This is a genomic window from Shewanella sp. BJSY2023SW007, assembly GCF_047314525.1.
Lineage (GTDB): Bacteria > Pseudomonadota > Gammaproteobacteria > Enterobacterales > Shewanellaceae > Shewanella > Shewanella chilikensis.
Map to the genome: position 1 here is coordinate 57672 of NZ_JBKORL010000096.1, position 57671 is coordinate 115342.

Annotated in this window: 45 protein-coding genes (2 of these 45 cut by a window edge); 28 read left to right on the top strand and 17 right to left on the bottom strand. The window is 53.6% G+C overall.

Annotation, left to right across the window (positions count from 1 at the left end):
• The 4 genes from infB to rpsO all read left to right on the top strand — a co-directional run.
• Positions 1-2368 carry the 3' portion of a translation initiation factor IF-2 gene (infB, locus tag ACMHXE_RS16910; protein WP_101053953.1) on the top strand. 290 nt of this gene lie to the left of the window's left edge, so 2368 of the gene's 2658 nt are visible here — the last part of the coding sequence; its start codon lies beyond the left edge, outside the window; it ends in the stop codon at positions 2366-2368.
• A 57-nt stretch (positions 2369-2425) separates the two neighbouring features.
• Positions 2426-2839: a 30S ribosome-binding factor RbfA gene (gene rbfA / locus ACMHXE_RS16915; protein WP_101053956.1), complete on the top strand. Its 414-nt coding sequence runs from the start codon at positions 2426-2428 to the stop codon at positions 2837-2839.
• The gene (gene truB / locus ACMHXE_RS16920; protein WP_101053960.1) at positions 2839-3792 is read left to right on the top strand and encodes a tRNA pseudouridine(55) synthase TruB; all 954 of its coding nucleotides are present in this window, start codon (positions 2839-2841) and stop codon (positions 3790-3792) included. Before rbfA ends, truB begins: the two co-directional genes overlap by 1 nt.
• 94 nt (positions 3793-3886) lie before the next feature.
• Positions 3887-4156 carry a 30S ribosomal protein S15 gene (rpsO, locus tag ACMHXE_RS16925; protein WP_039033642.1) on the top strand — a complete coding sequence of 90 codons (270 nt, stop codon included), beginning with the start codon at positions 3887-3889 and terminating at the stop codon, positions 4154-4156.
• Between the two features lie 127 nt (positions 4157-4283).
• On the opposite strand, the gene ACMHXE_RS16930 is transcribed toward rpsO, so the two are convergent.
• Complete coding sequence (locus ACMHXE_RS16930; protein ID WP_101053963.1) at positions 4284-6338, bottom strand: putative bifunctional diguanylate cyclase/phosphodiesterase; 2055 nt, start codon at positions 6336-6338, stop codon at positions 4284-4286.
• Between the two features lie 203 nt (positions 6339-6541).
• On the opposite strand from ACMHXE_RS16930, the gene pnp reads away from it, so the two are divergent.
• The 10 genes from pnp (at position 6542) to deoD (ending at position 19678) form a co-directional block, all read left to right on the top strand.
• Positions 6542-8644, top strand: coding sequence for a polyribonucleotide nucleotidyltransferase (gene pnp, locus ACMHXE_RS16935; RefSeq protein WP_100144254.1), 2103 nt, complete (start codon positions 6542-6544; stop codon positions 8642-8644).
• A gap of 153 nt (positions 8645-8797) precedes the next feature.
• Positions 8798-9697, top strand: a complete 900-nt coding sequence (gene nlpI, locus ACMHXE_RS16940; RefSeq protein WP_101053966.1) for a lipoprotein NlpI — start codon at positions 8798-8800, stop codon at positions 9695-9697.
• Positions 9698-9796: 99 nt separating this feature from the next.
• Complete coding sequence (gene prfC / locus ACMHXE_RS16945) at positions 9797-11380, top strand: peptide chain release factor 3 (protein WP_101053969.1); 1584 nt, start codon at positions 9797-9799, stop codon at positions 11378-11380.
• Positions 11381-11608: 228 nt separating this feature from the next.
• Positions 11609-12406, top strand: coding sequence for a TatD family hydrolase (locus tag ACMHXE_RS16950; protein WP_413732886.1), 798 nt, complete (start codon positions 11609-11611; stop codon positions 12404-12406).
• A 176-nt stretch (positions 12407-12582) separates the two neighbouring features.
• Positions 12583-13878, top strand: coding sequence for a NupC/NupG family nucleoside CNT transporter (locus tag ACMHXE_RS16955; RefSeq protein ID WP_039033647.1), 1296 nt, complete (start codon positions 12583-12585; stop codon positions 13876-13878).
• A gap of 296 nt (positions 13879-14174) precedes the next feature.
• Positions 14175-15026 carry an outer membrane protein OmpK gene (locus ACMHXE_RS16960; RefSeq protein ID WP_101054056.1) on the top strand — a complete coding sequence of 284 codons (852 nt, stop codon included), beginning with the start codon at positions 14175-14177 and terminating at the stop codon, positions 15024-15026.
• A 388-nt stretch (positions 15027-15414) separates the two neighbouring features.
• A complete protein-coding gene (gene deoC, locus ACMHXE_RS16965; RefSeq protein ID WP_101053978.1) occupies positions 15415-16188 on the top strand; it encodes a deoxyribose-phosphate aldolase in 774 nt (257 codons plus the stop codon).
• 143 nt (positions 16189-16331) lie between these two features.
• Entirely contained in the window at positions 16332-17672 is a 1341-nt protein-coding gene (gene deoA / locus ACMHXE_RS16970; protein WP_025009943.1) for a thymidine phosphorylase, read from the top strand.
• A 1-nt stretch (position 17673) separates the two neighbouring features.
• Entirely contained in the window at positions 17674-18891 is a 1218-nt protein-coding gene (locus ACMHXE_RS16975) for a phosphopentomutase (RefSeq protein ID WP_044733933.1), read from the top strand.
• Between the two features lie 76 nt (positions 18892-18967).
• Positions 18968-19678 (top strand): purine-nucleoside phosphorylase, encoded by a 711-nt coding sequence (gene deoD / locus ACMHXE_RS16980; RefSeq protein WP_039033651.1) that lies wholly within the window; start codon positions 18968-18970, stop codon positions 19676-19678.
• Between the two features lie 108 nt (positions 19679-19786).
• Here deoD and ACMHXE_RS16985 read toward each other — a convergent pair whose 3' ends face one another.
• Complete coding sequence (locus ACMHXE_RS16985; protein WP_107111375.1) at positions 19787-20779, bottom strand: YtjB family periplasmic protein; 993 nt, start codon at positions 20777-20779, stop codon at positions 19787-19789.
• 81 nt (positions 20780-20860) lie between these two features.
• Here ACMHXE_RS16985 and serB point away from each other — a divergent pair, with 81 nt between their 5' ends.
• Both serB and ACMHXE_RS16995 read left to right on the top strand, forming a co-directional pair.
• A complete protein-coding gene (gene serB / locus ACMHXE_RS16990) occupies positions 20861-21838 on the top strand; it encodes a phosphoserine phosphatase SerB (RefSeq protein ID WP_413732864.1) in 978 nt (325 codons plus the stop codon).
• 91 nt (positions 21839-21929) lie between these two features.
• Positions 21930-22850, top strand: coding sequence for an alpha/beta fold hydrolase (locus ACMHXE_RS16995; RefSeq protein WP_101053988.1), 921 nt, complete (start codon positions 21930-21932; stop codon positions 22848-22850).
• Here the strand turns inward: ACMHXE_RS16995 and ACMHXE_RS17000 are convergent.
• Complete coding sequence (locus tag ACMHXE_RS17000) at positions 22817-25231, bottom strand: PilZ domain-containing protein (RefSeq protein ID WP_413732866.1); 2415 nt, start codon at positions 25229-25231, stop codon at positions 22817-22819. The genes ACMHXE_RS16995 and ACMHXE_RS17000 overlap by 34 nt on opposite strands.
• Before the next feature lie 167 nt (positions 25232-25398).
• Here ACMHXE_RS17000 and radA point away from each other — a divergent pair, with 167 nt between their 5' ends.
• Complete coding sequence (gene radA, locus ACMHXE_RS17005; RefSeq protein ID WP_039033655.1) at positions 25399-26763, top strand: DNA repair protein RadA; 1365 nt, start codon at positions 25399-25401, stop codon at positions 26761-26763.
• 91 nt (positions 26764-26854) lie between these two features.
• On the opposite strand, the gene ACMHXE_RS17010 is transcribed toward radA, so the two are convergent.
• Positions 26855-27223 carry a PilZ domain-containing protein gene (locus ACMHXE_RS17010; protein WP_101053997.1) on the bottom strand — a complete coding sequence of 123 codons (369 nt, stop codon included), beginning with the start codon at positions 27221-27223 and terminating at the stop codon, positions 26855-26857.
• Positions 27224-27370: 147 nt separating this feature from the next.
• Here ACMHXE_RS17010 and torR point away from each other — a divergent pair, with 147 nt between their 5' ends.
• On the top strand, positions 27371-28081 hold the full coding sequence (torR, locus tag ACMHXE_RS17015) for a two-component system response regulator TorR (protein WP_071238053.1): 711 nt from the start codon (positions 27371-27373) through the stop codon (positions 28079-28081).
• Here the strand turns inward: torR and torT are convergent.
• Positions 28071-29096, bottom strand: coding sequence for a TMAO reductase system periplasmic protein TorT (gene torT, locus ACMHXE_RS17020; RefSeq protein ID WP_215774485.1), 1026 nt, complete (start codon positions 29094-29096; stop codon positions 28071-28073). The genes torR and torT overlap by 11 nt on opposite strands.
• Positions 29097-29277: 181 nt before the next feature.
• Between torT and torS the strand changes: the two genes are divergently transcribed.
• The gene (torS, locus tag ACMHXE_RS17025) at positions 29278-32148 is read left to right on the top strand and encodes a TMAO reductase system sensor histidine kinase/response regulator TorS (RefSeq protein ID WP_413732869.1); all 2871 of its coding nucleotides are present in this window, start codon (positions 29278-29280) and stop codon (positions 32146-32148) included.
• Positions 32149-32354: 206 nt separating this feature from the next.
• Here the strand turns inward: torS and torD are convergent, their stop codons facing one another.
• The 4 genes from torD to ACMHXE_RS17045 all read right to left on the bottom strand — a co-directional run bounded on the left by torD (position 32355) and on the right by ACMHXE_RS17045 (position 36909).
• Positions 32355-32984, bottom strand: a complete 630-nt coding sequence (gene torD / locus ACMHXE_RS17030; protein WP_101054006.1) for a molecular chaperone TorD — start codon at positions 32982-32984, stop codon at positions 32355-32357.
• A 71-nt stretch (positions 32985-33055) separates the two neighbouring features.
• Complete coding sequence (gene torA, locus ACMHXE_RS17035) at positions 33056-35545, bottom strand: trimethylamine-N-oxide reductase TorA (RefSeq protein WP_101054010.1); 2490 nt, start codon at positions 35543-35545, stop codon at positions 33056-33058.
• Positions 35546-35557: 12 nt separating this feature from the next.
• Positions 35558-36736 (bottom strand): pentaheme c-type cytochrome TorC, encoded by a 1179-nt coding sequence (gene torC / locus ACMHXE_RS17040; protein WP_101054012.1) that lies wholly within the window; start codon positions 36734-36736, stop codon positions 35558-35560.
• A gap of 20 nt (positions 36737-36756) precedes the next feature.
• Positions 36757-36909 (bottom strand): nitrate reductase, encoded by a 153-nt coding sequence (locus tag ACMHXE_RS17045; protein ID WP_025009952.1) that lies wholly within the window; start codon positions 36907-36909, stop codon positions 36757-36759.
• 355 nt (positions 36910-37264) lie between these two features.
• Here ACMHXE_RS17045 and ACMHXE_RS17050 point away from each other — a divergent pair, with 355 nt between their 5' ends.
• Entirely contained in the window at positions 37265-38617 is a 1353-nt protein-coding gene (locus ACMHXE_RS17050; RefSeq protein ID WP_404829479.1) for an NCS2 family permease, read from the top strand.
• A gap of 161 nt (positions 38618-38778) precedes the next feature.
• Here ACMHXE_RS17050 and ACMHXE_RS17055 read toward each other — a convergent pair whose 3' ends face one another.
• Entirely contained in the window at positions 38779-39465 is a 687-nt protein-coding gene (locus ACMHXE_RS17055) for a SapC family protein (RefSeq protein ID WP_025889427.1), read from the bottom strand.
• A 624-nt stretch (positions 39466-40089) separates the two neighbouring features.
• On the opposite strand from ACMHXE_RS17055, the gene ACMHXE_RS17060 reads away from it, so the two are divergent.
• The 6 genes from ACMHXE_RS17060 to ACMHXE_RS17085 all read left to right on the top strand — a co-directional run bounded on the left by ACMHXE_RS17060 (position 40090) and on the right by ACMHXE_RS17085 (position 49120).
• Positions 40090-42792 (top strand): family 20 glycosylhydrolase, encoded by a 2703-nt coding sequence (locus tag ACMHXE_RS17060; protein WP_413732872.1) that lies wholly within the window; start codon positions 40090-40092, stop codon positions 42790-42792.
• Positions 42793-43208: 416 nt separating this feature from the next.
• Positions 43209-44156: an N-acetylglucosamine kinase gene (gene nagK, locus ACMHXE_RS17065; protein ID WP_335921759.1), complete on the top strand. Its 948-nt coding sequence runs from the start codon at positions 43209-43211 to the stop codon at positions 44154-44156.
• The gene (nagB-II, locus tag ACMHXE_RS17070) at positions 44153-45151 is read left to right on the top strand and encodes an SIS domain-containing protein (protein ID WP_413732874.1); all 999 of its coding nucleotides are present in this window, start codon (positions 44153-44155) and stop codon (positions 45149-45151) included. The genes nagK and nagB-II overlap by 4 nt, the downstream gene beginning before the upstream one ends.
• A 49-nt stretch (positions 45152-45200) precedes the next feature.
• Positions 45201-46346 (top strand): N-acetylglucosamine-6-phosphate deacetylase, encoded by a 1146-nt coding sequence (nagA, locus tag ACMHXE_RS17075; protein WP_413732876.1) that lies wholly within the window; start codon positions 45201-45203, stop codon positions 46344-46346.
• 92 nt (positions 46347-46438) lie between these two features.
• Positions 46439-47584: an acyltransferase family protein gene (gene nagX / locus ACMHXE_RS17080; RefSeq protein ID WP_413732878.1), complete on the top strand. Its 1146-nt coding sequence runs from the start codon at positions 46439-46441 to the stop codon at positions 47582-47584.
• Positions 47585-47803: 219 nt separating this feature from the next.
• The gene (locus ACMHXE_RS17085; RefSeq protein WP_287590399.1) at positions 47804-49120 is read left to right on the top strand and encodes a sugar MFS transporter; all 1317 of its coding nucleotides are present in this window, start codon (positions 47804-47806) and stop codon (positions 49118-49120) included.
• Between the two features lie 237 nt (positions 49121-49357).
• Here the strand turns inward: ACMHXE_RS17085 and nhaD are convergent, their stop codons facing one another.
• From nhaD to ACMHXE_RS17105, 4 genes are all read right to left on the bottom strand, one after another.
• The gene (gene nhaD, locus ACMHXE_RS17090; RefSeq protein ID WP_226564331.1) at positions 49358-50608 is read right to left on the bottom strand and encodes a sodium:proton antiporter NhaD; all 1251 of its coding nucleotides are present in this window, start codon (positions 50606-50608) and stop codon (positions 49358-49360) included.
• A 486-nt stretch (positions 50609-51094) separates the two neighbouring features.
• Complete coding sequence (gene hemL / locus ACMHXE_RS17095; RefSeq protein WP_028779763.1) at positions 51095-52378, bottom strand: glutamate-1-semialdehyde 2,1-aminomutase; 1284 nt, start codon at positions 52376-52378, stop codon at positions 51095-51097.
• A 29-nt stretch (positions 52379-52407) separates the two neighbouring features.
• A complete protein-coding gene (locus ACMHXE_RS17100) occupies positions 52408-53427 on the bottom strand; it encodes an aspartate carbamoyltransferase (RefSeq protein WP_101056717.1) in 1020 nt (339 codons plus the stop codon).
• A gap of 124 nt (positions 53428-53551) precedes the next feature.
• The gene (locus tag ACMHXE_RS17105; RefSeq protein ID WP_082014254.1) at positions 53552-55204 is read right to left on the bottom strand and encodes a chloride channel protein; all 1653 of its coding nucleotides are present in this window, start codon (positions 55202-55204) and stop codon (positions 53552-53554) included.
• A gap of 130 nt (positions 55205-55334) precedes the next feature.
• On the opposite strand from ACMHXE_RS17105, the gene ACMHXE_RS17110 reads away from it, so the two are divergent.
• Complete coding sequence (locus ACMHXE_RS17110) at positions 55335-56138, top strand: DUF6776 family protein (protein ID WP_101056716.1); 804 nt, start codon at positions 55335-55337, stop codon at positions 56136-56138.
• On the top strand, positions 56131-56481 hold the full coding sequence (gene erpA / locus ACMHXE_RS17115; RefSeq protein WP_025010525.1) for an iron-sulfur cluster insertion protein ErpA: 351 nt from the start codon (positions 56131-56133) through the stop codon (positions 56479-56481). The genes ACMHXE_RS17110 and erpA overlap by 8 nt, the downstream gene beginning before the upstream one ends.
• 62 nt (positions 56482-56543) lie before the next feature.
• On the opposite strand, the gene ACMHXE_RS17120 is transcribed toward erpA, so the two are convergent.
• The 3 genes from ACMHXE_RS17120 to ACMHXE_RS17130 all read right to left on the bottom strand — a co-directional run.
• A complete protein-coding gene (locus ACMHXE_RS17120; RefSeq protein ID WP_165565990.1) occupies positions 56544-56963 on the bottom strand; it encodes a hypothetical protein in 420 nt (139 codons plus the stop codon).
• Between the two features lie 58 nt (positions 56964-57021).
• Positions 57022-57399, bottom strand: coding sequence for a DUF2750 domain-containing protein (locus tag ACMHXE_RS17125; protein ID WP_100142057.1), 378 nt, complete (start codon positions 57397-57399; stop codon positions 57022-57024).
• A gap of 148 nt (positions 57400-57547) precedes the next feature.
• Positions 57548-57671: the 3' portion of an anhydro-N-acetylmuramic acid kinase gene (locus tag ACMHXE_RS17130; protein ID WP_226564329.1), read on the bottom strand. It continues 986 nt past the right edge of the window; 124 of the gene's 1110 nt are visible here — the last part of the coding sequence; its start codon lies off the right edge, out of view; its stop codon occupies positions 57548-57550.

Below are 57671 nucleotides of genomic sequence, written 5' to 3' on the forward strand. Positions count from 1 at the left end.
TGACCCGGCCGAGTTGGCCCGTCAGGCGGAAGAACAGGCTCGCGCCGAAGCAGAAGCCAAAGCTCAGGCAGAAGCCGAAGCGAAAGCCAAGGCAGAAGCGGAAGCCAAGGCTAAGGCAGAAGCCGAAGCGAAAGCCAAGGCGGAAGCTGAAGCCAAAGCCAAGGCCAAAGTGGCTCAGGATGCCGGTAAAGCCAAAGAAGAGGTTAAGGCCGATCCCAAGACCAGCGCCGAGCAGGAAGCTGCCCGTGTTGAGGCCGAGCGTCTGAAAGCGGCTCAAGCTGAAGCTGTTAAGCGCAAGGCCGATGAAGAAGCCGCCCGTGCGGCAGCCGAAGCCCGTCGCCTGGCTGAAGAGAATGAAAAACGCTGGGCCGAAGAAGAGCGCCAGCGTCTAGAAGCCGAGAAGCGCAGCGATCATCATATCACCACCTCTAAAGTGGCCCGCGCCGCCGAAGACACCAGTGATATGGATGAGGAGAAGCGTGGTCGTCGTTCACGTCACAAGAGTGCCGGTAAGAAACGTACCAAGGATTCCCGTGACGGTCGTGAGCGCAATATCCGCAATCGTGCGCCTCAAGCCATGAGCCATGGCTTCAATAAGCCGGTAGCCGCGGTAAACCGCGATGTACGTATAGGTGAAACCATTACTGTGGCCGAGCTGGCGCAGAAGATGGCCATCAAAGCCACTGAAATCATCAAGACCATGATGAAGATGGGCTCTATGGTGACCATTAACCAAGTACTGGATCAGGAAACTGCCCAACTGGTTGCCGAGGAGATGGGCCACAAGGTTGTGCTTATCCGTGAAAACGAGCTGGAGCATCAGGTTCTGGCCGATCGTGACGGTGAAGATGTCAAACTGGAGCCTCGTGCGCCGGTTGTGACCATCATGGGTCACGTTGACCACGGTAAGACCTCGCTGCTTGATTATATCCGTCGCACTAAGGTCGCGGCCGGTGAGGCCGGTGGTATTACCCAGCATATCGGTGCCTACCATGTAGAAACCGATAACGGCATGATCACCTTCTTGGATACTCCAGGCCACGCAGCGTTTACCGCCATGCGTGCCCGTGGTGCCAAGGCCACAGATATCGTGATTCTGGTTGTGGCTGCCGATGATGGCGTAATGCCTCAGACTATTGAAGCTATCCAGCATGCCAAGGCCGGCGGTGTACCGCTGATCGTGGCAGTGAACAAGATGGATAAGCCTGAAGCCGATGTCGATCGCGTCAAGAGTGAACTGTCCCAGCACGGCGTGATGTCGGAAGATTGGGGCGGCGACAACATGTTTGTGTTTGTTTCTGCCAAGACTGGTATGGGCGTGGACGAGCTGCTGGAAGGCATCTTGCTGCAAGCCGAAATCCTCGAACTCAAGGCCGTACGTGACGGCATGGCCGCCGGTGTGGTTGTTGAGTCTCAGCTGGACAAGGGTCGCGGTCCTGTTGCTACCATCCTGGTTCAGGAAGGTACTTTGCGTCAGGGCGATATCGTTCTGTGTGGTCTGGAGTACGGTAAGATCCGTGCCATGAAGGATGAAAACGGCAAGAACATTACTGAAGCCGGTCCGTCGATTCCGGTTGAAATCCTGGGTCTGTCCGGGGTGCCTTCTGCCGGTGACGAAGCGACAGTTGTTCGTGACGAGCGTAAGGCCCGTGAAGTTGCCCTGTATCGTCAGGGTAAGTTCCGCGATATCAAGCTGGCGCGTCAGCAGAAGTCCAAGCTGGAAAACATGTTTGCCAACATGACTGAAGGTGAAGTGAAAGAGCTGAATATCGTGCTCAAGTCCGACGTACAGGGTTCTTTGGAAGCCATCGTCGACTCGCTGACCCGTCTGTCTACCGAAGAAGTGAAAGTGAACATCATCGCCAGTGGCGTGGGTGCACTGACTGAGACAGATGCGACTCTGGCCGCAGCGTCCAACGCCATCATGGTGGGCTTCAACGTCCGTGCCGATGCACAGGCCCGTAAGACCATCGAAAGTGAGAGTGTGGATCTGCGTTACTACAGCGTGATCTACGACCTCATTGACGAAGTCAAGTCGGCCATGAGCGGTATGCTTTCTCCTGAATTCAAGCAAGAGATCATTGGTCTGGCTGAAGTGCGAGATGTGTTCAAGTCGCCTAAACTGGGTGCAATCGCCGGTTGTATGGTGACCGAAGGTATCGTTAAGCGCAGCGCACCTATCCGGGTTCTGCGTGAGAACGTGGTTATCTATGAAGGTGAGCTAGAGTCTCTGCGTCGCTTTAAAGATGACGTTAGCGAAGTTCGCAATGGCATGGAATGTGGTATCGGTGTGAAGAACTACAATGATGTTCGCGTAGGCGACCAGATTGAGGTGTTCGAAACCGTCGAGGTTGCCCGTACCCTGTAACGACAACATCGAAAAGGGCGGCAGAGGCCGCCCTTGTTGATTTTGGGGAAGAATACTATGGCAAAAGAATTTAGTCGTACCCGGCGTATTGCCCAGCAACTGCAACAGGAACTGGCGCAGGTACTGCAGCGTGATATGAAAGATCCTCGTGTAGGCATGGTCACGGTTAATGACGTGGAAGTCTCACGGGATCTAAGTTATGCAAAAGTGTATGTCACCTTCTTTGAAGAAGACCCGGTTAAGGTTGATGAAAAGCTGGCTGCACTTAACAAGGCAGCGCCTTATGCCCGCACCTTGGTAGCCGGCAGAATGAAGCTCAGGGTGATGCCTGAACTGAAATTTGTCTATGACAAGTCTCTGGTCGAGGGGATGAGAATGTCCAACCTGGTAACTGAGGTCATCAATCAGGACAAGGCCAAGCAGCAAACTTTTGGCACTGAATCTCACGACAAGGATGAGGAAAACAACTGATGGCGCGTCGTCCCAAAGGCCGTTTGGTCGATGGTATCGTCCTGTTGGATAAAGACACTGGCATGAGTTCCAACTTTGCCCTGCAAAGGGTAAAGCGGATCTACAACGCCGCCAAGGCCGGCCATACCGGCGCGCTGGATCCTCTGGCGACCGGTATGCTACCCATCTGTCTTGGCGAAGCCACCAAGTTTTCCCAGCATCTGTTGGATGCTGATAAACGCTATCTGGTGACAGCTAAGCTTGGACAGCGAACTGATACTAGCGATTCAGACGGTGAAGTGGTGCAAACTAGGCCGGTTGAGTTTTCCATGGCTCAATTGGAACAGGCGCTGGAGCATTTTCGTGGCGATAGCATGCAGGTGCCTTCCATGTACTCGGCACTCAAGTATCAGGGCCAACCCTTGTACAAGTACGCCCGTGAAGGCAAGGAAGTGCCTCGCGAAGCCAGGCCTATTCACGTTTATGAGCTCAAGTTCATCTCTTGGGAGAATGACGAGCTGACGCTGGATATTCACTGCTCCAAGGGCACTTATATTCGCACCATAATAGATGACTTGGGGGAAATGCTTGGCTGCGGCGCCCATGTGATCATGCTGCGCCGTACTCAGGTGGCGGGTTATCCCTATGAGCGTATGGTTAGTCTGGCACAGCTCGAAGCCTTGCTGGAACAGGCCATGACCGAAGAGCGGGTGCCTTCTGAGCTATTGGACCCTTTGCTGCTTCCCATGGATACGGCGGTTGCCGATCTTCCCGAGTGCAACGTCCCCGACGCCATGGCCGGTTATTTGCTTAATGGTAACCCGGTGCGGGTTGCCAAGCTGGAAGCAGATACTCTGGTGCGGATCACCTTGGGTGACAGCAAGCGCTTCATTGGTGTCGGCATGATGAATGACGATGGTTTGTTGGCTCCTAAACGCTTGGTAGTGTTACCTGAGGCAAAAAGCCGAGCTTGACTTGCGATCTACAGCCCTTGGGGTTATTATGTCGCGCCCTTGGCTGAGTTAGTGATCGGCTGGGGAAACTATAAAGACTATTTTGGAGAGACACATGTCACTAAGTACTGAAGCGAAAGCGAAAATCCTGGCTGAATTCGGCCGTGGCGAAAACGATAGCGGTTCTACTGAAGTTCAGGTTGCACTGTTGACTGCTCAGATCAACCACCTGCAAGGCCACTTTAAAGAGCATACTCACGATCACCACTCTCGTCGTGGTCTGCTGCGTATGGTTAGTTCTCGTCGTAAGCTGTTGGCTTACCTGAAGCGTACCGATGTCGCTCGTTATACCGCTCTGATCCAGAAGCTGGGTCTGCGTCGCTAATCGCGAACTGTACCAAAAGAAGAGGAGACTTAGGTCTCCTTTTTTTGTGTCTGCAATTTTGGGGAAGCGTATTTTTACTCGCCCCTTTTCACTCAATGTCAGTCATCAAAAACTGGCTGATTACAACTCAGCTCAGTTGACCATCCAATTTGAGGATCCTGGCATTATGTGGAGCTATGTATTTAGCTTCAAATTCCTCCAGTGACAACGGCTGACTGAAATAAAAGCCTTGGCCTATGGCGCAGTGATTTTGCTTCAGCCATTCAAGTTGCTGCTCGTTCTCTATGCCTTCGGCGACAATTTTCAAATCCAATTGCCGCCCCAGCATCAGAATGGTGGAAGCTATTGCGCTCTCTTGAGGAAGATCGGTTACAAAACAGCGATCAATCTTCATGGTGGTTATTGGCAGGTGTCTTAGGTAAGAGAGGGATGAGTAACCCGTACCGAAGTCGTCGACGGCAATACCAAAGCCTGCCGACTTAAGTTGTTCAAGCTTGCTGATCGCCAGCTCAATATCATTCATCAATGAGGTTTCGGTGATCTCCACTTCCAGCAATTCGGGCCTTATTTGATAACGCAGCGCCATCTGTTTGATGTCCGGTACCAGGCTGGCGTCAGCAAACTGCTGTGAGGCAACATTGACAGCGATTGGAGGACTGAAGTTGTAACGTTGCTGCCAGCGCCGCAGTACCCGGCAGCTTTGCTCTATGACCCAGCGGCCAATAGGGATGATGATCCCGGTTTCTTCGGCAACCGGAATAAACGACATGGGGCTTATCAAACGGCCGTCTTTTTGCCAGCGGATCAGTGCCTCGCATCCCATCAATTCACCGGTTTCGATATTAACTTTTGGTTGAAAGTGCAGTAGAAATTCGTTGTTACGGATGGCATCGTGCAGCGAAGCTTCTGTGCGCAACCTTACCGCCGCCCTTTCTGTCATCTGTTGCTTGAAAAAAGCCCATTGGTTGGAGCCAGCGGCCTTGGCGCTATACATGGCGATATCGGCGTGACGAATAAGATCTTCGGCGCTCAGGCCATCTTCGGGGTAGATGGAAATACCTATGGATGCGGCCGGGTGAATGGCATGTTCATTGAGTTGTACCGGGGTATTGAGCTGGATTAATAGTTTGTCGACAAAGTCGGCCGCCTGGGTCGGTGATTGAATCTCATCGGCCAGGATCACAAACTCATCCCCACCGAGACGGGCCACAGTTCCCTTGTCTCCGACCACTCGTTCCAGAATGCGGGCTATCCTTGCCAGAAACTGGTCACCCACCGCATGCCCCAGTGAGTCGTTGACGTTTTTGAATCTATCGAGGTCGATAAACAGCAGACTGAAGTTACGTTTGTGCACTCGGGCACGTTGAATGGCGACTGCTATGGTTTCCAATAACAAGGTACGGTTGGGCAGGCCGGTGAGAGGATCCCGGGTCGCCATTTTGCGCAGCTTGCTTTGGGTCTGGCTGAATTGTTTAAGGATCTGGTTGAACTTGGAGGTAACCAGCCCCAATTCGTCATCTTTATGGTTGGCCGATACCGGCAACATATTTTCATCCGGTGACTCAGGGTCAATCTTGTCTATTGCTTCACTGATCCGGGCGATGGGTTGGGTCAAAAAGCGGTGGAATACTATGGAGAGCACCAGTGTCAGAAACAATGCCCTGGCCAAAGTCGCAGCAAAACTGAACTGCAACTGGCTGATAAGAGTCTGGGTCAGTTCACGGGTATCATAATTGATGGTGAGCGTGCCTATCAGTTGCTCTTTTTGCGCGCCTTCAAAATAAAAAGGACGTTGCAGTGGCCTTGATATCTGCTTGAGATCGCCAAATAGTTTGAGACTCAAATTACCAAAAGTATCTGAAGGCTCAGGGCGGCTGCTGCCGAGATTGACGAATAGGGAGTTGTCATCCAGGGTGATCCTGGCTGAACCGACATGCTCCACTTTCATCACGCCTTCCATTGTCTGACGCGCCAAATTGTCATCCAATGCCCAGACCGCATTGGCGGCCGGTTGTTCAACTGAGTCGAGTAACTCTTGCTGACTACTGAGCAACGATTGCCTTTCTGTGGTCACCACAATCAAAATTTCAATGATAAAAATAGCAACGGCAAAGAAAAGAGCTGTGAAAACCACCAGATTGGTTTGCTTCCAGGTGAGCGACTTGAACCTGGCGGTATTCATCTGCCTTTTCCTGCTATTATGTGGGCGAATTCTATATTCAAGGCTAGTCCAATTTGGTAGCAATGCAGCAACATGTGATTGATATAGTCCACTTTAGAAAAAAGAAGCGTCTTTGTCATCATCTGGCACTCTTTATCTATTCTAGAGGTTTGCAGTATACTTACGCGCGAAATTCAAGGTTATTAAATTAAGGAATGGGTCAAGTGAATCCTATTGTAAAAAGTTTTGAGTATGGTCAACACACAGTCACTCTGGAAACAGGGGTTATTGCACGCCAAGCCGATGCAGCCGTTCTGGCCAGCATGGGCGATACTACAGTTCTGGTGACTGTGGTTGGCAAGAAAGAAGCAGACCCAAGCCGTGACTTCTTCCCGCTGACTGTTAACTATCAGGAAAAGACTTACGCAGCCGGTAAGATCCCTGGTGGTTTCTTCAAGCGTGAAGGTCGACCATCTGAAGATGAAACACTGATCGCCCGCCTGATTGACCGTCCTATCCGTCCACTGTTCCCTGACGGCTTCACCAACGAAGTCCAAGTGATCATCACTGTGGTTTCTGTTGATCCACAGATCGAGCCAGACATTGTGGCCATGATAGGTACCTCTGCTGCTTTGGCTATTTCCGGTATTCCATTCAATGGTCCTCTGGGTGCGGCACGTGTCGGTTACATCAATGGCGAATATGTGCTGAATCCTGGTGCAGAGCTGCGTGAAAACAGCGAGCTGGATCTGGTTGTTGCCGGTACCCAGAGCGCCGTGCTTATGGTTGAATCTGAAGCCAAGGCCCTGCCTGAAGAAGTGATGCTGGGCGCCGTGGTATACGGTCACGAGCAGCAGCAGGTAGTGGTTAATGCCATCAATGAACTCAAGGCTGAAGCCGGTAAGCCTGCTTGGGACTGGACAGCTCCTGTTGCCAACGAAGAGCTGGTTGCCAAGGTTAAGGCACTGGCCGAAGAAGGTCTTACCGCCGCTTACCAGATCATCGCCAAGCATGAGCGCCGCGATGCGGTAGTTGAAGTCAAGAAAGCCGCTATCGAAAAGCTGCTCGAGGAAAACCCTGAACTGGATCAGCGTGAGCTGGACGGCCTGCTGGGTAGCCTGGAGAAGAAAGTGGTTCGTAGCCGCATCATCAAAGGTATGCCTCGTATCGACGGTCGTGAGCCGGATATGGTGCGTGCCCTGTCTGTAATGGCCGGTGTGCTGCCACGTACTCACGGTAGCGCCCTGTTTACCCGTGGTGAAACTCAGGCGCTGGTGACCTGTACTCTGGGTACCGAGCGTGATGCGCAGAAGATTGACTCCATCATGGGCGAGCGTACCAACCGCTTCATGCTGCACTATAACTTCCCTCCATACTCTGTCGGTGAAACCGGCATGGTGGGTTCACCCAAGCGTCGTGAAATCGGTCACGGTAAGCTGGCATGGCGTGGTATCAACGCCGTAATGCCTTCTGCCGAAGAATTCCCATACAGCGTGCGCGTAGTATCTGAAATCACTGAATCCAACGGTTCCAGCTCTATGGCGTCTGTGTGTGGTACTTCTCTGGCGCTGATGGATGCCGGTGTACCTATCAAGACTTCAGTTGCCGGTATCGCCATGGGTTTGGTGAAAGAAGGTGATGATTTCGTCGTATTGTCTGACATTCTGGGTGATGAAGATCATCTGGGTGATATGGACTTTAAAGTGGCCGGTACCCGTGATGGTGTAACCGCACTGCAGATGGATATCAAGATTGAAGGTATCACCAAGGAGATCATGGAAATTGCACTGCAGCAAGCCTATGGTGCCCGTGTGCATATCCTTAATGTGATGGACCAGGCCATTGGCTCTGCCCGTGACGATATCTCTGACCACGCTCCACGTATCACTACCATCAAGATCAACCCTGAGAAGATCCGTGAAGTGATAGGTAAGGGCGGTGCAACTATCCGCGCGCTGACCGAAGAGACAGGTACTACCATTGAGCTGGAAGACGACGGCACTGTGAAGATTGCTTCAAGCAATGCCGACGCCACCAAGGAAGCTATCCGCCGCATTGAAGAGATCACCTCTGAAGTGGAAGTGGGTCGCATCTACAAGGGTAAAGTTATCCGCATCGTTGACTTCGGTGCCTTCGTTAACATACTGCCCGGTAAAGATGGTCTGGTACACATCTCTCAAATTGCTGAAGAGCGTGTGGCCAACGTATCCGACTACCTGCAACTGAACCAGGAAGTTACCGTTAAGGTAATGGAAGTGGATCGTCAGGGCCGTGTACGCTTGTCTATCAAAGAAGCACAACAAGCTGCTCCAGAAGCAGCCGAGTAAGCTTTCATCGCATGAGAAAAGGAGACCTTAGGGTCTCCTTTTTTATTGCCACCACTTAAATTATCTTGGATTTGCCCGCGTTGGCGGATAGCGTAGCCACGGCTGTATTGCTATGATTGAGCCTGCATTGGGATATGACAAAGGAAGGATTGGATGAGTTTTAATCTGCGCGCCGCTGTGTTTTCTGTACTGGCCGGAGCCAGTTTGCTGACTTCGGGATGCGCTTCCCTGCCGGCGTCTGAAACCAACAGTGAGCTGTTGGTCGCCCCTGTTTTGCCTGACTATAAGTTGGAGGTCACTCTGGCAAAACTCAATGAAATCCTGGCGAGGGCCGAACTGACTACTGAGCAACGGGCTCGTTTTCATTATGACCGTGGGGTTATATACGACAGCGTGGGCTTGAGGATCTTGGCTCGCATCGATTTTCATCAGGCGCTGAAATTGCAACCTAACTTAGCTGATGCCTATAACTTCCTCGGTATCTATTACACCCAGGAAGGTGAGTTTGAAAGTGCTTACGAGGCCTTTGATGCGGTTCTTGAGTTGTCCCCTGAGTATGATTATGCCTTCCTCAATCGCGGTATTGCGCTTTACTATGGCGAGCGCAAACAGCTGGCGGCTAAAGATATGGAAAGCTTTTATCTCAAGGATGAAAGTGATGGTTACCGAGCGCTGTGGTTATATCTGACCGAGTATGAGCTTTCACCCCAGGAAGCGCTGGCAAGGCTGCAGTTCAACCGTACCCGTCTGGATGACAATGCCTGGGCGACTGTGTTGGTCGACTATTATCTGGGCGCGGTTGATGAATCTCGGGTGTTTGCCATGGCCAAGAGTGGCCTGACTCACCCCAAAGAGTATGCAGAGCGTTTGTGCGAATCCTACTTTTATCTGGCTAAGGTGGCGTCCGAGCAAGGTGACAAAGATAAGGCGGCCGATTATCTGCGCCTGGCGCTGGCCACCAATATCTATGATTTTGTTGAACACAGATATGCCAGAATGGAACTGGCATTGCTGGAGCAAACGCCGGAACCCGTGCAACAGACGGCTAACTGATCTGCCTTTATCTGACAATCAAAGGCCTTGCCTAGCCAAGGCCTGAGGGAGGCGCTATAATTTGCGCCTTTTTCAAGCGTCATAAGTGTACGGAAGAACATGTCAGGTATTAAAGTCGAAGTGGACAAGCGCCGCACCTTCGCCATCATTTCTCACCCGGATGCGGGTAAAACTACCATTACAGAAAAAGTCTTGCTTCATGGCCGCGCCATTCAATCTGCCGGTACAGTAAAAGGCCGTGGCTCGTCTCAGCATGCTAAATCTGACTGGATGGAGATGGAAAAGGAGCGGGGGATCTCGGTCACGACTTCTGTGATGCAGTTTCCTTACAACGACTGCCTGGTTAATCTGTTGGATACCCCTGGTCACGAAGACTTCTCTGAGGATACCTACCGTACCCTGACAGCGGTGGACTCCTGCCTTATGGTTATTGATGCTGCCAAAGGGGTTGAGGACAGAACCCGTAAGTTGATGGAAGTAACTCGGCTGCGTGACACCCCTATCGTTACCTTCATGAACAAGCTCGACCGGGATATCCGCGATCCGATGGAATTGCTCGATGAAGTGGAAAACGAGCTCGATATTCTCTGTGCACCTGTCAGCTGGCCGATAGGCTGTGGTAAGTCTTTCAAAGGCGTTTACCATATTCACCGCGATGAAACCATTCTGTATCAGACAGGTCATGGTCACACTATTCAGGAAGTACGGATAATCAAAGGATTGGGTAACCCTGAGCTGGATGAAGCCGTTGGCAGCGACCTGGCAGCACAGCTGCGTGACGAGATGGAGCTGGTAACCGGTGCCTCCAATGAATTTGATCTTGAACTCTTCCTGTGTGGCGAGTTGACACCTGTGTTCTTCGGGACCGCCCTGGGTAACTTTGGGGTCGACCATATGCTGGATGGCTTGACTGCTTGGGCGCCCAAACCTATGCCGAGGCAGACCACAGAGCGTTTGGTCGAAGCCGGTGAAGAGAAGTTTTCCGGTTTTGTGTTCAAGATCCAGGCAAACATGGATCCCAAACACAGAGACCGTATCGCCTTTATGCGTATCGTTTCCGGTAAATATACCCAGGGCATGAAGATGAAGCATGTCCGCATAGGTAAAACTATCAGTATCTCAGATGCGGTCACTTTTATGGCCGGTGACCGTGAGCGCGCCGCCGAAGCCTACGCCGGTGATATCATAGGTTTGCACAATCATGGCACTATTCAGATTGGCGATACCTTTACCCAAGGGGAAGAGTTGAAGTTCTCCGGGATCCCCAACTTTGCACCTGAAATGTTCCGTCGTATTCGCCTTAAAGATCCGCTGAAGCAGAAACAGCTGCTCAAAGGCCTGGTGCAACTCTCGGAAGAGGGGGCTGTGCAGGTTTTCCGTCCTCTGGATACCAATGATTTGATCGTAGGGGCTGTTGGGGTACTGCAGTTTGAAGTGGTGGTCGCCAGACTCAAATCGGAATACAACGTGGAAGCCATCTATGAGGCTATAAACGTGGCAACCGCGCGTTGGGTCTACTGTGATGATGCCCGTAAATTGGAGGAGTTCCAACGTAAGTGCTCCACCAATTTGGCGTTGGATGGCGGTGATAACCTGACTTATATCGCGCCGACCATGGTTAATCTTAATTTGTCCATGGAGCGCTATCCGGATATTGAGTTTGCCAAGACCCGGGAACACTAAATCACAAAGGTGGAGCTTGCTCCACCTTTTTTATTGGGATGTTGTTGAGAGATCTTCTGATGTTTTTTATTCAAAAGTGCTGGAAAAGTTACATCCGTTTTTGCGACAGCTTGGGGTTAACCGAAGATAGTCGCCGTTGTTGTATGCCAAGGCTCAGTGATCCGCCATTAACGAAACGTAAGCAGAAAGATCCTCTGGCAGACGGACAAAAAGAAGGAAAGCAACATGATCTTTGACTCCCATGCTCATCTGGATTTCAGTGAATTTGATCATGACAGGCGAGCCCTCATGGCCGCGATGAAGGCCGCCGGTATTGGTGGGGCCATTATTCCCGGTGTTAGCAGTGAACATTGGTCAAAACAGAAAGCGATTGCTCACCAACTGCAACTGCCTTATACCTTGGGGATCCATCCCTGGTATTGCCCGAAAACCCTCATTGAATGCGACCAATCCCTTGCAGCACTGAGAACCGAGCTCATGACAGCGAATGACTCTTTGATGGTGGGAATTGGCGAGTGCGGTTTGGACAAACCTAAGGCAGAGTTTGCACCAGATAACCCGGCGTATGTCCCTTGGAATTTACAATACCGAGTGCTTGATGGGCAGTTGGCCTTGGCGGCAGAGTTGAAGCTGCCACTGATACTGCATTCGGTGAAAAGCCATAATGAACTCTTGGGAATGTTGAAACAGTATTCGCTGCCGCGTGGCGGAGTGATTCATGCATTCAACGGCTCTTATGAAACAGCAATCGCTTATCTGGAACTGGGTTTCAAATTGGGGATTGGTGGCTTATTGCTGAATAAAAACGCAAAAAAGTTACGTGACACAGTTAGCAAATTACCTCTAGATGCGCTCTTGGTCGAGACAGATTCACCCTCAATGACACCTCATTTCCTGCCGGAAAAGCGCAATACCCCTCTGACGCTGGTACAAATAATAGCCGAAATGGCGAATTTGCAGAAAAACAGCAATGTTCTAATATCAGAACACCTCCAACAGAATCTAATGCAACTATTTGAGCTTTAGTTTTTTTTAATGGAACAGGTGTAACTCGCATTACATGCGGTGACTAAACTTTTGAAAATTAACTTCAAAAACTTGATCAAAACGACGATTTTGCCCCGGAGGTCGGGTATAATCTTGCTCGGAAAAAGGTTGGTTAACAACATAATTAAAAAGCGTTAACAATAGGGTGATGGTTAATGAATATACTTATGAGCTTGGTAGGGGTGGTCACCCTACTCGCGATTGGTTTCTTGTTGTCCAACAACAAGAAAGCAATCAATCTTAGAACAGTCGGTGGTGCACTGGCGATTCAGGCCGCTTTCGGTGGCTTTGTGCTGTATGTGCCGGTCGGTAAAGATATCCTGAAAAGTATCTCCGACGCTGTTTCCAGTGTTATCGGTTATGCACAAAATGGTATCGGTTTCCTGTTTGGTGATTTGGCTAACTTCAAAGTCGGCTTTATCTTCGCAGTAAACGTGCTGCCAATCATAGTGTTCTTCTCTTCTCTGATCGCTGTGCTCTATTATCTGGGCATCATGCAGTGGATTATCCGCATCATAGGCGGTGCCTTGCAGAAGGCCCTGGGTACCAGCCGTACCGAGTCTATGTCTGCCACTGCCAATATCTTCGTGGGTCAGACCGAAGCACCTCTGGTGGTTCGTCCCTTCATTCCTACCATGACTCAATCTGAGCTGTTCGCCATTATGGTCGGTGGTCTGGCATCTATCGCTGGTTCTGTTCTGGCCGGTTACGCGCAGATGGGTGTACCTATTCAGTATCTGGTTGCGGCATCTTTCATGGCCGCTCCAGGTGGCTTGTTGATGGCCAAACTGATGCACCCAGAGACCGAAACCGCCAAGAACGACATGGATGAACTGCCGGACGATCCGGACAAGCCAGCTAACGTGCTTGACGCTGCTGCAGCCGGTGCTTCTTCCGGTATGCACCTGGCGCTGAACGTTGGTGCTATGCTGCTGGCCTTTATCGGTTTGATTGCCATGATCAACGGTATTATAGGTGGTATCGGCGGATGGTTCGGCATGGAAAACCTTACCCTGGAACTGATCCTTGGCTATATCTTCATGCCGCTGGCTTACCTCATTGGTGTGCCTTGGAATGAAGCCATGATTGCAGGTTCTTTCATCGGTCAGAAGATAGTGGTCAACGAGTTTGTGGCTTACATGAACTTCGCTCCTTTCATCCATGATGCTGCTATGGCTTGTACTACAGTAGCCGCTGATGTCACTAAAGAGCTGCCTATGTGTGTGGCTGAGACTCAGGCGCCAATGACAGCCCGTACAATGGCGATTGTCTCTTTCGCTCTGTGTGGCTTTGCTAACTTGTCTTCTATCGCAATTCTGCTGGGCGGCTTGGGGGCTATGGCACCAAATCGTCGTCACGACCTGGCTAAACTGGGTCTGCGCGCCGTGGTTGCCGGTTCTCTGGCTAACCTGATGAGTGCGACTCTGGCAGGTTTGTTCCTGGCACTGTAAGACGGTAGTGAACAGAGGCCTGAATTCGCAGGCCTCTTGTTAACCCAATCGATTTCCAAACTTAGCTTTGCTTGGCTCATATGCCAACCTATGGTTGGCAAGATGAGCAGAACAAGAGTACAGATATTTCTGGCTAGTGAGTGAAATGGGTACTTTTGTTCAAATATAAAATTTAGTGTTCGCATTTTATTTTTGTCTTTCTTGTGGTTTTGGATGGAGAAGGTAGAATGCGGGCGCCAATTAAAAGAATGCCGCTCCAAGAGGGTGGCGAGAACCAAAGATGAATGGGGTTGATGATGAAAAACGTTAAAACTTTAGCTTTAGCCGCTACCGCGGTCGCCGCCATGTCAGGCAATGCTTACGCCGCTGATCGTTCTGATCTGCACGGCAGTGATTACAAGTGGATGCAGTTCAACCTGATGTATTCTATCGGTGAGAAGCCCGATAACCCTGCTACAGGTGATCAGCACAACTACCTGGAAATGGAGTTTGGTGGTCGTTCCGGTATCTTTGACCTGTATGGTTATATTGACGTGTTTAACCTGGGTAACCAGTACACCAACGACGGTGACAAGAACCCAGGTTCAGGCAGCAGCAAGCTGTTCATGAAATTTGCACCACGTATCTCCTTGGATGCCGTATTCGGTAAAGATCTGTCTTTCGGCCCAGTTCAAGAAGTTTACTTCTCTACTCTGTTTAACTGGGACGGCCTGATTAACGACGGTGACGGCACTGGTGTTAACAGCTCTTTCTGGGGTGTGGGTGCTGACGTTATGGTGCCATGGCTGGGCAAAACCGGCATGAACCTGTATGGATACTACGACCTGAACAATAAAGAATGGAACGGTTATCAGTTCTCTATGAACTGGTTCAAGCCTTTCTACTTCTTCGACAACAAGAGCTTCCTGTCATTCCAGGGTTACATCGACTACCAGTTCGGTGCTGACGAAAACAAGACAGCTTTCGTACCAACTTCTACCAATGGCGGTAACGTATTCTTCGGTCTGTACTGGCATTCAGATCGCTACGCTCTGGGTTATGGCCTGAAAGGCTTTAAAGACGTATACCTGATCGAAGACGGTGCCGGTGCTCTGGCTCTGGAATCTACAGGTTGGTCTCATTACCTGAGCGCGACCTACAAGTTCTAATCGCAGATGGGGGTGACCCACTTGGGTGACCCCCGTTTTTATTTTGCTCTGACTTAATCTTTACCTAAGCCTGAGCTATAGTGAATTGGGTTCAATGAACCCGGATTAATAGCCGGAAGCTGGTTCAGCTTGTTTACGTAAAGGTTGACAGATTTCTCGCGTTAAAAAGGATTTTTCGCGGCAAGGCAAGGAACTTGAGTTCCCCCTTCCCGGTCTTCAAGGATTCAAGTCGTGATACTCGTTATCAAGGTTGAATACCCTACAAAGATGATTTGCAGTCAAATGCAGGCGTCGCCCGAAGGCCCGGCCATAACAATAACCACAAAGCCCCTCTGGCGCTGCCAAGACAGATTTTTAATCCTTTGATTTTATGTCTCGGAGAGCAATTATGAGCGATTTAAAACAAGCAGCACAGCGCGCCATCCAACTGATGGACCTGACCACTTTGAATGATGATGATACCGATCAAAAGGTGATCGAACTGTGTCATAAGGCCAATACTCCGGCCGGTCATACCGCTGCTATCTGCATTTATCCACGCTTTATTCCTATCGCGCGCAAGACTCTGGATGCCATGGGCGCAGATGATATCCGTATTGCCACAGTCACCAACTTTCCCCACGGCAATGATGACATAGCTATCGCGGTGCTGGAAACTCGTGCAGCAGTCGCCTACGGTGCTGATGAAGTGGATGTGGTATTCCCTTATCGTGCGCTGATGGAAGGCAACGAAACTGTTGGTTTTGAGCTGGTAAAGGCTTGCAAAGAAGCCTGTGGTGACAATGTGCTGTTGAAAGTGATCATCGAATCCGGCGAACTGAAAGACCCGGCGCTTATTCGCAAGGCTTCCGAGTTGTCTATCGATGCCGGCGCTGACTTTATCAAGACCTCTACCGGTAAAGTACCTGTCAATGCCACTCTTGAAGCGGCTGAAATCATGCTGACCGTCATCAGTGAGAAGAATCCAGCTGTAGGCTTCAAGCCCGCCGGTGGTGTGCGTGATGCCGCTCAAGCCGCTGAATTTCTTGGCGTAGCCGAGCGTATTCTGGGCAGTGACTGGGTTTCACCCCGGACTTTCCGCTTCGGTGCATCCAGCCTGCTGGCCAGTCTGCTGCACACACTGGAACTGGCTGACGCTCCAGCACCGACTCAAGGTTACTAATCCCCGCTGATTGTGATCCAAGTCTATTTGGGGACGTCAAAACTTGGTTAGTATCTGTAATAAAATTACTACACATTTGACGTCCAACCCCAATGCTGTAACAGCTTCTTTAGACAAGGTTGCAGCAGAAAGGAGGCAGTATTATGTTTCTGGCACAAGAGATAATCCGTAAAAAACGTGAAAAAATGGCGCTTTCCAAGGAGGAGATCCAGTTCTTTGTCAAAGGCATTACCGATAACAGCGTGTCTGAAGGTCAGATAGCTGCATTCGGGATGGCGGTGTATTTTAACGACATGAGCATGGATGAGCGCATCGCACTGACGACGGCTATGCGTGATTCCGGCACTGTGCTCAATTGGGATAGCCTGCAGCTCGACGGCCCTGTCATAGACAAACACAGCACAGGCGGCGTGGGCGATGTTATCAGCCTGATGCTTGGCCCCATGGCGGCAGCCTGCGGCGGTTATGTTCCCATGATTTCCGGTCGTGGTCTGGGCCACACAGGTGGCACTCTGGATAAGTTTGACGCCATCCCCGGCTATCAGACTGAGCCCGACAGCGAACTGTTCCGTAAGGTGGTTAAAGAGGTCGGTGTGGCCATTATCGGTCAAACCGGCGATCTGGTCCCTGCCGACAAGCGTTTCTATTCCATTCGTGACAACACGGCCACTGTCGAATCCATCCCGCTTATCACCGCCTCTATACTGTCGAAGAAGCTGGCTTGTAGCCTGGATGCGCTGGCGATGGACGTCAAAGTGGGCAGCGGTGCCTTTATGCCTACTTATCAGGCATCCGAGGAACTGGCTCGTTCTATTGTTGCGGTTGCCAATGGTGCAGGTACCAAGACCACGGCTTTGCTGACAGATATGAACCAGGTGTTGGCCTCCTGCGCCGGGAACGCGGTCGAAGTGCTCGAGGCGGTGAACTTCCTTACCGGCAAATATCGTAATCCGCGCCTCTACGAAGTCACCATGGGACTTTGCAGTGAGATGTTGCTGCTCGGTGGTCTTGCCGCCAATGAGGCCGAGGCCCGCAGTAAGCTCAACGCCGTGCTGGATAATGGCAAGGCCGCCGAGATCTTCGCCCGTATGGTTTCCGGACTGGGCGGCCCGGTCGATTTTGTCGAACATCCTGAAAAATACTTGCCTCAGGCCAAGATTATTCGTCCTGTGTATGCCGAGCGTTCCGGCTTTGCTTACAGCATGGATACCCGTGAACTCGGCTTGGCTGTGGTCACTCTGGGTGGTGGTCGTCGTAAGCCAGGTGATGCCCTGGATTACAGCGTCGGCCTGACACAGGTTTGTGCCCTGGGACATGAAATCAATGCTGACAAGCCGCTGGCAATGGTGCATGCCCAGTCAGAAAGCGCCTTCGAAGAAGCCGCTGCCGCGGTGCGCAGAGCCATAGTCATTGGCGACAGCGCCCCTGAGAAAACACCGGAGATCTATCGCGCCATCCGCGCTGCCGATCTCCAGGAGAAGTAGTATGAAACGTACCATTATTTTAATGCTGGATTCCTTCGGCGTCGGCGCAGCCGGTGATGCTGCCAAGTTTGGTGACCTGGGTTCAGATACCTTTGGTCATATCGCCAAAGAGTGTGCCGAAGGGCGTGCCAATGATGGCCGTGAAGGGCCGCTGAAGTTACCCAACCTTAGCCGTCTGGGGCTGGCACATGCCGCCATGGAAAGCACAGGTCAGTTTGCCCCCGGGTTTGACGCCGATGTCGAGCTGATAGGCGCCTATGGCCATGCTGAAGAGCTGAGCTCAGGCAAGGATACCCCCAGTGGTCACTGGGAGATGGCCGGTGTTCCCGTGCTGTTTGATTGGGGCTATTTCAGCGACAAACAAAACTCTTTCCCCAAAGAGTTGACCGATAAGATCCTGGCGCGCGCCGGCCTTGGCGGTTTCCTCGGCAATTGTCACGCATCCGGTACTGCGATTCTGGAAGAATTGGGTGAAGAACATATGCGTTCCGGCCTGCCTATCTTCTATACCTCGGCCGACTCCGTGTTCCAGATTGCCTGCCATGAAGAAAGCTTCGGCCTGGAAAACCTCTACCGTTTGTGTGAAATCGCCCGTGAAGAGCTTGAGCCATATAATATCGGCCGAGTTATAGCGCGACCTTTTGTTGGCAGCGGCGCCGCCGATTTTGCCCGCACCGGCAATCGCCGTGACTACGCGGTAGAGCCACCGGCGAAAACTGTGCTGGATAAGCTGAAAGCCGCCGGCGGCCAAGTGGTCAGTGTCGGTAAAATTTCCGATATTTATGCCCATTGCGGTATCACCAGCAAGGTTAAGGCCTCGGGCCTGGAGGCTCTATTCGATGCTACACTGGAGCAGGTCAAGGCTGCCGGTGACAACACCATAGTCTTCACCAACTTCGTGGATTTCGATTCCCACTATGGCCACCGCCGTGATGTGGCAGGTTATGCCCGGGGATTGGAATACTTCGATGCAAGATTGCCTGAAATCCTGGCACTGCTGAATAAGGATGATTTGCTTATCCTGACTGCAGACCATGGTTGCGACCCTACCTGGGAAGGCACAGATCATACCCGCGAACATGTGCCGGTTTTGGCCTATGGCGCAGGTTTGAGTGCCGGCTCATTGGGGCGTCGCAAGAGTTTTGCCGATATCGGCCAATCCATTGCCAGCTACTTCAAGCTGGAACCAATGGAATACGGCGAATCATTTATTCGCTGACAAGATTTGGCTCCCTCGCCGGAGCCGTCTTTAATAAACAGACTTGAGTCTTTATAAAACTAACGGGGTTATTTCGATGGCAACACCACATATTAATGCAGTTGACGGCGCATTCGCTGAAACCGTACTTTTCCCTGGCGATCCATTGCGGGCCAAGTACATTGCCGAAACCTTCCTGGAAAACGTAGAGCAGGTTACCGACGTACGTAACATGCTTGGTTTTACCGGTACTTACAAAGGTAAGCGTATCTCTGTGATGGGTTCAGGCATGGGGATCCCTTCCTGCTCCATCTATGCCACAGAGCTCATCAAGGACTATGGTGTCAAGAACCTGATCCGTGTGGGCACCTGTGGTGCAATCAGCACTGATGTTAAAGTGCGCGATGTGATTATCGGTATGGGTGCCTGCACCGACTCTCAGGTGAACCGCCTGCGTTTCAAGGGCCAGGACTTTGCCGCTATCGCCAACTATGAGCTGATGAGCGCCGTGGTTGACTCAGCCAAGGCTCACGGTACCAAAATTCGTGTAGGTAACGTGTTCTCTGCCGATCTCTTCTACACTCCGGATCCAGAAATGTTCGACGTGATGGAAAAGATGGGGGTACTGGGCGTGGAAATGGAAGCTGCCGGTCTCTACGGTGTTGCCCATGAATTCGGTGCCCGCGCTCTTTGTGTGGTAACTGTTTCCGACCATATCCGTACCGGTGAAAAGACCAGCTCTGATGAGCGTCAAACCACTTTCAACGATATGATCGTCATGACGCTGGATGCTGCGATTACTCTGTAATCCGGTAACCAACTGACATCATAAGGGCTCCCTCGGGAGCCCTTATTGTTTTTAAGCCTTTCCACTTATTCCTGGAGTGCGGCTCTGCAGCTGAAGCTGGCTCTTGGGCTACTCGTTATTTTTGTTTGCTTCTGCAGTTTGTGACTCCCGTTTGGGGGCTACTTCTGTCCTTGGACCTTTACTGCGGGGATTGTCCGCATCGACAGGATCCGGGATCAGGCTATCGCTGGCTTGTTCAGCTGCTTTGTTGGTCGCGGCGTTATTGCCAGTCTCAGGTTCAGTGTTTACTTCAGAGCGCTCTGACCTGGTCGCCTTTGCGGCCAAGGCGTTGGCCGGCTTTTCTGCCTGTTTGGGTGACATATTGGTGTTGGATTCAGCGTCAAGCTCTGTCTGGGATTCGCCGGTATCCGTGGCTGAATCTTGGCTTCCAGCAGCAATCGGTTCAGTATCCAAGGTTTCCTTGGCGGTTACTTTGTCTTGCTGCTTGAGCTTTTTGCGCCTGCGCTTGACCCGGGTGCGACGGCGGTCAAAGTCGGCACGTTTGAACGACAGCGCCCGTGATAATAACAGGCCGATAAAGCCTGCTACTATCAGCATCAGTTGCTGCTGCTCCATATTCAGCTCATGGGCTTCCTGGATCTCATTGAAAAACAGCTTGGGATCCAGCCTGACTTCGACAAAGCCCAGGTTGTTACCTTGCTGGATCACCGGCTCGACATAAGGAGGGTAGGGTGCCAGCAGATCATCCAGTTCCGGGGAATCCGGCTCCAGCAACTCGGGGCTGACATCCTGGGCAAAGGATAGCCGCTGACCATCCTCACTGTAGATAGTCGCCGCCATCACCTTGGGATCTTCCACCAGGGCGCTGGCCAGCCATTGCAACTGCTCATCATTTTGCAGTTGCAACGCCGGTGCGGCACCATAGGCTGTTTGTTGCACCAATAATCTGGCCATCTTTTGGGTTTGGGTCTTCAGAAGCCGCTGCCCTTGTAGTAGGCTTGTCTGCCACAGCTGGACCAGGCCGACCAGCAGAGTGACGGCTATGGCGATCTGCAGCAGTCTGCTGATCTTCTGGCTTTTTTTAAGGCCCTTGAACAACAATACTTTGTCCCTTAATCAAATTCGGTGTTTCCCTAATCATAATGGATTATGGGTATGCCCGATAGCCGGAGAGCAGTGACCATGGAGTCAGTCTTACCTTTTCCCCTGTTGGCCAGTCAACGTCAGGATGGTGTCTATGTCTTGAGTCTGCAGCAGCATACTTGGCCGGCATTCAAGGAAGGGCAACATGCCCAAGGTGAGCGATTACGGCTGATCTTCAATGAAAAGGCTGCGGCTGCTGTTGCCGATTTGCTTCCCGAGTTGGCACCGAGGGCGGTGGCGATTTTGCAGCGCGAGCAATCCTTGTATGGGCTCGAGTTGCTGCTCGAGGTGGGCATCTGTCAAGCCATGCACAATCGTCTTGAGTCAATTGGCGAGCTGGATTACCTGTCCATTGCCGCGACAGCGAGTTTGCCGCAGCTTTCGACTCCGGGGCTGTTGGTGATGGATATGGACTCGACCGCCATTACTATTGAGTGTATCGATGAATTGGCGGCTGCCGCCGGCGTGGGCGCCGAGGTGGCACAAGTGACCGAACGGGCGATGCAGGGCGAATTGGATTTCGAGCAGAGCTTGCGCCAGAGGGTGGCCAAGCTCAAGGGCGCCGACCAGAGTATTATTGATGATCTCTGTGCCCGTTTACCTCTGAGTCCCGGGCTTGAGAGCATGATAGCCGAGCTCAAATCCCATGGCTGGCGCACTGTGGTAGCCTCAGGTGGTTTTACCCCTTTTGTCGGTCATCTGCAGCAGTTGCTTGGGTTGGATGCCGCCTTTGCCAATGAACTGGTAATAAGCGATGGCAAGTTGCTCGGCGAGGTTCGCGGCCAAGTGGTGGATGCCGCCTTCAAGGCCGATGTGGTGACAAAATGCGCCGGGCAGTGGCAGATAGCTGCCGGGCAAAGGTTGGCTATAGGCGATGGCGCCAACGACATCCCCATGGTGCAGGCAGCCGATTTTGGTATTGCCTATCATGCCAAACCTAAGCTGGCCTCTGTCGCTGCGGCGAAGATCAATAAGCTGGGCCTGCAGGCATTACCTTTCTTGCTGCAAGGGCGCTGAAGCGTTAACAGTTAAAACTAGAGTGATTGCTCTTGTTTTTATGACCGGGATTCATTAGCTTTTGCTATAGAACCCGGTGACGACACACTCCATGGAAACTGTACAGCAATCAATCTTTCTGCCTTATCGTGATGGTGAACTGCATCTTCGCAAAATTTTTCCCGCAGCCGGCTTTCGGCATCAGATCCCGATTTTGATGTTGCATGGTGCCATGTCCAATGGCCGGGTGTTTTACAGCAGCAGAGGCCGAGGGCTGGCGCCTTTTCTGGCTCAGGCGGGCTTTACCGTTTATGTAATGGATAGTGCAGGTCGTGGCCTCAGCACGCCTAAGCTGGCGCGCGGGTTTGAGCTTGGACAAGGTGAGGTCATCCGTGAACAACTGCCCTTGGTGCAACAATATCTGCTTAAGGCCGAGTCTCTGGACAAGCTGCATTGGTGCGCCCATTCCTGGGGCGGGGTGCTGATGGCCAGCGCCTTGGCACGGTTTCCTGAACTGCAAGCGTCGGTGGCATCACTGCTAACCTTTGGTAGCAAGCGCACCATAAGAGTCAGGTCATTGAAAAAGTGGTTGATGGTGGATCTGGTTTGGAACCGCTTGGCTCCCGGCATTGCTGCCGGTCACGGCTATCTCGCAGCCGACAAGTGGCGCATGGGCATGGATAATGAGAGCCGGGCTTCGCTGCAGCAGAGCATAGATTGGGTGCGCGGTGATTGGATAGATCATGACGATGGTTTCGATTATGGCCGGGCTGCCGCCAAAGCCACTTGGCCCAAGAGTTGGTTTATCGCCGGACAGAATGACACTGTACTCGGTAATCCAGAAGATGTGCTGGATATGATGGCCGAATGCGGCTTGCAAAATAGTCGCTTTACCTTGCTGTCACGGGAAAACGGCAATCGCCACGACTATGGTCATGCGGATATGCTGACCCATGTGGATGCACCAAACGATCATTTCAACAAGGTGCTCGCCTGGTATCAGGGTTTTGAGCTTTCCAGCGTCAGTGACTGAGCCTCTGGATTTAATTCCGGGTAGCGCAGCAAGACCTCGCTGGTGATCTCCAAAAACTCGCCGACACCCACTACCCGCCACAGCATCTCTTCGAGCTTCTTGGCCTTGTGCTTGGCATGGACACCTATATATTCCAGCTCGCGGCAGATATAGCCCAGATCCGGCTTACCGGCGGCGCCGCGATAGACCTTTAAGGCCATAAAGCTGCCGAGCGACTGCGCCTGACGGATAAAATCCACTTGGGCCTGACGCTCCGCCAGTTCATGGCGGGTAGTGCAACGCAGCCGCAACTGGCCGCTGGATTGGCGTACCAACTGCACAAAGACTTCGAAGCTGTCCATGGTCATCTGCGGCTTCATCGCCCGTATCGGGCCGATAAAGTCGCGCTTCAGCCGGCCGTCATGCAGTAAAGGTTCGAGATTGAACTGTAACTGCTCAGCGCTGCTGTTGGCGAACAAGTCGCTGACGGCATCCGGCTCTACGCCTACCCCCAGCGCCGACAAACGGAAAGACTTGACGGTTTTTTCCACAAGGAAAGGCACTGAATGCAGTTTGCGCATCAAGAGGTTTTTCATTCCTTCAGCCAGTTCTTTGACCTCAGAGTTATCCTCTGTCAGTTGTTGCAATTTCTCGCGGTTCTGCGCTATCAGCCGATGCAAAAACTCCACGCCCGGATGAGGCGTGTGACCCATCACCGCCGCCAGATGCAGGGTGACACCGTTTTTACGACTGCGCACCAATCGATAGGGCAACGCCTGAAGTTTGGCCTTGGGCGCCAGTGCCTGCAGCTTGGGAAAGCTCAGCAGTAGCGGCTCCTTGGGATTGAGAGTCGCGTTTTCATCCAGATTCAGCTGCAGGCCACGACTGGAAATATCATGGGTGATCCCTGTGTATTGCTGTTTGCCCTGACTGATGTTGACCAAGGTCTTGAAGGAGAACCTGGCTTCCTGGCGCCGTTCGCTGAAATACATGGACACCAATCGGATACTGTTGGTGGTAATTTTGGCTTGGCCGAAACGCTTGAGCTCATTGGCATCCATCTTGAACGGCCAGCGACGATACTCTTCGGCGGCCTGTTCGTCGGTCACATCCATCAGTTGCAGTATGTGGCTGTATTTTTGCAGCTGTTGCTCTGTCAGCGCCGAGTAGTTGCTGTCATCGCCCGGTAGCATGGAGGCCTTATAGGAACCCTGGTGGTCTATGGCGTCCAGACTCACCTGGATAACCTTCCAACTGCCCTTGGTGGCACCAAAACCCAAAAACAGAGGTTGCAGGCGGCTTTTTTTCAGTTCGCTGAGGCTGGCTGAGTAGAAGTAGAGTTGACCACGGGCGTTATAGGTAAAGCTGAACAGCAATCTGTGGTCGGCGTTGCCCGGCTCGGCGAGCATGGCCACCAGTCTCTGCTTGCTCAGCAGTCCCGGCAATTGGTTGATATCGGCTTCATCGAGGAAATCGTGCAACAGTGCCTGATTGTCCCTACTCAGCAGCAGAGCACCAATAGCAGGATTGCCTTGGCTGTCCTGTTCGATAAACAGCGGCAGGTGCGGCAGATGGGCCAAGTAATGGCGCTCGAACCCCAGTCCTGTTGCTGTTGTCAGTACATCGTTGACATCCACCTTGTAACGGAACTTATAACCGCGAATAAGGTTGGCAAGTAGCTCGGAGAGCTGCTTACTGCCGCCGATGCGTTTGAGCCGCATCCAGCAGGTGTCTTGCTCTGTCTGGGCATCGACTATCTGGTAGTCGACCCCGAGTTGCAGATCCCGGTAATAGTATTCATCGCTGAGATCCAGCAGCTTGACCCGCAGCGGCCGGTTAAGATCTAAGTTATGTCTGGCGGGCAGACGCACTCTGGCGCCACCGACGGAGAGATCTGCGGTATTGCCGCGCACCTCCTCTCTGCCGGCTTGGGAAACCGATATCTTGATGCTGTAGTTCATCCGCTCTTCACTGCGGTTGAAGTAGCGCCCCAGCACAATCCCGGGTACCAGATAGGGATTCCCCTGTCCTTCCTGATTGCGGGGCGTTTGCTGCAGCCGTTGGCGGCGCTGGTGATGAGCCTCCATCACCTGTTCGTATACCCCCATAGTGTATTGGTTGCGGTACAGCGCCAGTGCGGCATCAAAGGCCTCTTTGGCCGGGACATCGAGGAAGTGGCGTTGGTCGGCAAAGTGATACTCCTGGCAGGGCAGTTCCGACTTGTCTCTGAGGTCAATAATCCTCAGGCAGGGGGAAGCCAGGCGCTGGATTTCCATTTTCAACAGAAAGCGGGTCGAGTTGGACTCTTCTGCGGTGAGCTGCAAGAAGATCTCACTGAAGTCCGGCTCCATCATCAGGGGCTTGAGTTGTTCAATCAGGGCGCTGTGGTGATCTGGACTCATGGACTCGCTCTTTAAGGGGTGCTTATTCTTGTGCTGACTGTTAGTCTTATGTCGGCCCGGCTTTGGGAAGCTTGAACCCAATTCGGGATTATTACTCTGAAAGTATCACTTTGAAAGTGCAATTATTTTAATTAACTATTACAGATTTTACACAAGTTTGAACCCAGATGGCGAAGAATAAAACAGCATACGTGTGCAACGAATGTGGCCAGGACTTTCCCCGTTGGCAGGGGCAGTGCAGTGCCTGTCATGAATGGAATACCATTACCGAAGTCAGGCTGGGGGCGGCTACACCATCCCGGGGCGGTCAGTTCAGTGGTTATGCCGGCGCCGGTGCCAGTGAGATCCAGACGCTGGATCAGATAGATCTCAACGAAGTGCCAAGGATCCCCAGCAGCTTTATCGAATTTGACCGAGTGCTCGGTGGCGGCATAGTCGCCGGCAGTGCCATCCTGATTGGCGGGCATCCGGGCGCAGGCAAGAGTACCTTGCTGCTGCAGACTTTATGTCAGTTGGCCGAGACCATGCCGGCTCTCTATGTGACCGGCGAGGAATCTTTGCAACAAGTGGCGATGCGTGCCCATCGTTTGGGCCTGCCCACAGGGCGCTTGAAGATGTTGTCCGAAACCAGTGTCGAGACCATCTGTACTGTGGCACTGCGGGAGAAGCCCAAGGTCATAGTAATAGACTCGATTCAGGTGATGCATATCAGCGATGTGCAGTCCTCCCCCGGCAGTGTGGCCCAGGTTCGTGAGTCGGCCGCCTTTCTGACCCGTTTTGCCAAGCAAAACGGTATCGCCATCATCATGGTCGGCCATGTTACCAAAGACGGCTCTCTGGCCGGCCCCAAGGTGTTGGAGCACTGCATAGATTGCTCTGTGATGTTTGAAGGGGACAGCGATAGCCGCTACCGCACCCTGCGCTCGCACAAGAACCGCTTTGGCGCCATCAATGAACTGGGGGTGTTCGCCATGACGGAGCGGGGGCTCAAGGAAGTGGCCAATCCGTCGGCGATATTTCTGTCTCGCGCCGATGAAGCCGCCTCCGGCTCCTTGGTGATGGTGGTTTGGGAGGGCACCCGGCCGCTGCTGGTGGAACTGCAGGTGTTGGTGGACAGCTCGGCACTGTCGCATCCGCGGCGGGTTGCCGTGGGGATGGATGCCAACCGTTTGGCTATGTTGCTGGCGGTAATGCATCGTCATGGCGGCTTACAGATGTCGGATCAGGATGTATTTGTTAACGTGGTCGGTGGTGTCAAGGTGACAGAAACCAGCGCCGATTTGACTCTGTTGCTGGCCATGGTTTCCAGTTTCCGTGGTGATATTCTGCCCAGGGATCTGGTGGTGTTCGGTGAAGTGGGCCTTTCCGGCGAGATACGTCCTGTGCCCAATGGTCAGGAGCGTTTGGTGGAAGCAGCCAAGCATGGCTTTACCCGGGCGATAGTGCCCAAGGCCAATATGCCGAAAAAGCCGCCTCAGGGGATGCAGGTGATAGGGGTGAGCAAACTCAGCGAGGCACTCGGGGCTTTGTGATTGCTATGTGAGCGCTATGTGATTGCTATGTGAGTCATAGCCCGGCAAGCAGGGCTATTGCCGCCCTGTGACCTGTGAAGCAGGAGCCGCTTCAGCGGCTCTGTTCATGTTCGGCGATAAACTGTTCCAATTCGCGGTGCAGCAGTGAGGCATCACCAAGATTCAGCTCCAATAGCCTTCTTAAGTGACTGATACTCTCAATATCGATAAGGGCGCACTTGAGGCCCAAGAGGCCGTTGCGGCGATGCACGACGTCAGCCTCCATGCACAGTTCTACTTCGGACTGGGGTAGGCAAAAACTCAGCGCCAATACACCTTCTGGAGCGAAATCGGCAGGTTCTTCCACCATGGCGCCATTGAGACAAAGATCCAGCAAATGGGTGCTCCATACCTTGTTATCGCAGCTCAGCTGGGCATCTATGGTAAACAGGATCCGTGAAAACTTGCGCTTTTCATCCATACTCAGTCCTTTAATTTTTGATTCGTCCTTATTGTAGCCACATAAAAAGCGCTTGGCACCGAACTCAGGTCAAATATCTATCCGCTACAGACAAAATATGAAAAATTGTGAATAATGGCCTCTATCCCAGCCGGTTGGAATACAAGTATGGCATACCGCATATTGATAGTGGACGATGAAGCTATCATTCGGACTCGTTTAAAAGGCTATTTTGAAAAAGATGGTTACCAGGTGATGGAAGCCGCCGACGGTGAGCAGATGTGGCAGCAACTGCAACAACAGCATGTGGATCTGGTGATGCTGGATATCAATATGCCGGGGGATGATGGCCTGATGCTGACCCGTGAGCTGCGCAGCCGCTCAGATGTGGGCATTATTCTGGTAACCGGCCGGGATGAGGCGATAGATAAGATAGTGGGCCTGGAGATGGGCGCCGATGATTATGTCACCAAGCCGTTTGAGTTTCGCGAGCTCAGGGTCAGGGTCAAAAACCTGCTCTGGCGCATCTCTCTGGTGAAGAAGGCTCAGCAGCAAACGGCTGAGCAATTGTCGCGCTCGGACGACAATCTCTATTTTGAGGGTTATCACCTGCAGCTCAACAGTCGTCGCTTGAGCCTGGATGGGCAAGTTATCAAGTTGACCAAGGCCGAGTTTGAGCTGCTGGTGGCTTTTGCCCTGCATCCGCAGCAGGTGCTCTCGAGAGAGCGCTTGATGCAGCAAACCAGCCACAGGGATCAGGATGTCAACGACCGCACCATAGATGTGATTATTCGGCGCTTGCGCAGCAAGCTGAGTCCAGAGCTGTTTGTCACTGTGCATGGTGAAGGTTATCTGTTTGCCGCCGATGTCAGCGACTGAGTTCTGAGCCCTTGGCTTCCACTCTGTATACCGGATAGAAATCCGCCGGGGCCAAACTGTCATCCAACTGCATGTTTTTGAGGTTATCCGGGCGCAACTGCAAAATTGCCGGGCCTATATCACCAAACGCCTTTTCTCCCTGCAACAGCCTGACGGCGAGATCGACCGCCAGTCGCCCCTGTAGTACAACTCTGTCATCATTGGCATAAGCGACCTTGTTGCGCTTGAGCCCTCGCAGTATATCCGGCGACAGATAGCTGCTCACCAGCGCCAATTGGTTGGTCAGGCTTCTCTGCCTGAGAGTGCCCATGGCGGCTTCAATAGCAACGGCACTGCCGAGCAAGGCTTGCGGCAGCGGCTGCATGTTTTGATTGAGCAACAGATTGAGCTGATCCCGGTAGAGATTACGGTTGTTGTCGGCATGCATCACGGCCACAATCTCCACCTGGCTGTCTTGCAGTGCTTGTTTGACACCTTTTTCCACCAGATCGGTACCGCCACGGCCTTCGGGGCCCGCCAGCATAGCCAGGCGTTTGTGCGGGGTAGATGCGAGATACTCACCGATCAGATAACCCATCTGATACCAGTTGACTCCTATATGGGTTTGTACCCGGTGGTCAGCCAACTGATTCACCAGCGCCAACACAGGCTTGGTCAGCTCAAGCGTATGGCCCTCAAGCAGGTGTGGGCTGACGGCGCCGAGCAAAATCGCATCGGCATCACCATCGAGGCAGGATTTGAGTTGTGCCAACTGGGTCTGGTTGTTGCCATAGCCGCCGGCTTCATGGAGTTCCAGCCCGAGCCCCAAGGCTTGGCTCTGTTTTGCCAAGCCATAGTCAATCCCTATCCAGTAAGCATCTTTCAGATGCGGCACCAAAGCGCACAGTTTCCAGGGTTTATTGGCTTTGGTGAGTGGCGTGTGGGTCAGAGGACTGGCCTGCTGGATTGCTTCGTTGAAAGGACTGCGTTGCTCCAGCTCCCAGGTTTCATTGGCCAGTGCGGCAGGGATAAACATCAGCAGAGCCAATAACCACAGCAGCAGTCTTTTAGTTGCAGGCAACACAGCCTCGAACTGGGTGGCAAATTGGCTCATGGGGAAGATCCTGATATATGATGCAAGTATTCTACCATAGCATTCCTGCTGGATGTTTGAGTGAGTCAATGCCTATGCGAACCAGTATCAACAAGGATAACAAGTGAGACCTTTATCTTCATGGCTTAGCAGCCTGACCGGCCGTCTGATGCTGGCGTTTTGTTTGTTGGCGCTGCTGCTGTTATTACTGGTGACTCTGGGCAACTTGAGCCTCTACTGGGTCAAGGGCGCCGACAGTTTTCTTTATGAGAAGGCCTTGCCCGCATCAGAAGCCGCGCGGCAGCTATCGCAATCGGCCACCTCGCTGGCAGAGAATGCCCAGCGCCTGGGCACGGCTGCCGATGAAAAACAGCGCCAATATTTGGGGCGCCGTCTGTCGCTAGAAAGCAATCGCATGTTGGCGGCGATTGCGACCCTGGAGCAGTTGGCGGTGCCGGATTCAGCCAATCTGAAACAGGCGGCGGCCACCATTATCGCTGAGCTGACCTTACTCGGCGAGCAGACGGGGGAGCGGCTTGAGCGTACCCAAGCGCTGAAACAGAAAGGACTTTTATTGGTACAGGCTTCCAAGCAGGCCGACAATCTGCTGCGCTCCGAGCTGGCGGTGCTGGACTCAGTCATTATTGCCAAGCTAAGCCAGATTCCGGGGGCGGCGGCAGTGGATGACATTATAGAGCTGGATCTCAGCAGCGCCGAGCAGCTCAACCGCGCCCTGAAACTGACTCATAAGATAGCCTTGCTCGGGCAGATATTTGCAGCGGCCGATGCGCCGCAAGACTTGGTCGGTGCCATCAATCAGGCGCCGTTGACCGATGATGCCCTGTCCCCGGGATTGCTCAAGCGCATTCCCGTGGCCGATTTGGTTCGGGACCCCGGTAGAGCCGAGGCGCTCGAGGCCGAATTTGCTCGTCTTGATCAGGTGACTGCCGGCCAACAATTGGCCGAAGCGATATGGCAGTTGCAGCAGCAACTGGAGCAAAGGCAACTGGTGATTTCGGATAACCTCAAGTCGATGGAGCAAACCGTGGATGCCGCCCTCGAGGGCCAGCAGCAACAGCTGAGTTTGGCCAGACGTGACTTTTTGGGGCAGCTCAATTGGGCCAGCGCCGGGCTCTGGGGAACGGGCGCCTTGATGTTACTGCTGATCCTGTTTGTCAGTTGGCAGGTTATCTATAAGGGTATCGCCCGGCGTTTGAGCGATGCTACCCAGGCTCTCAGTCGCCTGAGTCTTGGCGATACCAATGTTAGCATACGCTCTTACGGTGATGATGAACTTACCGCCATGGCCTCGGCGCTGGAAGCCTTCAAACAGAAAACGGCCCATAATCAAAAGTTGCAGCAGGATCTGCAACGCACCGCTGCCGAGTTGACCGAGCATAAGCTGGCGCTGGAGCGGAAGGTGGCCGAGCGAACCCGCGAGCTCGCCCAGACCAACGCCCAGCTGGAAGAGGCCAGTCAGGCCAAGTCGCTGTTTTTGGCCACCATGAGCCACGAAATACGCACGCCGCTTAACGGCTTGCTAGGCACCCTGAGTCTGCTGGGGCAGGCGGAGTTACCCGCCAAGGCGCGGCAGATGTTGGCGCTGTCCCAGTACAGTGGCACTCAACTGCAAACCGTGCTCAATGACATCCTCGACTTCTCCCGTCTGGAGCAGGGCAGGCTGATCAATGAGCCAAGGGCCGTGGAGTTGCCGGCACTGCTCAACGAAGTGACCGCCATCATGTTGGCCGGGGCCAATCTTGCCGGGCTTGAGCTCAGGCTGTTAAAGCCGGAATTGCCCGAATGGGTCTGGCTAGATGGGCCCAAGCTCAGGCAGGTACTGTTTAACCTTCTGGGCAATGCGATCAGGTTTACCACCAAGGGCAGTGTGACTCTGGAGGTCAGTATTGAAGGTGCGCGCCTGTGCTTCAGCGTGACTGACACAGGTATCGGCATCCGCCCCGAAGCCATGGCGCATCTGTTTACTCCCTATGCCACAGAGGCGACCCATGCCAGTGCCAGGGGAACCGGGCTTGGGCTGAGTATCAGCCGTGACCTGGTGCAACTGATGAATGGCCGTGAGAGTGGGGATGCTCCCGCCATCGAAGTCATCAGTACGCCGGGGCAGGGCAGCCGTTTCAGTTTCAGTGTGCCGCTTCAGCCCTGTGAGCAGGGGGAGCAACAATCGAGTAGCCTGCCACAGAGTGAAATCGCCAAGCGGGTGCTGCTGGTGGAAGATAATAGGGTTAATGCCTTGGTGGCTCAGGGCTTTTTGGCGCATCTTGGGCATGAGTCACTCTTGTGTGTCAGTTTGGCAGAGGCACGGAGGGTGTTGCTTGATAACACGTCAGGCCCATTCGATGCCGTGATGCTGGATTTACAGCTGAGTGACGGCTCCGGCAGTGAGCTGTTGCCTGAGCTAAGGCAACAGCTGGGCACCAAGGTGCCGATTGCCGCCTTTACCGCCCAGTTGCAGACTCAGGATATGGCTGATTACCAGGCCATGGGCTTTGATATAGTCCTGGGTAAGCCCTTGGGATTGCAGGCTCTGGCCAACTGGCTCGGGGTTGTCTCCGGCTCGAATCAGAGCGATGAGTGCCCTAAGGAAGAGGACTCTCAAGCGCCGGGCCTTAGATCCCGCAATACGGACAACGCCCAATGGCTGGCGCTGGAGCAACTTGAGCAGGACCTGCAGGTGCTCGGCAAGGCCACTTTGCTGGAGATGCGGCAACAGTTTGTGGACAGCAGTGATGCGCAGCTGCAAGCTTTACAGGCGGCAGATGGGCAACGGGATATCATGGCCGCCAAGCTGCACGCACTCAAGGGCAGCAGCGGTAACATGGGGCTTGAAGCGCTGCACTTGCGCTGCGCCGCACTGGAACAGTCCATCAAGGCTGGCAAACCTTTACGCGACGAGGAACTCACTGAGCTGACAGATTGCGTAGCGGCATCGTTGCTGGCGCTCGATAACTGGCTTGAGCAGCAATCAGACTAAGACGCTTTTTTACCTGGGGTTTAAGCGCTGAAGACAGGAAGCGCTGCATTTACCGGCTGCTGAAGATATAGAAAGGGCGCCACTCGTTACTTGAGTTGGCGCCCTTTGCCCCTTTGACTCCTTAACCCTTTAACCCTTTGATTAGGGGGGCTGTGTTACGTTTGATTCAGGCAAGTACTTGTTAGCTCTTGTCTAAATCGCCTTGCTCAGTGCGCTGCGGCGCCTTTCAGCCATTCGGCATCACTTTGAACAAAGGCCAGGGTCAGGCGCGCGAGCGCGGCATAAAAACCGCCGCGATCGCATTCGGTCACCCGCTGACAAAATGGTTCCAACCAACTGAGCAGGCACTCTTGCAGAAACTCCTGTTGCGTTGATGCCGAGGCGTTCAGACACAGATGAGCCTGGTATGCCAGAATCACCGCCAGGTGGTCGGCGGGCTCGGGGAAGTCACCGCTCAGCTGCAGCTGGCTTCGCTGCAAAAAGGCCAGCATCTGTTGATGCTGCTCACCAAACAGGGTGACATCCTCATCCGCTTGCAGATAGAGGCCGGCATAGGGCGAAGCGCTCTGTTTACTGCCCACCAGAAACAGCCCGCAAAAGTCTGCCGCTAGCTCCAGCAGCGCCTTGTCTCTGTCCTGCATCCAGGCAATCGCCAGCAGTTTTTGCTCCATCAGCTTGGCTGCTTGCTTGAGGGCGGGATCGCTGCCCAGCTGTTGCCAGAAGGCCTTGCTTTCCGGCGCCGTCAGTTGGCTGAGGCGCTCGGCATTCAACTCGCGGGCGAACAGGCCCGAGAGGAAGTTGTACAGCATGGCTCTGCCTTGATTTAACTGTTCCATTGGCTTACCTCAGTTATCTGCGATTAGTGATGGTGCGAATAAGTCCTCGTGGGACTTGTTCGCACCTTCCCTTAGATTGTTATCTCAATTGGCCCATCGAAGGAGGATACCTTGGGCGCCTTACCGGTGAATTTTTCAAACTCCACCTGGCAAGTGTAGGCCGAGCAGGCCTGCGCCAGCTTGGAGGTACCTATATCCTGAGTCAGGGTATTGGGGTCACCATAGCTGCACAGGGCACCGATTTCGGCGCCGCCTTCGACGCTGCCATCTTTGCCGACCGGCCCATACCAGGCACCTTCATGGATCCGGATAACCCCTTTGGGGAAACGGCCGGAGACGACGGCACCGGCTAGCAGCTGGCCACGGTCGTTGAACACCCGCACCAGATCGCCGTCTTTGATACCGCGGGCCCTGGCATCTTCAGGGTTAATGTAAACTGGCTCACGCCCCTGCACCGTATAGGTTTCGCGATATTCCTTGGACTCACACATCTGTGAGTGCAGGCGCTTGTCCGGGTGGCAGGACTGCAGCCAAACCGGGTACTTATCGCTGCCTGGACCGCCATGGCTGCGCTCGGATTTTTCCATCCAAACTGGGTGGCCCGGGCAGTCATCATAACCGAACTGGGCAATCTTACGGCTGAAGATTTCAATCAGGCCGGAAGGAGTACCCAAGGGGTTAATCTCAGGATCCTCACGGAAGTCGGCGTGTCTGACCCAGTTTTGCCCTTCACCGAAGTGCACATAACCCTGCTTCCAGAACTCGTTGAAGTCCGGCATGGCAAACTTGCCCTGGTTGGCGGCCTTACACTCGTTGTAGAGTTTTTCCAGCCATTCCATTTCGGTTAGCCCGCGGGTGTATTCCTTCTCTTTGCCGAGTATTTTGGCAAAGCGGGTGAATATCTCAAAGTCCGACAGACTTTCAAACAGCGGCTCAACCATCTTGTGCATCGCCAGAATACCGCGGCCGGCGTAGGCACCGTAGACATCGATATCGTTGCGCTCCATGGTGGTACAGGCGGGCAAGACTATGTCTGAGAAGCGGCAGGTGGCGGTCCAGTTCACATCTATGGAGACCACGCATTCCAGCTTGCGGAATGCCTGCTTCATACGGTTTCTGTCCTGATGGTGGTTCCAGGGGTTGTTGCCCGAGAATACCATCATGCGGATATCCGGATAGGTAACCTTGCTGCCGTTGGCATCAATAGTCTTGCCGGGTTCCAAAATGGCATCTATCCAGCGGGCGACCGGAATAGTGCTGCTGGCGCCCTTGAAGTCGTTGTTGTCGAACAGTGGCTTTTGGCCTTCGTCCAGGTTGCGCGGGAAGGCGCCCGGTGCGGCGGCACCTGTGGCGGGTACGCCGATACCTGAGTAGTGGTGACCATAGCTGATACCACCGCCAGGCAGGCCTATCTGGCCTATCATGGTGGCCAGTACCGCCGCCATCCAGTAAGGCTGCTCACCGTGTTGCTGACGCTGAATACACCAGCCCATCATGATCTGGGTACGGCCCTTGGTCAGGGTACGGGCCAGATCGCGGATGACTTCAGCCTTGACGCCACAGATGGCTTCGGCCCATTCCGGAGTCTTGGCGATGCCGTCTTTGTCACCCAGGAGGTAGGGCAGGAACTCTTCAAAGCCCAGGCTATAGCCTTCGATAAATTTGGCATCGTGCAGCTTGGCTGTGTACATCTCATGGGCGATACCCAACATCAAGGCCACGTCTGTTTGTGGGTTGACATACAGCTGCTCACAACCCAGATAGGCCTGGGTCTTGGTTTCGACCGGATCTATGCTGATCACCCGGATCTTACCGGCTTTGACCTTTTCCTTGAGCTGCGCCAGATAGGCGAAGGACTCGTGGGTTTCGGCGTTCCAGCCCACCTGCAGGTTTTTATATGGATCGTTGGACCAGAGCACTATGGTATCGCTGTGCTCGAGGATCAGCGGCCAGGAGGTGCCTTGAGCGTACACTTCGGTAGAGCCCAGCACATAAGGCATAATCGTTTGCCCGGCGCCGGTGGAGTAGTCGCCCACTTTCTTGACGAAGTTGCCGTGCATGGCAATGGCGCGCTGCATATGGCTGGTGCTTGAGTGCAGCTGTCCGGTGGCTCGCCAACCGGTTTGTCCGGCGTGCAGGCCAGATGGGCCGTACTGGGTTTGAATGATATCCAGCGACTCCTTGAACAGAGTCAAGGCCTTGTCCCAGGTGACACGAACGAAACGGAAGTCGCCGCGTTCATGGGTATTGCTCTTGTGTCCCTTGAGCAGGAAGTCGAGCCGCACCATGGGGTAACGGATCCGTGATGGGTTATAGACCAGGCCACGGATACCGCGGATCATGTCGGTGGGATACTTGTCGTACTCCAGTGGTTTGACTTCGGCAATAACCCCGTTGCGGCGCTTGATACGAAATGCACCGAAGTGGGAGCCTGTGGTCAGCCAGGCGTCACCGTCATCCATCCCCTTGGCCAGCGCCGACAGGGGAGCGAGTACCGAACTGCTTCCGGCAACCACAACGGAAGTGGAGGCCAGGCCTTTTAAAAAGTCTCTTCTGTTCATAACGCCAACCTCTTAGTGCTCTTCTTTGCTGAAGGTGGAAGAATGTTGTTGCAGGTATTTCTGCACCAGTGCCTGGGTGTCCTGATCCATGTTGACGAAGGCCAACATCCCCTGGAACATGCCCGGCCAGGTGTTGGCATCAAAGTGATGCTCATCGGGCTGGGTGTGACAGACACTGCAGCTAGAGGCATAAGTGCTGCGGGCATAGCCCCAGAGTGGTGCCAGTTCGGTCAGCAGATAATCGCTGTCGGTCCAGATCTCGGCTTCCACACGCTGCCACTTGAGGCCAGTCATGGGATCTTCTTTCTCTTCAAAGGTCTTGATCACCCCGTCGGTTTCGGCAGCGGCCTTGGTCAGTTGAGCCGAGAGGATATTGATACCGAAGTCCATGTAGATCACCCGGCCGGCACCTATCTTTTTACGCCAGCCATCGATGGCGATTTTGACCCGCTTGCCCTTGAGCTCCAACACCTTGATTTCGGTGGCCACGTTCAGAGTACCGGCTTCTTCCGTGCTCTTGTCATCCAGATACAGAGGCTTGGTCAAGGCGCTGAAATATTTGCCGCCCTGTTGCAGGGAAGTCTCACCCGAACCCACTTCGGCAATCAGTTCCGGGGCTCTGGCCGTACCCATATCAGGCAGCTTGTGAGCTATGCCTTTGTGGCAATCGATGCAGGACTGATCTTTCTCGGCCGCTTGTTTCATCTGTTTTTGCGCCAGGGCTGACATCTCGTCCCATTTCATTGACTTGTAGTCATGGCAGTTTTTACAGGCCTGGGAGTTGTCACGGGCAAAGCGTTTCCATTCACGGCTGGCCATTTCCAGACGCTTGGCTTCAAATTTTTCCGGAGTGTTGACCGTTTGGAACAGCCAGCCCCAGACATCGTGAGAGGCTTCCATCTTACGGGCTATCTTGCGGCTCCAGTCGTGGGGCACGTGGCAATCAGGGCAGGTTGCCCGCACGCCGGAGTGATTCGACCAATGCACAGTTTGCTGCAGCTCTTGATAGGGATTGCTCTCCATCGAGTGGCAACTGATACAGAAGGCCTCAGTGTTGGTGGCTTCCAGCGCCGTGTTGAAGCCGCCCCAAAAAACAATGCCCATGATAAAGGCCGACAGGCTGATGGCGCCCAGGCTCAGGTACTTGGTCGGGCGATTGAGAGTACGCCAGATTGCTATTAACCGTTTCATCTATTCAATCCTCTCTTGTATCAGTGACTGGCGACGCCGCCGAGGGCCAGCATGATCCAGATGATCAGGCCATAGAGGCTGATACCTGTGATGGTCAGGGCCGGAAACAGCATGAAAATAATCAGGCCGTGGGCCATAAGTTCCTGTTTTTTGCTTGATGTGGACTCAGACATAGTGATTGCTCCAACGCAGCAGGGTTTGCTTGATGGGGCCACTATAGGGAAAGGATGTGAATGACGATTGCGCTGCCAATGAATGGGATTTGAGTAAATATGAAAAGTTATGAACAACTGCATATTCAGGATGAGCCACAGATCCCGAAATCTTTTTAGCCGGGGGCGCCAATTTGCAGTATTATCCGCGACCAACAAAGGCTGCGTTGGACATCGTTTGACGATAATCCTTGGTGCCCACCACCTGCAGGTCACGTTTTGTTGTGGATCTCTCACCCGCCCAGCGGGGCTCTCACCTGCCGTAGCCGGCGTCATCTGACCCGAATAAAGAGATCAAAAAGGTAGAATAATTATGATGTCTTCAAAGACAAGTACCGCTGTACCTACTACATCATCATGGCTGGAACGCTTCTTCAATATCAGCGCTCGTGGCAGCACAGTCCGCCAGGAAGTGATCGCCGGTTTGACCACGTTTCTTGCCATGGTTTACTCAGTTATCGTTGTCCCCTCCATGTTGGGAAAGGCCGGGTTTGATCCTGGCTCCGTATTTATTGCCACCTGTCTGATTGCCGCCTTCGGCTCATTGCTGATGGGCCTGTGGGCCAATCTGCCGATGGCGATAGGCTGCGCCATCTCACTGACTGCGTTTACCGCCTTCAGTCTGGTGCTGGGGCAGGGCATGAGCCTGCCTGTCACCCTGGGAGCGATTTTCCTTATGGGTATCGTCTTTACCCTGGTGAGCGTTACCGGCGTTCGCCAGTGGGTGCTTGCTAACCTGCCCAAGGGGATTGCCCATGGTACAGGGATAGGTATCGGCCTGTTTTTGCTGCTGATCGCCACTAACAGTGTGCAACTGATTGTGGCCAATGATACCGGTTTGCCGGTCAAGCTCGGCGACATCCACAGCCTGCCGGTGATCGCCACTGTCGTGGGGCTGGCTGCCACTATCGGACTCGAGCGTCGCCGGGTGCCGGGCGGCATTCTGTTGGTGATCATCGCTCTGTCAGTGTTTGGTTTGCTGTTTGACCCCAATGTGGAGTTCAAAGGCGTGTTTGCCATACCCGACTTAGGCGCAGAAGGCTCTTTGATTGGCCAGCTGGATATCATGGGGGCCCTTAACCCTGTGGTGCTGCCGATAGTGCTGGCGCTGGTGATGACGGCCATCTTCGATGCCACAGGCACCATAAGAGCCGTGGCCGGACAAGCCAATCTGCTGGATAAGGACGACAACATCATAGGTGGCGGCAAGGCGCTGACCTCGGATTCTGTCAGCTCTATTTTCGCCGGTCTGGTGGGCGGCGCACCTGCCGCTGTTTACATTGAATCGGCCGCCGGTACTGCCGCAGGCGGAAAAACAGGCCTGACCGCCACTGTGGTGGGTGTGCTGTTCCTGCTGATGATCTTCCTGGCACCCCTGTCTTATTTGGTGCCAGCCTACGCCACGGCGCCTGCGCTCATGTATGTGGGACTGCTGATGTTGTCCAATGTCACCAAGCTGGACTTCGATGACAAGGTGGACGCCATGGCGGGACTGACTTGCGCGGTATTCATCATACTCTCCTGCAACATAGTCACAGGCATTATGCTGGGGTTTGCAACTCTGGTCATCGGCCGTATCTGCAGCGGTGAGTGGCGCAAGCTCAAGCCAGGTGTATTGGTTATCACCATAGGCCTGGTGGTGTTCTATATGGGCGGCTGGGCCATCTAATCTTGAGGTTCAAGCTTTAGACTTGGCTTCGAGGGCTGACAAGGCCTTGCTTGTTGGCGCTTTTAATTCCCTACAGGGCATACTGACCCTGATCCAATAAGGCGGCCAAGCATCACTGCTTTGGCCGCCGTTTTTATTGCCCCGGAATAGGGATGAGTGGATTAATCCAGCAGCAAGTCGATTTGGTTCAGCGAGCACAGGTGAGCATAAACCGGTGAGTAGACGCCGCGCTTGGCAAATTCCAGTTTAACCTCATCGCTCAGGGCATTGAGTTTTTGCTCGTCGACGATATAGAGGCCATCTATATTGCTCTTTTCACCCTGTTTGTTGGTTACTGTCAGAGTCTTGGGTTGCAGTAATTCATGGCTGGTCAGGGTCTTGACGAACTGCTTGGTGATTTCACGGTACTCAATCAGGTTGCCGATAAATTCGATGCGGTTTTTCAGGAATTCTGTCTGCTCACCGGTTTCGGTAAACAGAGCTTCGCCCTTGTCTTCGCTGACATGCTTGCTGTTGACATCGATACCGATAAGGACATTTTCCTGGCTGGAGTCTCCGGCGGCAAAAGGCTGCATCCGGCACTGCATTGGCAGGTAACGTCGGGTCCAGGTGTTGTCCTTGATAAAGCAGTTGCTCTCAGGCTTCAGAGAGGTGATGGCAACCGGCTGGAAATCTCCACTTTGGCTGTTCTTGGCGAAAATGATCGGGAAACTGGTGGCGGCAGGCAAAAATTCCTGCACCAGCAAAGGCAACATATGGTGCTTCTCAAATTCGCTGAAATCTATGCCTGGAGTGACTTTCAGAGCCTTGTGTGCGCCGTTGTTGAGCGGGACGTATTGTGCTGTCATTGTCTTTTTATCCTTGTTGTTATTTGAGGTTCCGTCAGCCAATCAACTGACGCACCGGAAAATAAATCGTCACTGAAATATCGGCGCCAGAACCGCTTCTTCGGTTGTATTAGTACCGCAAACCAGTAAAAAGTTCAGCTTGAGACTTATTGGCTTGTGACCCCAAGCATGCTGCGGATGTTAACAGTGGTCAAACTGGATGTCATTGTTAAAAATATGTTCGCAAGCGCTGTTTTCAAGGGGGCTTGGGAAAATAAAAATTGTCAAAAAAATGTAGAAATAAGGTTTGTACTTGTGTATGTTTACCGATGACAGCGTTGTCATTGTTTGTGTGACTATTGTTTTCATGGCCATGTTGTCTTGTAAGGTCTGCATGTCGAGGATGAGGTCTCCTTTACATGCCTTCCACAGTTGAGTATCTGTCGGGCGGCTGCGCAACTGTGTTTTCAATACTGTAGTCTCTCCCCGGAAACTAGAGTGGGCTGGGTGCTGATTTCAGTACCTGGCCATTTTTTTATCCCGGTTGTCACTCAACATAGCTTGTTGAGGTGACAGCCACTGCTTGAGTCGACAGGGAATATGGCATCATGGTGAAAACAATAATAAGGACAGGAGAGTAACGGAATGAAGTTAACTATCGCGGCGTTAGCCATTGCCTTGAGCTTGGGGCTGACGGCTTGTTCTGACAAGCCGCCGGCAACCGGGACTGAACCAGGGCAGAGCCAAGCCGGTTCTTCGTCAAAAGCCTCGAGTGAAGATCTGACTCAGAATAAGCTGCATAGCTTTGCCCAGAGTTTGCAGCTGAAATATGCCGTGCTGTCCAATGTGCCGGATGACAACTGCGACCCGAGCCGCGCCGAAGGCCGCTGTTTCCAGGCGCAAATTCGCCTGACTCCGAGCCAAGATTTCAGTGCTTCTGACTGGGCCATCTATTTTAGCCAGATGCGTCCGGTACTCTCGGTTGCCTCACCTGAGTTTCATATAGAGCATATTCAGGGCGATCTGCATCGTCTGACGCCAACCGCCGCCTTCGCCGGTTTCAAAAAGGGTGTCAGCGAAATCATCAATTTTCGCGGTGAGCTGTGGCAGCTGTCGGAAATCGATGCCATGCCCAACTATTACATGGTGGTTGAGGGGCTCAAGCCGGAGGTCATCGCCAGCACTGAAGTTAAGCAAGACCCGGATACCGGGCTTGAGTTGCTTCCCTATGTGCAGCCTTACACGGATGCCGAAAAACAATATCGTCGCAGCTCACAGGATAGGCTGCCCTGGGATACCGCCAATGTCGTCTTCGGCCAAAATGCCGATACTCCCGATGATGCCGGCCTTGCGGTGGCAAGCCTTATTCCTAAGCCGGATTCAGTGACTTGGCTTGACCAAACACCTGTCACCCTCAATGCCGGGATTAAGCTTAACCCGAGCCACATAGCTACCGGCGTCGAGCTGCAATCACTCGAGGCGGCGCTCTTGCGCCTACAAAGGCTGGGTGTAAGCCAGAGCGAGCAAGGGTTGGCGCTTAACTTGCTGCCTCTTGAGGAAGGGCAAAGCGAGCACTATCGACTCGAGATTGAGGCCGGCGGAATTAACCTGGCCGCCGCAGACGCCGCGGGTTACTCCTATGGCTTGGCGAGTCTTGCCGCCTTGCTGCAGTTGCCTGCCGATGATACCCAATCAATAGCACTGCCACAGCTGCGCATTCAAGACGGCCCCAGATACCCGTTTCGCGGCATGCATCTGGATGTTGGCCGCAACTTTCACTCCAAGGCGTTTGTGCTGAGCCTGCTGGAGCAGATGGCGGCCTATAAGCTCAACGTATTGCATTTGCACATGGCCGACGATGAAGGCTGGCGCCTGCAGATCCCCGGCTTGCCGGAGCTGACCGAGATTGGCAGCAAGCGTTGCCACGATCTCGACGAAAACCGCTGTTTGCTGCCGCAACTGGGCAGTGGCCCCAATCCTGAGACTCAGGTCAACGGGTACTACACGACCCAGGACTATATAGACATTCTCAAGTTTGCCGCCGCAAGACAGATCCAGGTGATCCCGTCGATGGATATGCCGGGGCACTCCCGCGCCGCTATTAAATCGATGCAGGCACGTAGCCGCAAGCTATTGGCTCAGGGCGACAGTCAGGCCGCCAGCCAATACCTGCTGGCGGATCCCGAGGATGCCACTGTTTACAGCTCCATTCAGTATTACAACGACAACACGCTCAATGTCTGTATGGAGTCCAGTTACACCTTTGTCGCCAAGGTGATAGATGAAATTGCCAAGCTGCATCAGGCCGCCGGAGTACCGCTTAAGCGCTACCACATAGGTGCCGATGAGACCGCCGGTGCCTGGCTCGACTCGCCGGCCTGTGAACGCTTTATTGCGGCCAATTCGCAGCGGGTGGCCGACAAATCTGCCCTCGGCGCCTACTTTATTGAGCGGGTATCGCAGATGCTGGCCGAGCGCGGCATAGAGGCGGCCGGTTGGAGCGATGGCATGAGTCACGTCAACCCGGCCAATATGCCGAGCCCGGTGCAAAGTAATATCTGGGACATAGTCGCCCACGGCGGCTTCAAACGGGCGCATGCCCAGGCCAATCTCGGCTGGGATACTGTGCTGTCCAACCCGGAAGTACTCTATTTCGATATGCCGCCGGCGGCCGATCCGAAAGAGCCCGGCTATTACTGGGCCAGCCGCAGCAGCAACAGTCGCAAGTTGCACAGCTTTATGCCGGATAACCTGCCGGCCAATGCCGAGCAGTGGGGCGATATTGAGGCCAGGCCTTTTATTGCCGATGACACAGAGCAACTCAGCCCACAAGGAAAGCGTCTCAGCGGCCCAATGGCGCCGGGCAGGGGCTTTATTGGCCTGCAGGGGCAACTCTGGAGCGAGACGATTCGCAGCGACACGACCGCAGCCTATATGATTTTCCCTCGCCTCTTGGTTTTGGCGGAAAAGGCCTGGCATAAGCCGGACTGGGAACTGGCTTACCGGCATCAGGGGGCAAGTTACAGCCAGGATTCCGGTTACTTCGTTGCCGAGCAGCGACAGGCGCAGGCAGAGGATTGGCATCGACTGGCCAACATCCTGGGGCATAAGGAGCTGGCCAAGCTGGATAAGGCCGGGGTGCATTACCGTTTGCCGCTGCCGGGCGGCAGAATCAAGGATGGCAAGCTTGAGGCCAATATCATCTTTCCCGGGCTCAAGATCCAATATCGCCTACCAGGAGCTGAGTGGCAGGAGTATCGCGGCCCTGTGGCAATTGCAGCGCCGCTTGAGCTTCGCACTGTCTCACCCGATGGCCGCCGCTATAGCCGGGTTCAGCCACTGAATTAGTCTTTAAGCAGGTACTGATGTGGGCTGGCGTTAACAGATAACGCCAGCCACGCTGCCTGACTTATTTTAATGCCTGGTTTTAATACTTGAGTGGCGTTTAAAAGTGGTTAAGGAAGTCTGAGTCGCTCAAATATAGCGGCTTACTGAGTATTTATTGGTTAATTTTCAATATATTAATCAAGTCAAAGTCCTAGCCATGAGTCTATTGATTTCTGCTGATTAAAAATAAATGACAACGCTGTCATTTTTGATGTAACATTAGTTTAACCACATGGTTAACGATTGCTTTAACTTGAGTCCGCTCAGTGGAATGTCACCGGGGTTAATCCTGAAAGGCGCCTTACTGCAGCGATTTGTCAGTGTTCCGCCGCGCCAGATTGCGCCGTGACCATAAAAGAAACAGAAAGAGGTCTGCCATGGGGGGAAACCCGACACCGGATACACAAGTGTATATAGGGATAGACGGCGGCGGCAGTAAGTGCCGGGCAACCGTCTACTGCCGGCAAAAGGGGGTGCTGGGAACCGGAGTTGCCGGTCGGGCCAATCCTTTGCACGGTCTGAGCCAAACTTTCGACTCCATCATAATTGCTACAGGTTTGGCCCTGGCCGATGCCGGTCTGCAGCAAGCCGATTGCGCCAATATGGTGGCCGGTCTCGGGCTTGCAGGTGTCAATATTCCCAGGCTTTATCAGGAGATCCTCGATTGGCGGCATCCCTTTGGCGCCATGTACCTGACCACAGATCTGCATACCGCCTGCATAGGCGCCCACCAGGGGGAAGATGGTGCCGTCATCATCACAGGTACAGGCTCCTGTGGTTATGCCCATGTGGGTGAACGGCAATTGTCTCTCGGTGGTCATGGTTTTGCTCTGGGCGATAAGGGCAGTGGTGCCTGGATGGGCTTGAAAGCCGCGGAGCAGGTGTTATTGTCGCTCGATGGTTTTGCGCCGCAAACAGCCCTTGGCGCCAAACTGCTGGCCCATTTCGGGGTGACAGATGCCCTGGGGATAGTGGAAAACCTCGCCGGACGCTCCTCCAGTTGTTATGCCGCCCTGGCGAGAATAGTGCTGTCCTGTGCGGCTGAGGGCGATGATACCGCTACCGCTATTGTCAGCGAAGGTGCCGACTATATCAGCCGGTTGGCACGGCGCCTGTTTGAACTCAATCCGCCGCGATTTGCCATGATAGGCGGCCTGGCCGAGCCGCTCAGGCCCTGGCTGGCCGACGATGTGGTCGAACGAATCGCCCCCGTGTTGGCGCCACCGGAAATCGGTGCCGTGCACTTTGCCATGCACCAACACTCGCAATTTTCAGCCCGTCCGGCCGATGCCGGCGCATACGACTTAGCAAAGGTGAAACCATGACCCATACCATAATGGAGCGCGAGGCTCGCAGTGCTCCCGAGAAGATTGCCAACCAGTTGCAGGCCAATGACCAGTTAACCCGGAAACTGGGGCAGCGGCTGCGCGAGTTTGCTCCCAAGTTTGTGATGATTGTGGGTCGCGGCTCTTCCGATCACGCCGGGGTATTTGCCAAGTATCTGTTTGAAATAGAGGCCGGTGTGCCCACTTTTGCCGCCGCGCCTTCCGTGGCCAGTGTCTATGGCAAGCGCTTGCAGTTGGCCGGTGGTCTGGTGATAGTTATCTCTCAGTCGGGACGCAGCCCGGATATTCTGGCCCAGGCCAAGATGGCCCGCGAAGCCGGTGCCTTTTGCGTGGCGCTGGTCAATGATGAAACCGCCCCCATTAAGGACATAGTCGATCTTGTATTGCCGCTGCGCGCCGGAGAGGAGCAGGCGGTGGCCGCCACCAAGAGCTATTTGGCTACCCTGTCGGCGCTGCTGCAACTGGCCGCAGCCTGGACCCAGAGCCCTGAGTTGGCCCGCGCCATAGATGAATTGCCCCAGGCGCTGCAGTCGGCTGTGGATGCAGAACCGCAACTGACTGCCGAATCTTTGCAGCACAGCAACAACCTGGTAGTGCTGGGACGAGGACTGGGTTATGCCATCAGTAAAGAGATAGCGCTCAAACTCAAGGAAGTCTGTTCTATCCATGCCGAGGCCTTCTCCAGCGCCGAATTTCTCCACGGCCCTGTGACCCTGGTGGAGAACCAGCTCAAAATAGTCGATGTCTGTGTGGCCGATGAATCCTATGCCAGCCATCTTGAGCAGATAGCCGAAGTCGGGCGCCGAGGCGCTGAGTTGGTTCACCTCAAGCAAACCGCCAATGAGGTTCATCCCAGAGTCGCGCCTCTGGCATTGCTGCAGCGTTTTTATATCGATGTGGCCGCTGTGGCCATAGCCAGAGGCATAGATCCGGATCAACCGGCCGGGCTTAAGAAAGTCACCCAAACCCTTTGATTAAAGTGGCCGACGTGCCTAAACGGGACAACGCAGTGGAGAGTAGAGAATGACGCAAACCTTTATCGCCGAGCGCTTGTTCGATGGCAGGCAATATCATCACAATCTGAGCTTTGCCGTGGAGAACGGCCATCTGCAGGCCTTGGGCTCTGCGGCAGGTTCAGATGCTATCCGCCTGCAAGGCTTGGTTGTCCCCGGGTTTATTGATGTGCAGGTCAATGGCGGTGGCGGCGCGCTGTTTAACGGCGAGCCTATACTCGAGTGTATCGCAACCATAGGCCGGGCCCACGCCAGGTTCGGCACCACAGGCTTTTTGCCGACCCTGATCACCGACAGGCTCGAAGTGATGAACCGCGCGGCCGATGCGGTGGCCGAGGCGATAGCCAGGCAAAGCACAGGGGTGTTGGGGATACATTTTGAGGGGCCGCACTTGTCTGTGCCGAAGAAAGGCGTGCATCCACAGCAATATATCCGCCGAATTTCCGATGCCGAGCTGGCATTGTTCAGCCGTCAGGACTTGGGGGTTCGCTTGGTGACCCTGGCGCCGGAAAATGTGGCGCCTGAGGTTATCAGTGCCTTGGTCGAGGCTGGTGTCCGTGTTTGTCTAGGTCACTCCAATGCCGACTATGATACCGTGCGTTCGGCCCTGGCGGCCGGTGCCAGCGGTTTTACTCACCTCTACAACGCCATGTCGCCCTTGGGCTCCAGAGCACCGGGTATGGTGGGCGCCGCTATAGAGGACGAGGCCAGTTGGTGTGGCCTTATTGTCGATGGTCACCATGTGCATCCGGCCGCAGCCAAGGTGGCCATCCGCGCCAAGGTCAAAGGCAAGATGCTCTTGGTGACGGACGCCATGCCACCCGTGGGATTGGATCAAGATGCCAGTTTTGAGCTCTTTGGCCAGCAGGTGCTACGCCAGGGCGACAGACTCAACGCCATCACAGGAGAGCTGGCCGGATGTGTGCTGGATATGAATACTGCAGTGCGAAACGCTGTCTCTCTGCTGGGGCTCAGTGTTGAAGAATCGATGCGGATGGCGAGCGAGTATCCGGCGGCATTTCTTGGGCTTGAGCAGCAGGGCCACTTGGCTGCGGGCAAACGTGCCGATTTTCTGGTGCTCGATAATGAACTCAAGGTGCAAAGCACCTATATCGGCGGTCAATTGGTTTACGCCGCCGAGGAAAGAGTGCGCTGAAATAAGCCGTTGCGCCCAGAATGCGATTAACCCTCTTCACATAAGCAGTGCAGCTTTTACCCGGATAAAGATAATAACAACAGGGAAGCCCTATGACTGAAAAGATAGCGGCGGCAACTGAGACCGCCAACAAGCCCAGGCTGATGTCGCTCGATGCGCTGCGGGGCTTTGACATGTTCTGGATCCTCGGCGGTGAAGCGCTGTTTGCCGCCCTCTTGCTGCTGACTACTTGGAGTGGCTGGCGTTGGTTCGATGGCCAGATGCACCACAGCAATTGGCATGGTTTTACCTTCTACGATCTTATCTTCCCGCTGTTTATCTTCCTCTCCGGCGTTGCCCTGGGTTTGTCTCCCAAGCGTCTGGACAAGTTGGCGTTTGCCGAGCGACTTCCAAAATATAAGCACGCAGTTAAGCGTTTGGCTTTACTGCTGTTTTTGGGCGTGCTCTACAATCACGGCTGGGGGACGGGCATGCCGGCGGCCCTGGATGAGATACGCTATGCCAGCGTCTTGGGGCGTATCGCCTTCGCCTGGTTTTTTGCCGCCATGCTGGTGTGGCACACAGGGCTCAGAACCCAGATCTATGTTGCAGTCGCTATCTTGCTGGGATACGCCATGGTGCAGCTGTGGCTGCCGGTCCCGGGTGGCAGTGCCGGGGACTTCAGCGCCGCCGGTTCCATCAACGCCTGGGTAGACAGTCATTTCCTGCCCGGGATCAGCTACCAACATAAGCCTTATGATCCGGAAGGCCTGTTATCGACCCTTCCCGCAGTGGTCAATGCTTTGGCCGGTGTGTTTGTGGGCCGCTTTTTGCAGCAGCAAAGTTTTTCAGCCTGGGGCAGGGTAGGTTTGCTGTGTCTGGCCGGGCTTGTTTGTTTGGGGCTTGGCTGGCTGCTTAATCCTCTGATCCCGGTTAATAAAGATCTTTGGACCAGCAGTTTTGTGCTGGTGAGCAGCGGCTGGAGCCTGTTGCTGCTGGCACTGTTTTACGCCGTTATCGATGTGCTTGGGCTGCGTTGGTTGGGTTTCCCCTTTGTGGTGATTGGTTGCAACGCCATCATCATCTATCTCGCTTCCAGTCTGGTTCAGTGGCGCTATAGCAGCGAAAGTCTGCTTGGCGGTTTTATCAATAGCGCCCCCGAGAACTGGCAGCCATTGCTTGGTGTATTGGCCATGCTCGGGGTGCAATGGTTGCTGCTCTGGTGGATGTATCGCAGGCAGTTGTTTATTCGGGTTTAGCTTGCCTAAGTGAGGTGAACAAGCGGCCATCTGCCTGGTTTAAAATTAATGACAGCGTTGTCTTTTTTGTTATTATGACGTAACTTTATTGAAACAAAGCCGTGTATAAAGCTGCCGCGGCATCAAGGTTTCAAGGGTTAAACACCACTCAAGATGGATGGGGCGCCGATAAATTTGGTTGCCAAACAATAAATTACTATAAGAAGCAGGTTTATGAACATGACAGTTGCTACCCCGGCTGACGCAGCCTCAAGAAGCAGTTTTCTGCCTATGACTATCGTAGGTGCGCTGTTTTTCATCTTTGGATTTGTGACCTGGTTGAATGGTTCATTGATCCCTTTTCTACAAATCATCTGTGAGCTCAATGAGTTTCAGGCACTGTTTGTCACCTTTGCCTTCTACATCGCTTATACCGTGATGGCGCTGCCCATGTCGTCTATCCTGCGCCGTACCGGCTATCGCAATGGCATGGCGGTGGGGCTGGGGATCATGGCAGTCGGCTCTGTGCTGTTTATTCCCGCCGCCTTCAGCGCCAACTTTTTAATGTTTCTGCTGGCGCTTTTCGTACTGGGAACCGGCTTGACCATTTTGCAGACGGCGTCCAACCCCTACGTGGTGCATATTGGTCCGAAGGAGAGCGCCGCCATGCGGATCTCCATCATGGGGCTGATTAACAAGGGTGCCGGGGTGATAGTGCCTATTCTTTTTACCGCTTTGGTATTGGCTGATCTGGAAGGGTTCACCGCCGGGCATCTGGCTGCCATGGCCCCGGCCGAGCGAGAAGCCCAAATAAGCGAACTGTCTGCGCGTCTGGTGATGCCCTATATCTATATGACGCTGGCGCTTGTGGTACTGATCGCACTGGTGAAGTTTTCTGCTTTGCCGGAAATCGCCTTCGAGGGGGAAGAGGAAGAGCACGCCGACAAGAGCGGTATAGTGCATTTTCCTCAGGTGATCCTGGGCGCCATAGCCATCTTTGCCTATGTGGGGGTTGAAGTGATTGCCGGTGATACCATAGGTCTCTATGGTGCCAGCCTCGAGGTCAACAATTTCGCATCCCTGACCTCCTACACCATGGTGTTTATGGTTATCGGCTACCTTTTGGGGGTTAGTTGTATTCCACGTTTTATCAGCCAGGAAAAGGCTTTACTCGCCTCGGCCTTGGCGGGTATTGCTTGCATCTTTGGCATCATCTTCTCATCGGCCGAGAGCCATGCTATCTCGTCGCTGCTGTGGGGGTGGAGCGGTATTCCAACTATTCCGGATACAGTCACCTTCGTCGCCATGATGGGCCTGGCTCACGCTCTGGTTTGGCCCTCTGTGTGGCCGCTGGCGCTGGAAGGGCTGGGCAAGTACACGGCCCAGGGCTCGGCGCTGCTGATCATGGGTATTTCAGGTGGCGCCATACTGCCGCTGATATTCGGCAAGATCGCCCACTTCAGCGACAATGTGCAGTTGGGTTACTGGATAGGCTTGCCCTGTTATCTGTTTATTCTCTTCTATGCGCTGAAAGGCCATAAGATGCGCAGTTGGTAAACAGGGGAATTCCGGGCATAAAGAAGCCACCTGCTAAACAGGTGGCTTCTTGCTTATCAAGGTATCTCTTGTATTCTTCTGTAACTCTGGCTCTTGCAACAAATAGAATAGATAAAGAAACCAGTTAACCTTTCCGTGCCGAGCTTGGCAGGTAATCAATTCCAACTTGGATTAGTCGTACGCTTGTGGCTATGAGCCATTGGTTCCTTGATTGAGCCGTTATCGCTGACATAGATATCAAATGCCGTAGAAGTAGTTACCCAGTAGCAACGTCAGAGCATAGCCCACCGAGTAGCACAGCAGCAGCGCTGGTACATACTTGAGGTAGGAGACAAAAGTCAGCTCTTTGACCTTGCTCATGGCGATGATCCCGGCCGCCGAACCTATTACCAGCAGAGAGCCACCAACACCTACTGCGTAGGTCAGGCCGAGCCACTCTGGTGTGGTCAGTTGCGGTGCGGCTTTCAAAAGTGCCGCGGTCAGTGGCACGTTATCCAATACCGCCGAGCCCATACCTGTGACAAAGTTGGAAATGTTGGGGTCGTGACGGGCGTAGACCTGGGCCAGCAGATCCAGCGTGCCTATCTCTTTGAGCATACCCACCAACAAGAGGATCCCGAGGAAGAACAGCAAGGTGTCGTATTCCACTTGGCGGATATACTCGAGGATCTGCAGCTCTTCTTTGTCGTTACGGGCTGTGTGGCCCACCAGGAACATGATTGACAACCCGGTGAGGAAAGTCAGCACGGGGGGAATGGCAAACAGAATATTCAGTGCCATGGTCATCAATATGGTGGTGAAGAAGATGATGGCGATCAGCACATCCACTGTCTCGTAACTTTGACGAATAGGTGTGGTGGACACCTCGCCCTTGGCATTGAGGGAGAAGAGTATTGCCAGCAACATCACGCTGAACGCCGCCGGCAGCACCAACATCAACAGCTCTGACATATGCACATGGCCGCCGAGGAAGATCATCAGGGTGGTGACGTCACCCGTTATCAGGGAAACCCCTCCTGAGTTGACGGCAAAGATAATCAATACCGCCATCCGGCGACGCATCTGTTTGTCGAGTTTGAAGGTGGTCAGCAGTCCCAGAGAAACCAAGGTAGCGGTGACGTTGTCACAGATGGCCGACAATACCAGGGAAAACAGGGCGACTTGCAGCATCAGCATCCGGGTGCTCACCCGTTGCGGAAACAGCTTCTGCACTAAAATTTGGATCATGCCCTTGGCGTTGAGGTAGGCCACAAAGGTCATGGTCGACATCAAAAACAGCCAGAGCGTCGCGATTTCCAGCAGGTTTTCATTGAGTTGATGCTCTATTAGTTTTTCATGGCCGGGGTCGCCGGCAGACATGAACAGAGCTATCCAGGAGATACAACCGAAAAACAGAGTCGTTTTGGCTTTGTTGAGGTGAGTCACCTCTTCAAAAATGATACTCAGCAGTGCCAACACCGCCAGTATGATAAGAAAGGTATAGAGCATAAATGCAATTCCAACTGCTGATTTTATGTTCGTCTGCCCTGGGGGATGTGGGCAGTTTTGGTGTCGGCCATCAAGGTTCAATTAATCAAGCTGTGATAGCGCGTGCGGATCAGACCACACTGACATAGATAACGCAACTGTTAACTGGAACACATTTTCTTAGACTTTGTGATAAGCGTCTGCTGGCTTTCGGGGAAATCCAGTGATTTGGTCTGTTTGTTTTTTGTATTTTGGTGTTTTGTACTGATTGGGTTTGTTTGGCAGCGAAACGCGACAGTCGACTCGCGAGCCGGTGGCAAGTTGGCGTGACAGCCATGGTGCAGCCTCAATTGGCTTGTGAGCATGGCGTTGGGTGGAAATTTGCAGAAGGGGAATTGAGCAACCAGAATTCGAGCTGGACGCCAGAGAAATCTACCCGGCGGGAGTGGGCATAAGTGGGCATAAAAAACGAGGCCGTATAGGCCCCGTTTTCAATCCATCTGCGGATTACTTCATGCGTGCCAAGACACGATCGGCTGCATCCAGAGTCGCTTGCAGCTCTTGCTCGCCGTGAGCCATGGACAGGAAGCCTGCTTCAAAGGCGCTTGGTGCCAGGTAAATACCTTCGTCCAGCATACCGTGATAGAAGGCGCGGAACTGCTCCATGTTGCACTTGGTGACCTGCTCAAAGCCGGTGATCTTCTCTTCATCGGTAAAGAAGAAACCAAACATGCCGCCAACATAGTTGATGGCCATGGGGATACCATGCTTGTCGGCCGCGGCCTTGAAGCCTTCGGCGATACGCTTGGTCTTGGCTGCCAGTTCCTCATAGAGGCCAGGCTCTGACAGGGCTTCCAGCTGAGCCAGACCAGCAGTCATGGCGATAGGGTTACCCGAAAGTGTGCCGGCCTGGTACACAGGGCCGGTCGGGGCAATATACTGCATGACTTCTTTCTTGCCACCGAAGGCACCAACCGGCATACCGCCGCCGATAACCTTACCCAGAGTGGTCAGATCCGGTGTCACGCCATAGTGGCCTTGGGCACCGCTCTTGGAGACGCGGAAGCCTGTCATCACTTCGTCGATGATCAGCAGGGCGCCGAACTGATCGCATAGCTCACGCAGTCCTTCAAGGAAACCTGCAACCGGCGGGATACAGTTCATGTTGCCGGCAACCGGCTCAAGTATGATACAGGCGATATCCTGCGGATGCTGGCTGAACAGCTCTTTGACTGAGTCCAGATCGTTATAGACAGCGGTCAGGGTATGCTTGGCGAAGTCAGCTGGGATCCCAGGGGAGCTGGGCTGACCCAGAGTCAGGGCGCCGGAACCGGCCTTAACCAGCAGACAGTCGGCATGGCCGTGGTAGCAGCCTTCGAACTTGAGGATCTTGTCTCTGTTGGTGTAACCACGAGCCAGGCGTATGGCGCTCATGGTGGCTTCTGTGCCAGAGCTCACCATGCGTACCTGTTCAATGGAAGGCACCATCTCAATGACTTTTTCTGCCATCTGCACTTCCAGCTCGGTAGGTGCGCCGAAAGACAGACCGTTCTCCACCGCCTTGAGAACCGCTTCGCGGATCTTGGGATGGTTGTGACCCAGGATCATAGGCCCCCAGGAACCGACATAGTCGATATAGGCTTTGCCGTCGGCATCATAGATATAGGCACCGTCGGCCTTTTCGATGAAGCGGGGAGAGCCGCCTACACCATTGAAGGCACGTACTGGCGAGTTCACACCGCCGGGGATGGTTTTCTTGGCCTGTTCAAACAGGTCTTCAGAACGGGTCATGTTTAATCCTTAAAGTCAGTGGCCGCTCTTTAGCGATCGGCCTTGCGTGAATACCAGTTAACCGGACACTCGTATTTTTCCAACTGATTGTCCACCCCGAGTGTCAGGGCAAACAGTGCCATGCGGATCAACAAGCCATTGTCGGCCTGACGGAAGATAGCCAGGTTGGGATGGTTGTTAAGATCATTGTCCAGCTCATTGGCCTGCAGCCTGGAGTCCCGAGGCAATGGATGCATGATCACTGTGTTGGACTTACAATTTTTGGTGTATATGGCGCTGTTCAAACGGAACTTGCCACGATACTTATCTGCTTCCTCCTGCGAGGGGAAGCGCTCTTCCTGAATGCGCGTCAGATAGAGTATATCAGCCTGATCTAAATTGCCTTCCAGTTGGTCTGTTATTGTGATCTTATGCCCGGCATTTTCAATGTCGGCGATCACATAGTCAGGCATTGCCAGCTCGGCAGGGGAGATCAGGGTGAAGCTGATGTTCTTGTACATGCACAGTAGACGCGACAGCGAGTGCACAGTGCGGCCGTATTTGAGATCGCCCACCATGGCGATATGCATACCGTCTATGCCTAAGCCTTTGCTGTGCAGCTCTTTCTGTATGGTGAACAGATCCAGCAGTGCCTGGGTTGGATGCTCGTTGGCACCATCGCCGCCGTTAATCACAGGCACCCGGCTGCCTTCGGCAAATTCGCGTACCGAGTAGGACTCGGGGTGGCGCATGGCTATTACGTCCGAGTAGCTGGACAACACCCTGGCGGTATCGTAGAGGGACTCCCCCTTGGACAGCGACGAGGAGGCCATACCGACCGTTTCAGCGACCCGACCGCCAAGCAGGTTGAAGGCGCAGCCGAAGCTGACCCGGGTGCGGGTGCTGGGTTCAAAAAACAGATTGCCGAGAATAGCACCATCCAGCACCTTGGTACGCTTCTCGCGCAGTGCGTATGGGGTCATCTTTTGGGCTACTGAGAAAATGGTTTGAATGGCGTCCAGATCTAACTGGTTTACAGAGAGGATATGTGATCCCTGGAAATGGTTCATCAGCCTTGGTTTCCAATGCAGTTGGGTGTTGACACTGAGGTCTGGACCCATGGGTTATGTAGGGTTTGGCTGAGGCGCAACTATAACAGAAGGCGGCGGTCATGAAAATGACTGATGACTGAAATTACACTTCTCCGGCACGGATTTCCTGCTGCAGGTTAGACCAACTGATCACTCCGACGATATTCTCCGGGTTATCCTGATAGATATAGACTTCACCGGCGCGTTTCGGCGCCAGTATTTCATATACCTCGTTGAGGGTGGCCGAGTCGGGTAGCCCCTGGATCCTGTGTTGGGTCAGGCTGGTGTCAGTGTCAAACGAAGGCATCTGCAACTCCAGCATGGCAATCTGGCCTTCGGCATCTCTGGCAAGCACAGGCCTGCCCTGGGCGCGTTTCATTACTTCCAGCAGCAGCTCATCATTGTTGTTGACTATCACTATGCGCCTGTCCATCAGGGCGCGTACTCCGAGTTTCTGTAACCCCAGGTTAACCGGGGCCACTTTATAACCCAGGCCCATGATATCCAACTGACGAAAGAATATGGATTTGGCATTCAGCCCCTGATAGGCGATGAGGTAGGCGGGCACGGCCACTATCATTCCGGGCAGTATGATGGAGGCATCATTGGTCATCTCCAGCAGTGCCACCAGGGCGGCGAGCGGTGCACTGAGGCAAACCCCCATCATGGCGGTCATGCCGATGACGGTATAGAGCCCTGCATAGGGGGCCACCGAGGGAAACAGCAGCGCCGTCGCCTGAGCCAGAATGGCGCCGCCCAAGGCGCCTATACCGTAGAGTGGGCCTATGATCCCACCCGGGATCCCAAGGCCGATAGCGGCAATGGTTGCGATAATCTTGGCCAGCAATACCGCCAGCAAAAACCAGATGGCCGGATTGTCGCTGACCGCAAGTCCTATGGCCATTTCACCGCTGCCCAATGCCTGAGGCAGCACCAGGCCTATCAAAGTGGTGATAACACCCGCCAGTAACAGGCGGATAATCAAGGGCCAGTGTTGACCGCGCTCGGTCACCTGAATAAGGCTGTGATTGAATAAGGCCGCGGCGACCCCCAGCACTATACCGCCGAGTGCCAGCAGCGGGTACTGATCCAGTGGAATATGGCTGACCTTGATGGCATCAAACTCGTGGATATTACCGAACACCACCTGGCTGGATACGGCGCCGCAGATGGCCGACAGCATGATGGGGAAGAAGTACTGTACCTTGTATTCCCTGAGCACCACTTCGAGGACAAATACCACGGCGGCCAAGGGCGCGTTAAAGGTGGCGGCTATTCCGGCGGCTATGCCGCTGGCGCACATGATGCGTACACTGTTGTCCGGCAGCTTGAATTTTTCCGCCAATACCGAGGCGGTGACCGCCCCCAGATGAATTGCCGGGCCTTCACGACCGACCGAGAAGTTGCTCGCCAGTGCAAACAGCGCCTGAAAAAACTGCCCCGGTGCCGACTGCAGCGGAATTTTGCCGTAATGCAGTTTCACCCTGTGCAGCACATAGGCTATGCCCATCCGCTTGTAGCGTTTGGAGCCGAATTTGGCGACAATCCAGATCAAAAAAGCCCCAAAAAGTGGTAACAGGACTCGCCAGTCACCGATTGAGCCCGTAAAATCCCATTCTTGTGTTTGGGTAAAATGATTGGCCCATTGCAGCAGCAGGCGAAATAGTATGATGACAGCCGAGGCCATCAGCGCAAACAACAGGGCCAGCAGACACAGTTGAATACTGATCCTCGTTTGGGACAGCTTGTCTCTCATCTGGTGGCGCAGATACTTTCGCGCCTCAAGTTTGAACTTTCTGAATCTTGTCTGCACTACTGCTTTCCGAAGCCTGATGTGAAATCTTAGTACCCAAGATGGAAATTTTTATATAAGGGGCTGTTAGTTAATGGCAAATTATCATCGCTGGCTCGATCGCCTGCAAGTGATGGAGCGAAATATTCGCCCATCCAGTCTGTATTTGTTGCTCTTGGTCATGGTGGCCTTTCTGACCGGACTGCTCAGCTATCACTTTTTTATTCCGCCTGCTGAAGTCAAATTTCAACGAAACGATGGCAAGAGTCAGAGATTGCAGATCGAGTTACAGGAGCAGGCGCAGCAGTTGGCGAGCCGCAATTTGGAGCTGAGCCTGGCTAAAGAAGCCAATGAGGAGATGCAGCAGCTGTTCAACAAACAGCATAAAAAGCAGCAGGAGCTTGAGCGTGAGTTGGCCTTTTACCGCAGCATCATGGCGCCAGAGCATAATGCCGAAGGGGTGGCTATTCATGGTTTGGAATTGATGCCTCTAGCCACAGCTGGACAGTTTCGCCTCAAATTGGTGCTGACCCAGTTGCAAAAGCGTAAGCAGGCGCTCAAGGGAAGAAGTGAGATACTTCTCATTGGCATGCAAGAGGGCAAGCAAGTCGAACTGAATTTAGCTAAACTGGTGGACACCAAGTTGGCATTTAACTTCAAGTACTTTCAGGTACTGGAAGCGGAATTTACCCTGCCTGAAGGGTTTGAATTACAGCAGATGAAAGCCAAGGTCGTTGTGCCTGCGAGTCGCTGGAGCAAAGGCGCCGAAACCGAGCAAAGTTTCAGCTTGCCTGAGTTGCTTGAGGGCGAAAAAGATCCCGGCATAATACTTGAACAAAATAGTCAGGTAACAGATAATCTGCCACAGCAAACAGATGTAAGAGGTAGTAATGACTGAACAAGCTGAATCAGCTATGCCCATCCAGTTTACCGATGCGGCGGCAACCAAGGTCAAGGCCTTGCTGGAAGAAGAACAGAACAGTGCGCTGAAGCTGCGGGTCTATGTCACGGGCGGCGGCTGCTCAGGTTTTCAGTATGGCTTCACCTTTGATGAAAAAGTAAATGAAGGCGATTTCACTGTGGAAAAACAGGGAGTACAGCTGGTGGTCGACCCCATGAGTCTGCAATACCTAGTTGGCGGTGAAGTGGATTACACCTCAGGGCTGGAAGGTTCGCGTTTCTTCGTCAAAAACCCAAACGCCACCACCACCTGTGGCTGTGGGGCCAGCTTCTCGGTATAACCGAGAAGCAAAGCAGCAAAAAGCCGTCCACTGGGACGGCTTTTTTGTGGGCGCAAGGCCGGTTACTGCATCAGGTTGAAGTTCATCTTACGCTTGAAGAAGGCTTTGACCTTAGGGGTAAAGGCTATCCATACCTGCAGCATGCAAAAGCCTATCAGAAAGCTGAAAATGGCCCAGTCCGGCACCTTGAGCTCAAACCCTGTGATCTTGAGTGAGTTAGGCCCAGTAGCTACACTGTCGCCCTGATCCAGAATATAGGGCAAGAAACTCACCAGCGCGAGCTGCACCAAGGTATAGAGTCGCAGTGCCCATAAGCCGGCTTGATGGCGCGCTAATACCGCCAACACCATGATCAGCGTCAGCAGACAAAAGATAACGCCTTGACCGGCAATCAGACCACTGACCGCGGCTGCAATATAAAGTAGCATCAGCAGCAGTAGGCGTTTGGGAATGGCGTAGCTTTCTGTGGCGGTTTGGCTCATCTCGCGGCGCTCCTTGTGCGCTATTGAATTATGTTCTATTGAATCATGCTCCATCGACTCAGTGACGCGTTTTGGGCGCCAGTCGCTGCTCCAGCTCATGTGGCGGGATCACTACGCCAAGATCTTCCAGCATTGGGAAGACGGCAACATAGAGCTCGTCATCTTCCATACCGGGCACCCAGCGCTCCAGCCATTCGGCCAGGCCGATGGATAGCGGCCGACAATCCTGCCAATCATCCTCGGCCCACAGAGAAGCCGTCTCTTCACTGGGCCAAACCGGAATACAGTCTTCATCGTCCGTGGTCAGCATCACGCAGCCGTCATTGTCCTGTAATACCCACAACTCTTTGTGCTCTTTGACCTGCTCTACCAGGAAATCGTAGCGGCCTTCTGGAGTCATACCGGCGAACTGGGCCTGGATTTGTTTCTTGCTCATGGTGACATCTCATCTCGGTGGCCAGGGCACTGCGCCCGGCCAAAATTGACGGCATGTTAACACCGCTTGCAGGCAAGAAAAAGCGCCCCGCAGGGCGCAATGGCTAATTCCTGTTTTTCGGCTTTGCCTGGTTGAAGCCAATCTGCTCTCAGGCGGCGGGGAAACGGGCACCGAGCACGGCTTCGCGGCTGGCGCCGGTTACCGCCGGCAGGTTCGCCGGTAAGCCTTGATAGTGGCGCAGCGCCAGCCAGGCAAACGCTATACCTTCCACC

Excerpts from the sequence above, each read along its gene's own strand:
- radA (WP_039033655.1), top strand. The coding sequence starts at position 25,399 with ATGGCGAAGAATAAAACAGCATACGTGTGCAACGAATGTGGCCAGGAC.
- ACMHXE_RS16960 (WP_101054056.1), top strand. The coding sequence starts at position 14,175 with ATGAAAAACGTTAAAACTTTAGCTTTAGCCGCTACCGCGGTCGCCGCC.
- deoC (WP_101053978.1), top strand. The coding sequence starts at position 15,415 with ATGAGCGATTTAAAACAAGCAGCACAGCGCGCCATCCAACTGATGGAC.
- truB (WP_101053960.1), top strand. The coding sequence starts at position 2,839 with ATGGCGCGTCGTCCCAAAGGCCGTTTGGTCGATGGTATCGTCCTGTTG.
- nlpI (WP_101053966.1), top strand. The coding sequence starts at position 8,798 with ATGAGTTTTAATCTGCGCGCCGCTGTGTTTTCTGTACTGGCCGGAGCC.
- torC (WP_101054012.1), bottom strand. The coding sequence starts at position 36,736 with ATGAAACGGTTAATAGCAATCTGGCGTACTCTCAATCGCCCGACCAAG.
- serB (WP_413732864.1), top strand. The coding sequence starts at position 20,861 with ATGGAGTCAGTCTTACCTTTTCCCCTGTTGGCCAGTCAACGTCAGGAT.
- torA (WP_101054010.1), bottom strand. The coding sequence starts at position 35,545 with ATGAACAGAAGAGACTTTTTAAAAGGCCTGGCCTCCACTTCCGTTGTG.
- ACMHXE_RS17085 (WP_287590399.1), top strand. The coding sequence starts at position 47,804 with ATGACAGTTGCTACCCCGGCTGACGCAGCCTCAAGAAGCAGTTTTCTG.
- rpsO (WP_039033642.1), top strand. The coding sequence starts at position 3,887 with ATGTCACTAAGTACTGAAGCGAAAGCGAAAATCCTGGCTGAATTCGGC.
- ACMHXE_RS16995 (WP_101053988.1), top strand. The coding sequence starts at position 21,930 with ATGGAAACTGTACAGCAATCAATCTTTCTGCCTTATCGTGATGGTGAA.
- ACMHXE_RS17010 (WP_101053997.1), bottom strand. The coding sequence starts at position 27,223 with ATGGATGAAAAGCGCAAGTTTTCACGGATCCTGTTTACCATAGATGCC.
- nagA (WP_413732876.1), top strand. The coding sequence starts at position 45,201 with ATGACGCAAACCTTTATCGCCGAGCGCTTGTTCGATGGCAGGCAATAT.
- ACMHXE_RS17000 (WP_413732866.1), bottom strand. The coding sequence starts at position 25,231 with ATGAGTCCAGATCACCACAGCGCCCTGATTGAACAACTCAAGCCCCTG.
- nagX (WP_413732878.1), top strand. The coding sequence starts at position 46,439 with ATGACTGAAAAGATAGCGGCGGCAACTGAGACCGCCAACAAGCCCAGG.
- erpA (WP_025010525.1), top strand. The coding sequence starts at position 56,131 with ATGACTGAACAAGCTGAATCAGCTATGCCCATCCAGTTTACCGATGCG.
- torD (WP_101054006.1), bottom strand. The coding sequence starts at position 32,984 with ATGGAACAGTTAAATCAAGGCAGAGCCATGCTGTACAACTTCCTCTCG.
- ACMHXE_RS17120 (WP_165565990.1), bottom strand. The coding sequence starts at position 56,963 with ATGAGCCAAACCGCCACAGAAAGCTACGCCATTCCCAAACGCCTACTG.
- torT (WP_215774485.1), bottom strand. The coding sequence starts at position 29,096 with ATGTTTATCCCTGCCGCACTGGCCAATGAAACCTGGGAGCTGGAGCAA.
- nhaD (WP_226564331.1), bottom strand. The coding sequence starts at position 50,608 with ATGCTCTATACCTTTCTTATCATACTGGCGGTGTTGGCACTGCTGAGT.
- ACMHXE_RS16930 (WP_101053963.1), bottom strand. The coding sequence starts at position 6,338 with ATGAATACCGCCAGGTTCAAGTCGCTCACCTGGAAGCAAACCAATCTG.
- nagK (WP_335921759.1), top strand. The coding sequence starts at position 43,209 with ATGGGGGGAAACCCGACACCGGATACACAAGTGTATATAGGGATAGAC.
- ACMHXE_RS17125 (WP_100142057.1), bottom strand. The coding sequence starts at position 57,399 with ATGAGCAAGAAACAAATCCAGGCCCAGTTCGCCGGTATGACTCCAGAA.
- nagB-II (WP_413732874.1), top strand. The coding sequence starts at position 44,153 with ATGACCCATACCATAATGGAGCGCGAGGCTCGCAGTGCTCCCGAGAAG.
- ACMHXE_RS16975 (WP_044733933.1), top strand. The coding sequence starts at position 17,674 with ATGAAACGTACCATTATTTTAATGCTGGATTCCTTCGGCGTCGGCGCA.
- deoD (WP_039033651.1), top strand. The coding sequence starts at position 18,968 with ATGGCAACACCACATATTAATGCAGTTGACGGCGCATTCGCTGAAACC.
- ACMHXE_RS17050 (WP_404829479.1), top strand. The coding sequence starts at position 37,265 with ATGTCTTCAAAGACAAGTACCGCTGTACCTACTACATCATCATGGCTG.
- hemL (WP_028779763.1), bottom strand. The coding sequence starts at position 52,378 with ATGACCCGTTCTGAAGACCTGTTTGAACAGGCCAAGAAAACCATCCCC.
- ACMHXE_RS17110 (WP_101056716.1), top strand. The coding sequence starts at position 55,335 with ATGGCAAATTATCATCGCTGGCTCGATCGCCTGCAAGTGATGGAGCGA.
- ACMHXE_RS17060 (WP_413732872.1), top strand. The coding sequence starts at position 40,090 with ATGAAGTTAACTATCGCGGCGTTAGCCATTGCCTTGAGCTTGGGGCTG.
- deoA (WP_025009943.1), top strand. The coding sequence starts at position 16,332 with ATGTTTCTGGCACAAGAGATAATCCGTAAAAAACGTGAAAAAATGGCG.
- ACMHXE_RS16955 (WP_039033647.1), top strand. The coding sequence starts at position 12,583 with ATGAATATACTTATGAGCTTGGTAGGGGTGGTCACCCTACTCGCGATT.
- ACMHXE_RS17055 (WP_025889427.1), bottom strand. The coding sequence starts at position 39,465 with ATGACAGCACAATACGTCCCGCTCAACAACGGCGCACACAAGGCTCTG.
- prfC (WP_101053969.1), top strand. The coding sequence starts at position 9,797 with ATGTCAGGTATTAAAGTCGAAGTGGACAAGCGCCGCACCTTCGCCATC.
- ACMHXE_RS17100 (WP_101056717.1), bottom strand. The coding sequence starts at position 53,427 with ATGAACCATTTCCAGGGATCACATATCCTCTCTGTAAACCAGTTAGAT.
- torR (WP_071238053.1), top strand. The coding sequence starts at position 27,371 with ATGGCATACCGCATATTGATAGTGGACGATGAAGCTATCATTCGGACT.
- ACMHXE_RS17045 (WP_025009952.1), bottom strand. The coding sequence starts at position 36,909 with ATGTCTGAGTCCACATCAAGCAAAAAACAGGAACTTATGGCCCACGGC.
- rbfA (WP_101053956.1), top strand. The coding sequence starts at position 2,426 with ATGGCAAAAGAATTTAGTCGTACCCGGCGTATTGCCCAGCAACTGCAA.
- ACMHXE_RS17105 (WP_082014254.1), bottom strand. The coding sequence starts at position 55,204 with ATGAGAGACAAGCTGTCCCAAACGAGGATCAGTATTCAACTGTGTCTG.